56 protein-coding genes are annotated in these 54,562 nt (G+C 40.9%); 8 read left to right on the top strand and 48 right to left on the bottom strand.

The annotated features are described in order from the left end of the window. Positions 1-121: 121 nt before the first annotated feature. The 36 genes from rplQ to rplK all read right to left on the bottom strand — a co-directional run bounded on the left by rplQ (position 122) and on the right by rplK (position 28,075). Entirely contained in the window at positions 122-547 is a 426-nt protein-coding gene (gene rplQ / locus U0839_RS01095; RefSeq protein WP_155565775.1) for a 50S ribosomal protein L17, read from the bottom strand. Positions 548-576: 29 nt separating this feature from the next. After that, complete coding sequence (locus tag U0839_RS01090) at positions 577-1,596, bottom strand: DNA-directed RNA polymerase subunit alpha (protein ID WP_413549885.1); 1,020 nt, start codon at positions 1,594-1,596, stop codon at positions 577-579. Between the two features lie 122 nt (positions 1,597-1,718). After that, positions 1,719-2,111 (bottom strand): 30S ribosomal protein S11, encoded by a 393-nt coding sequence (gene rpsK / locus U0839_RS01085; protein ID WP_110438383.1) that lies wholly within the window; start codon positions 2,109-2,111, stop codon positions 1,719-1,721. A gap of 52 nt (positions 2,112-2,163) precedes the next feature. Further along, positions 2,164-2,541 (bottom strand): 30S ribosomal protein S13, encoded by a 378-nt coding sequence (gene rpsM, locus U0839_RS01080; RefSeq protein ID WP_110438384.1) that lies wholly within the window; start codon positions 2,539-2,541, stop codon positions 2,164-2,166. Positions 2,542-2,735: 194 nt separating this feature from the next. Beyond that, positions 2,736-3,392: an adenylate kinase gene (locus U0839_RS01075; protein ID WP_413549884.1), complete on the bottom strand. Its 657-nt coding sequence runs from the start codon at positions 3,390-3,392 to the stop codon at positions 2,736-2,738. Beyond that, a complete protein-coding gene (secY, locus tag U0839_RS01070) occupies positions 3,389-4,738 on the bottom strand; it encodes a preprotein translocase subunit SecY (RefSeq protein WP_155565778.1) in 1,350 nt (449 codons plus the stop codon). The genes U0839_RS01075 and secY overlap by 4 nt, the downstream gene beginning before the upstream one ends. Before the next feature lie 135 nt (positions 4,739-4,873). Beyond that, positions 4,874-5,362: a 50S ribosomal protein L15 gene (rplO, locus tag U0839_RS01065; protein WP_110438387.1), complete on the bottom strand. Its 489-nt coding sequence runs from the start codon at positions 5,360-5,362 to the stop codon at positions 4,874-4,876. Beyond that, positions 5,363-5,545: a 50S ribosomal protein L30 gene (gene rpmD / locus U0839_RS01060; protein WP_155580744.1), complete on the bottom strand. Its 183-nt coding sequence runs from the start codon at positions 5,543-5,545 to the stop codon at positions 5,363-5,365. Then, a complete protein-coding gene (rpsE, locus tag U0839_RS01055; protein ID WP_110438389.1) occupies positions 5,538-6,116 on the bottom strand; it encodes a 30S ribosomal protein S5 in 579 nt (192 codons plus the stop codon). Before rpsE ends, rpmD begins: the two co-directional genes overlap by 8 nt. Positions 6,117-6,128: 12 nt before the next feature. Continuing rightward, positions 6,129-6,491: a 50S ribosomal protein L18 gene (rplR, locus tag U0839_RS01050; protein WP_110438390.1), complete on the bottom strand. Its 363-nt coding sequence runs from the start codon at positions 6,489-6,491 to the stop codon at positions 6,129-6,131. Next, positions 6,491-7,024, bottom strand: coding sequence for a 50S ribosomal protein L6 (rplF, locus tag U0839_RS01045; RefSeq protein ID WP_155565780.1), 534 nt, complete (start codon positions 7,022-7,024; stop codon positions 6,491-6,493). The genes rplR and rplF overlap by 1 nt, the downstream gene beginning before the upstream one ends. Before the next feature lie 12 nt (positions 7,025-7,036). Further along, positions 7,037-7,435, bottom strand: a complete 399-nt coding sequence (rpsH, locus tag U0839_RS01040) for a 30S ribosomal protein S8 (protein WP_110438392.1) — start codon at positions 7,433-7,435, stop codon at positions 7,037-7,039. Between the two features lie 11 nt (positions 7,436-7,446). After that, positions 7,447-7,752: a 30S ribosomal protein S14 gene (gene rpsN, locus U0839_RS01035; RefSeq protein ID WP_110438393.1), complete on the bottom strand. Its 306-nt coding sequence runs from the start codon at positions 7,750-7,752 to the stop codon at positions 7,447-7,449. 101 nt (positions 7,753-7,853) lie between these two features. After that, on the bottom strand, positions 7,854-8,423 hold the full coding sequence (gene rplE, locus U0839_RS01030) for a 50S ribosomal protein L5 (RefSeq protein WP_155565781.1): 570 nt from the start codon (positions 8,421-8,423) through the stop codon (positions 7,854-7,856). Between the two features lie 11 nt (positions 8,424-8,434). Continuing rightward, positions 8,435-8,755 (bottom strand): 50S ribosomal protein L24, encoded by a 321-nt coding sequence (gene rplX, locus U0839_RS01025; protein WP_155565782.1) that lies wholly within the window; start codon positions 8,753-8,755, stop codon positions 8,435-8,437. Then, positions 8,755-9,123, bottom strand: coding sequence for a 50S ribosomal protein L14 (gene rplN, locus U0839_RS01020; protein WP_110438396.1), 369 nt, complete (start codon positions 9,121-9,123; stop codon positions 8,755-8,757). The genes rplX and rplN overlap by 1 nt, the downstream gene beginning before the upstream one ends. A gap of 13 nt (positions 9,124-9,136) precedes the next feature. Continuing rightward, a complete protein-coding gene (rpsQ, locus tag U0839_RS01015; protein WP_110438397.1) occupies positions 9,137-9,415 on the bottom strand; it encodes a 30S ribosomal protein S17 in 279 nt (92 codons plus the stop codon). 14 nt (positions 9,416-9,429) lie between these two features. Then, positions 9,430-9,666, bottom strand: coding sequence for a 50S ribosomal protein L29 (gene rpmC / locus U0839_RS01010; RefSeq protein ID WP_110438398.1), 237 nt, complete (start codon positions 9,664-9,666; stop codon positions 9,430-9,432). Position 9,667: 1 nt separating this feature from the next. Then, entirely contained in the window at positions 9,668-10,084 is a 417-nt protein-coding gene (gene rplP / locus U0839_RS01005) for a 50S ribosomal protein L16 (protein WP_110438399.1), read from the bottom strand. 62 nt (positions 10,085-10,146) lie between these two features. Continuing rightward, positions 10,147-10,824 carry a 30S ribosomal protein S3 gene (gene rpsC, locus U0839_RS01000; protein ID WP_155565783.1) on the bottom strand — a complete coding sequence of 226 codons (678 nt, stop codon included), beginning with the start codon at positions 10,822-10,824 and terminating at the stop codon, positions 10,147-10,149. Between the two features lies 1 nt (position 10,825). Further along, the gene (rplV, locus tag U0839_RS00995) at positions 10,826-11,227 is read right to left on the bottom strand and encodes a 50S ribosomal protein L22 (RefSeq protein ID WP_155565784.1); all 402 of its coding nucleotides are present in this window, start codon (positions 11,225-11,227) and stop codon (positions 10,826-10,828) included. Positions 11,228-11,230: 3 nt separating this feature from the next. After that, on the bottom strand, positions 11,231-11,509 hold the full coding sequence (gene rpsS, locus U0839_RS00990) for a 30S ribosomal protein S19 (RefSeq protein ID WP_110438402.1): 279 nt from the start codon (positions 11,507-11,509) through the stop codon (positions 11,231-11,233). Between the two features lie 15 nt (positions 11,510-11,524). Continuing rightward, positions 11,525-12,355 carry a 50S ribosomal protein L2 gene (gene rplB, locus U0839_RS00985; protein ID WP_110438403.1) on the bottom strand — a complete coding sequence of 277 codons (831 nt, stop codon included), beginning with the start codon at positions 12,353-12,355 and terminating at the stop codon, positions 11,525-11,527. Positions 12,356-12,372: 17 nt separating this feature from the next. Then, the gene (locus tag U0839_RS00980) at positions 12,373-12,669 is read right to left on the bottom strand and encodes a 50S ribosomal protein L23 (protein WP_196424276.1); all 297 of its coding nucleotides are present in this window, start codon (positions 12,667-12,669) and stop codon (positions 12,373-12,375) included. Between the two features lie 35 nt (positions 12,670-12,704). Beyond that, on the bottom strand, positions 12,705-13,319 hold the full coding sequence (gene rplD, locus U0839_RS00975; RefSeq protein WP_110438405.1) for a 50S ribosomal protein L4: 615 nt from the start codon (positions 13,317-13,319) through the stop codon (positions 12,705-12,707). Positions 13,320-13,324: 5 nt separating this feature from the next. Further along, positions 13,325-14,014: a 50S ribosomal protein L3 gene (gene rplC, locus U0839_RS00970; RefSeq protein WP_155565786.1), complete on the bottom strand. Its 690-nt coding sequence runs from the start codon at positions 14,012-14,014 to the stop codon at positions 13,325-13,327. A 10-nt stretch (positions 14,015-14,024) separates the two neighbouring features. Then, on the bottom strand, positions 14,025-14,333 hold the full coding sequence (gene rpsJ, locus U0839_RS00965; RefSeq protein ID WP_110438407.1) for a 30S ribosomal protein S10: 309 nt from the start codon (positions 14,331-14,333) through the stop codon (positions 14,025-14,027). A gap of 96 nt (positions 14,334-14,429) precedes the next feature. Further along, positions 14,430-15,620, bottom strand: a complete 1,191-nt coding sequence (tuf, locus tag U0839_RS00960; protein WP_110438408.1) for an elongation factor Tu — start codon at positions 15,618-15,620, stop codon at positions 14,430-14,432. A gap of 68 nt (positions 15,621-15,688) precedes the next feature. Next, on the bottom strand, positions 15,689-16,165 hold the full coding sequence (rpsG, locus tag U0839_RS00955; protein ID WP_122123905.1) for a 30S ribosomal protein S7: 477 nt from the start codon (positions 16,163-16,165) through the stop codon (positions 15,689-15,691). A 15-nt stretch (positions 16,166-16,180) separates the two neighbouring features. Next, positions 16,181-16,552, bottom strand: a complete 372-nt coding sequence (rpsL, locus tag U0839_RS00950; protein WP_003621118.1) for a 30S ribosomal protein S12 — start codon at positions 16,550-16,552, stop codon at positions 16,181-16,183. 369 nt (positions 16,553-16,921) lie between these two features. After that, complete coding sequence (rpoC, locus tag U0839_RS00945; protein WP_155565787.1) at positions 16,922-21,172, bottom strand: DNA-directed RNA polymerase subunit beta'; 4,251 nt, start codon at positions 21,170-21,172, stop codon at positions 16,922-16,924. A gap of 82 nt (positions 21,173-21,254) precedes the next feature. After that, positions 21,255-25,427 (bottom strand): DNA-directed RNA polymerase subunit beta, encoded by a 4,173-nt coding sequence (rpoB, locus tag U0839_RS00940; RefSeq protein WP_155565788.1) that lies wholly within the window; start codon positions 25,425-25,427, stop codon positions 21,255-21,257. A 257-nt stretch (positions 25,428-25,684) separates the two neighbouring features. Further along, the gene (gene rplL / locus U0839_RS00935; RefSeq protein WP_155565789.1) at positions 25,685-26,059 is read right to left on the bottom strand and encodes a 50S ribosomal protein L7/L12; all 375 of its coding nucleotides are present in this window, start codon (positions 26,057-26,059) and stop codon (positions 25,685-25,687) included. 85 nt (positions 26,060-26,144) lie between these two features. Further along, on the bottom strand, positions 26,145-26,669 hold the full coding sequence (rplJ, locus tag U0839_RS00930) for a 50S ribosomal protein L10 (RefSeq protein WP_155565790.1): 525 nt from the start codon (positions 26,667-26,669) through the stop codon (positions 26,145-26,147). A gap of 272 nt (positions 26,670-26,941) precedes the next feature. After that, positions 26,942-27,637, bottom strand: coding sequence for a 50S ribosomal protein L1 (gene rplA / locus U0839_RS00925; RefSeq protein WP_413549879.1), 696 nt, complete (start codon positions 27,635-27,637; stop codon positions 26,942-26,944). A gap of 3 nt (positions 27,638-27,640) precedes the next feature. Beyond that, on the bottom strand, positions 27,641-28,075 hold the full coding sequence (gene rplK / locus U0839_RS00920) for a 50S ribosomal protein L11 (RefSeq protein ID WP_155565792.1): 435 nt from the start codon (positions 28,073-28,075) through the stop codon (positions 27,641-27,643). A 255-nt stretch (positions 28,076-28,330) separates the two neighbouring features. On the opposite strand from rplK, the gene U0839_RS00915 reads away from it, so the two are divergent. Next, positions 28,331-29,521: a hypothetical protein gene (locus U0839_RS00915; protein ID WP_155565793.1), complete on the top strand. Its 1,191-nt coding sequence runs from the start codon at positions 28,331-28,333 to the stop codon at positions 29,519-29,521. Between the two features lie 17 nt (positions 29,522-29,538). Here U0839_RS00915 and U0839_RS00910 read toward each other — a convergent pair whose 3' ends face one another. The 5 genes from U0839_RS00910 to U0839_RS00890 all read right to left on the bottom strand — a co-directional run bounded on the left by U0839_RS00910 (position 29,539) and on the right by U0839_RS00890 (position 40,160). Then, complete coding sequence (locus U0839_RS00910; protein WP_230882772.1) at positions 29,539-31,095, bottom strand: efflux transporter outer membrane subunit; 1,557 nt, start codon at positions 31,093-31,095, stop codon at positions 29,539-29,541. Continuing rightward, complete coding sequence (locus tag U0839_RS00905) at positions 31,070-32,314, bottom strand: efflux RND transporter periplasmic adaptor subunit (protein ID WP_110438418.1); 1,245 nt, start codon at positions 32,312-32,314, stop codon at positions 31,070-31,072. Before U0839_RS00905 ends, U0839_RS00910 begins: the two co-directional genes overlap by 26 nt. A 3-nt stretch (positions 32,315-32,317) precedes the next feature. After that, the gene (locus U0839_RS00900; protein ID WP_413549878.1) at positions 32,318-35,467 is read right to left on the bottom strand and encodes an efflux RND transporter permease subunit; all 3,150 of its coding nucleotides are present in this window, start codon (positions 35,465-35,467) and stop codon (positions 32,318-32,320) included. Positions 35,468-35,590: 123 nt separating this feature from the next. Further along, on the bottom strand, positions 35,591-36,808 hold the full coding sequence (locus tag U0839_RS00895) for a DNA recombination protein RmuC (RefSeq protein WP_155565795.1): 1,218 nt from the start codon (positions 36,806-36,808) through the stop codon (positions 35,591-35,593). A 37-nt stretch (positions 36,809-36,845) separates the two neighbouring features. Further along, entirely contained in the window at positions 36,846-40,160 is a 3,315-nt protein-coding gene (locus U0839_RS00890) for an AsmA-like C-terminal region-containing protein (RefSeq protein ID WP_196424865.1), read from the bottom strand. A gap of 54 nt (positions 40,161-40,214) precedes the next feature. Between U0839_RS00890 and U0839_RS00885 the strand changes: the two genes are divergently transcribed. Next, entirely contained in the window at positions 40,215-43,220 is a 3,006-nt protein-coding gene (locus U0839_RS00885) for a bifunctional [glutamine synthetase] adenylyltransferase/[glutamine synthetase]-adenylyl-L-tyrosine phosphorylase (protein WP_413549877.1), read from the top strand. A gap of 66 nt (positions 43,221-43,286) precedes the next feature. After that, positions 43,287-43,760, top strand: coding sequence for a thioredoxin-dependent thiol peroxidase (gene bcp / locus U0839_RS00880; RefSeq protein WP_155565798.1), 474 nt, complete (start codon positions 43,287-43,289; stop codon positions 43,758-43,760). 13 nt (positions 43,761-43,773) lie between these two features. On the opposite strand, the gene U0839_RS00875 is transcribed toward bcp, so the two are convergent. Then, a complete protein-coding gene (locus tag U0839_RS00875; protein ID WP_413549876.1) occupies positions 43,774-44,997 on the bottom strand; it encodes a DUF4412 domain-containing protein in 1,224 nt (407 codons plus the stop codon). Positions 44,998-45,197: 200 nt separating this feature from the next. After that, positions 45,198-46,034: an EcsC family protein gene (locus U0839_RS00870; protein ID WP_155565800.1), complete on the bottom strand. Its 837-nt coding sequence runs from the start codon at positions 46,032-46,034 to the stop codon at positions 45,198-45,200. A 192-nt stretch (positions 46,035-46,226) separates the two neighbouring features. Between U0839_RS00870 and U0839_RS00865 the strand changes: the two genes are divergently transcribed. Beyond that, positions 46,227-46,670, top strand: coding sequence for a hypothetical protein (locus tag U0839_RS00865; RefSeq protein WP_155565801.1), 444 nt, complete (start codon positions 46,227-46,229; stop codon positions 46,668-46,670). Positions 46,671-46,674: 4 nt separating this feature from the next. Here U0839_RS00865 and rnhA read toward each other — a convergent pair whose 3' ends face one another. The 3 genes from rnhA to ispH are packed head-to-tail and all read right to left on the bottom strand — an operon-like array spanning position 46,675 to position 49,099. Then, positions 46,675-47,145 (bottom strand): ribonuclease HI, encoded by a 471-nt coding sequence (rnhA, locus tag U0839_RS00860; protein WP_155565802.1) that lies wholly within the window; start codon positions 47,143-47,145, stop codon positions 46,675-46,677. Further along, positions 47,135-48,091: a homoserine kinase gene (locus U0839_RS00855; RefSeq protein ID WP_155565803.1), complete on the bottom strand. Its 957-nt coding sequence runs from the start codon at positions 48,089-48,091 to the stop codon at positions 47,135-47,137. The genes rnhA and U0839_RS00855 overlap by 11 nt, the downstream gene beginning before the upstream one ends. A 24-nt stretch (positions 48,092-48,115) precedes the next feature. Then, positions 48,116-49,099, bottom strand: a complete 984-nt coding sequence (gene ispH, locus U0839_RS00850) for a 4-hydroxy-3-methylbut-2-enyl diphosphate reductase (protein WP_110438429.1) — start codon at positions 49,097-49,099, stop codon at positions 48,116-48,118. Between the two features lie 186 nt (positions 49,100-49,285). Between ispH and U0839_RS00845 the strand changes: the two genes are divergently transcribed. After that, positions 49,286-49,903: a hypothetical protein gene (locus U0839_RS00845; protein WP_110438430.1), complete on the top strand. Its 618-nt coding sequence runs from the start codon at positions 49,286-49,288 to the stop codon at positions 49,901-49,903. A gap of 61 nt (positions 49,904-49,964) precedes the next feature. Here the strand turns inward: U0839_RS00845 and U0839_RS00840 are convergent, their stop codons facing one another. After that, positions 49,965-51,476 (bottom strand): acetyl-CoA hydrolase/transferase family protein, encoded by a 1,512-nt coding sequence (locus U0839_RS00840; RefSeq protein WP_155565805.1) that lies wholly within the window; start codon positions 51,474-51,476, stop codon positions 49,965-49,967. Positions 51,477-51,629: 153 nt separating this feature from the next. Here U0839_RS00840 and U0839_RS00835 point away from each other — a divergent pair, with 153 nt between their 5' ends. From U0839_RS00835 to gltA, 3 genes are all read left to right on the top strand, one after another. Then, positions 51,630-52,343 (top strand): metallophosphoesterase, encoded by a 714-nt coding sequence (locus U0839_RS00835; RefSeq protein ID WP_196424162.1) that lies wholly within the window; start codon positions 51,630-51,632, stop codon positions 52,341-52,343. 48 nt (positions 52,344-52,391) lie between these two features. Next, positions 52,392-52,721: a chorismate mutase gene (locus U0839_RS00830; protein ID WP_155565806.1), complete on the top strand. Its 330-nt coding sequence runs from the start codon at positions 52,392-52,394 to the stop codon at positions 52,719-52,721. 229 nt (positions 52,722-52,950) lie between these two features. Continuing rightward, positions 52,951-54,246 (top strand): citrate synthase, encoded by a 1,296-nt coding sequence (gene gltA / locus U0839_RS00825; RefSeq protein ID WP_196424876.1) that lies wholly within the window; start codon positions 52,951-52,953, stop codon positions 54,244-54,246. A 69-nt stretch (positions 54,247-54,315) separates the two neighbouring features. On the opposite strand, the gene U0839_RS00820 is transcribed toward gltA, so the two are convergent. Further along, positions 54,316-54,558, bottom strand: coding sequence for a hypothetical protein (locus U0839_RS00820; RefSeq protein ID WP_122123929.1), 243 nt, complete (start codon positions 54,556-54,558; stop codon positions 54,316-54,318). Between the last annotated feature and the right edge of the window lie 4 nt (positions 54,559-54,562).

Raw genomic sequence — 54,562 nt, 5'->3', positions numbered from 1 at the left:
AGCCTAACACGTTAACATATATTTTTTTTACAACTTAATTATAATCCCAATTTTATTCATTACAAACAAAAAAAGAGATAGGTTTCTATCTCTTTTTAAAAATCAAAAGGGTATTTTAATATTATGCAGCTAACTCGTCTGAATCTTCATCAGTGGGCTTTGGTCCACTGTCAAGCCCTTTTGCATTTACATCACGTTCAATAAATTCGATAACTGCCATATCAGCAGCATCACCATAACGGACACCCGCTTTCAACACACGCAAATATCCACCTTGACGCGCTTTGTAACGATCAGCGATAACAGAAAATAACTTGGCAACAATAGTCTCGTCACGCAACATGGCATAAGCCTGTCTACGTGCATGCAAATCACCACGTTTTCCCAATGTCACAAGTTTCTCGACAACAGGACGTAATTCCTTAGCTTTTGGCAAAGTCGTTGTAATCTGTTCATGCTTAATTAATGCAACGGCCATATTTCTGAACATTGCAAGGCGATGCGATGAAGTCACACCCAATTTACGGCCGGATATACCGTGACGCATAATTTCAATCCTCTTCTATCATACTATGCTTAAAACAGCTCATCCAGCCGTTTAGCTAACTCTTCAATATTTTCTGGTGGCCAAGCAGGCACATTCATTCCCAATGACAATCCCATTGAAGAAAGAACTTCCTTGATTTCATTCAATGACTTGCGACCAAAATTAGGAGTGCGTAACATTTCTTGCTCTGTCCGCTGCACCAGGTCGCCAATATACACAATGTTATCATTCTTGAGACAGTTGGCGCTACGAACTGACAATTCAAGCTCATCAACTTTGCGCAATAAATTACGATTGAATGGAAGCTCTTCCTTAGGCTCTTCCGTCACGACTGGTTTAGGCTCATCGAAATTGATAAAAAGCTGGAACTGATCTTGCAGAATACGCGCAGCCAAAGCTACGGCATTTTCAGGCGTTACAGAACCATCTGTTTCCAAAGTCAATAACAGCTTGTCATAATCTGTTACCTGACCAACACGGGTTGGCTCAACTTTATAGGAAACACGACGAACAGGTGAATATATCGCGTCAATTGGAATCATCCCAATCGGAGCATCCTCCTGACGGTTAGTAGAGGCAGGTACATAACCTTTACCCATTTCAACGGTAAATTCCATACCCAACTTTATTCCATCATCAAGTGTGCAAATCACAAGATCAGGATTCATGATTTCAATATCATGATCTGCCTGAATCTGTCCAGCTGTAACTTGCCCCGGACCTACCGCGGACAAAATCATCCGTTTTGGACCATCACTGTGCATACGTATGGCCAGTTGCTTAACATTCAGGACAATATCCGTGACATCTTCCCGCACACCATTGACTGATGAGAATTCATGAAGAACGCCATCAATACGAACAGCTGTAACAGCAGCCCCTTGAAGAGAAGATAAAAGTACTCGCCGAAGCGCATTACCGAGCGTCATGCCGAAGCCACGTTCAAGCGGCTCCGCCACCACGGTCGCCACATTTTGTGACGCCGAGCCCGGTTCGACTTCCAGCTTCTCCGGCTTAATAAGAGATTGCCAGTTTTTCTGGAGGACCAAGGTGGTGGCCTTTCAATTCAAATTATTACCAAAAAAAGTAACAAAATCTTAACCTCGAAGTCAGCTTTTGTTACTTGAATATTATTTCCATTCATTATTGATTGAAAATAATATACGAAAGATTAAACGCGACGACGTTTACGTGGACGACATCCGTTATGTGGCACTGGCGTGGTATCCCGGATTGAAGTAACCGTAAAACCTACCGCCTGCAAAGCACGCAATGCGCTTTCACGTCCAGATCCCGGTCCAGACACTTCAATTTCAAGAGTTTCCATACCATGTTCACGAGCTTTACGTCCCGCATCCTCAGCTGCAACCTGTGCTGCATAAGGTGTAGATTTGCGTGAACCTTTAAATCCCTGAGCACCCGCTGAAGACCATGAAATTGCATTTCCTTGAACATCAGAGATAGTGATCATCGTATTATTAAACGTAGACAAAACATGCGCTACGCCAGAAGTAATGTTTTTGCGTTCTTTTTTTCTGAGACGCGGTGTGGCGGGTTTCGCCATGGCTTTTATTATCCTGTCCGTTTAGTTATAAAAAATTAAAACAAACCAAGGGTTAACGTGTTACTTTTTTCTTACCAGCAATAGCAACCGCCTTACCCTTACGTGTACGAGCATTTGTATGAGTTCTCTGGCCTCTTACAGGCAAACCACGACGATGACGCAATCCACGGTAACATCCCAAGTCCATCAAACGCTTGATATTCATCGAAATTTCACGACGAAGATCACCCTCAACCTGATACTCGCTATCAATTAACTCACGGATTTTCAGAACCTCATCATCTGAAAGTTCGTTCACCCTACGTTCGTCAGGAATTGACAATTTATTACAAATTTCCTGCGCTTTTGTCGGCCCAATGCCGTATATATAACGCAGACCAATGGTTACCCGCTTATTCGTCGGGATGTTTACGCCGGCAATACGCGCCACGCCCAATACTCCTTAATTAGCCTTAATAATTTAGGTCTATTCTTAACAGCTAGCCACTAAAAAAGCAACAGTTACGAGATCAATAACTGTTTCATTAATAACTAACGTGTTTGAAACACTTTTAAAAGCATCAATATAACTTTCATACTAACAGAGTCAATATAGTATGATAATTTTTTCACAAAAATATAAATTTACATTTTATTTTTTTTTAAAATTAAATCAATATCTTTTGTCACCTCATCCACATTTTTCATACCATCAATGGGATACAAGCATTTTTTTTCTTTATAATATGGCAATAAGGGAGCGGTCTGTTCGCGATAGACTTTTAAACGTTCCAGAACGGTATATTTATTATCATCAGCTCTTGAAACAAATTCCGTTGAACCGCATGCATCACAGACTCCGTCTTTTTTTGGTTTTTTAGAAAGTTTATTATAACTGGCACCACATTTTGCACAACTAAACCGGTTGGAAATTCGCTCCGCAAGTATTTCTTCATCCACTTTTAATAATAATACAGCATCAAGTTTCAGATGTTCAGAGACAAACATTTTATCCAACGCTTTTGCTTGATCCACATTGCGAGGGAAACCATCAAGAATGAAACCGTTTTTACAATCATCCTTTTTAATTCTTTTTGCAATCATTTCAACCATCAGATCATCAGGAAACAATAACCCCTTATCCATAATATCCTTGGCTTTTTTCCCGATTTCTGACCCAGATCTCACCTCAGCCCTCAGCATATCTCCTGTGGAGATTTGCGCGATATGATATTTTTCTGACAAACGTTGAGCCTGCGTCCCTTTACCTGCCCCTGGTGGGCCCAAAAATATTAGCTTCACCGTTTTTTTCCTTTTCCAAACCTGGATTTGCGTAATAGACCCTGATATTGGTGCGCAACCAAATGGGATTGAACCTGCGTTACCGTATCTATTGTCACGGAAACTATGATTATCAAACTGGTTCCACCAAAATAGAAGGGAACATTGTAATGATTGATTAAAAATTGTGGCAATAAACAGACAACAACAAGATATAGCGCTCCAATTGTTGTTAACCGTGTCAGGATATTATCAAAATAGGTTGCTGTATTTGCACCTGGACGAATACCGGGAATAAATCCACCCTGTTTTCGTAAATTATCTGCCGTTTCTTTGGGATTAAAGGATACAGCTGCATAAAAATATGAGAAGAAAATAATCATGGCAGCATAAAAGACCATATATAAAATATGACCCTGACCGAATTCCTGTCCTAGATATGCCAACCATCCTGGTGTCGATTCATTTGATAGAAATCCAGCTATTGTTACAGGTATCAATAAAACTGAAGACGCAAAAATAGGCGGTATAACCCCAGCGGTATTAACTTTTAATGGCATATGTGTTGAATCACCACCATACATTCGTTGCCCAACCTGCCGTTTGGGATATTGTATGACAACTCTTCTTTGCGCCTGTTCCATAAACACGATAAAGGCGATTGTAACCGCTGCCAATACAAGAAATGCAACGACAAAAAATGGAGACAAAGCGCCAGTGTAACCCAGTTGAAATAAACTTGCCAAAGCCGTTGGTAAATTGGCGACAATACCGGCAAAAATAATCAATGATATTCCATTACCGACCCCGCGTGCCGTGATTTGTTCCCCCAACCACATCAAAAACATCGTTCCCCCAACCAGCGTGATGACGCAGGTTAACAAGAAAAGCAATCCCGGATTGGTAACGGCAGAACCTGCGGGACTTTTCATACTTTCCAACCCAATGGCAATTCCATAAGCCTGGAATAAAGCAATGAAAACCGTCAGGTAACGTGTATATTGATTAAGCTTTTTACGTCCTTGCTCCCCTTCCTTTTTCAAGGCTTCAAGAGATGGCATCGCAGAGGACATCAACTGAATGATAATAGATGCACTAATATAGGGCATGATGTTCAGGGCAAAAATGGTCATACGACCCAAGGCGCCACCACTGAACATGTCAAACATACCAAGAATACCACCCTGGTGTTTAGCCAGCAATTGTGCCATTACCGTAGCATCCACTCCCGGAACCGGGATATAGGTACCTAGACGGTAAATAATTAACGCACCCAATGTAAACCAAATACGCTTTTTTAATTCAGTTGCTTTAGAAAACGCACTGACATTAATATTCGCCGCTAGTTGTTCGGCCATAGAGGCCATAATTTTTATCCTTTCAAAAAAAACAGCGTCACCGTAACGAAACGGGACGCTGTAATTTTACCTTAAAATTAGAATGTAACATAATGTTTTGATCTAAAAATTGATCAAACTTAAATTATATTACCTCTTCATTTCCTAGGCATCTGCAGAAACATCCCCAGATGACGATAAAAGCTTTAGAGAACCACCAGCTTTTTTTACCGCTTCAACAGCTGCCGCTGATGCTCTTGACACTTCCAAGTTGATGGCCTGATTTAGATTTCCATTAGCAAGCAAACAGACGCCAGAGTATTTTTTTCCCTTAAATAAACCGGCTTCACGCAATGCTTTTTCATCGATTAAAGATGATGCATTCAATTTACCCTGCTCAATAGCGGATGAAAGGGTCCGAAGATTAATTTCCACATAATTTTTGCGAAAAATATTCTTGAACCCTCTTTTTGGCATACGACGGTAAAGTGGAAGCTGTCCACCTTCAAAGCCATTGATTGCCACACCTGAACGTGCCAACTGACCTTTCACGCCTTTACCTGATGTTTTGCCTTTACCAGAACCAATACCTCGTCCAAGACGTTTTTTACGGTATCTCGCTCCGGCATTATCACGAAGTTCATTTAGATTCATTTATCCCTCCACCTTAACGAGGTGGCGAATCTTATTGATCATTCCCTGGACAGCTGGTGTGTTTACCAACTCACGGGTTGCACCAACACGATTCAAGCCAAGACCAGTCAATGTTTGCTTTTGATCTTTCTTACGACCAATTGCAGATGCTATCTGAGTTACTTTTACCGTATTACTAGCCATTTACAGCCTCCGCATTTTGAGACGCATGGCCAGAATCACGGCGACCAAGAATTTCAGACACCTTCTTTCCACGTCTTGCTGCAACAACTCTTGGACTTGCACATCTACGCAATGCATCAAAAGTTGCCTTTACCATATTATGTGGATTACGTGAACCTGTTGATTTCGCAACAACATCATTAATTCCAAGGCTTTCAAAAACCGCACGCATTGGACCGCCAGCAATAATACCAGTTCCCGAATCGGCAGATCTTAACACGACCTTACCGGCGCCATAAAAACCTTGCACATCATGATGCAATGTTCTGCCTTCTTTCATGGGAACACGTATCATTGATTTTTTAGCCTGCTCAGTTGCCTTGCGAATTGCTTCAGGCACCTCTCTGGCTTTACCGGCACCATATCCTACACGTCCACGCTGATCACCAACGACGACCAATGCAGCAAAGGCAAAGCGTCGACCACCTTTTACAACTTTAGCAACACGATTAATCGATACCAATTTGTCGATCAAATCTTCATTTTCACGTTCACGTCCACCGCGACCGCCTTCTTTCACTTCACGTGCCATTCGCGACTCCTTTTAGAACGAGAGCCCGCCCTCACGGGCAGCCTCAGCAAGCGCTTTTACACGCCCATGATAAATATAGGAGCCACGATCAAATACGACCTGTTCCAATCCTGCTGCCTTTGCACGCTCAGCAATCAACTTGCCTACGACACGAGCAGCATTAATATCAGCTCCAGTTTTAATTTGTTCTTTAGCCGCTGCATCCAAAGTTGAAGCAGCAACTAAAGTCTTACCAGCCATATCGTCAATAACTTGAGCATAAATATTTTTGCTTGAACGGAAAACCGAAAGACGTGGACGCCCGTTTCCTTTCTGACGAAGCTGATAACGCAACCGTCTGCGACGGCGCGTTTGTAATTCACGTTGCATACCCATTATTTTTTCTTGCCTTCTTTGCGACGTATAATCTCATCTTCATAACGAACACCTTTACCTTTATAAGGTTCAGGTTTTCTAAAATTACGTATATCCAGTGCGATTTGACCAACACGTTGTTTATCATTACCTTCAACAACGATTGCCGTTGGACGTGGCGTTGTAATTTTAATATCAGATGGAATTGGATAAACAACATCGTGTGAATAACCAAGATTCATAACAAGATTTGAACCTTGAACAGCGGCACGAAACCCAGTTCCCGTGATTTCCAGGGCCTTGGTATAACCTTCGGAAACACCTTTGACCATATTCGCAATTAATGCTCTGGTAGTGCCCCACATTGTTCTTGCGGCAACACCATCATCTTTTGGCTTAACAGTAACCTGATTATCTTCAATAACAGTTTCAATATGTTCAGATATAGGCAGAGACAATTCGCCTCTTTTACCTTTGACAACAATTTTACCGTCTTTCAGAGAAACTTGTACCCCTTGCGGAATCTGCACGGGATTTTTGCCTACACGTGACATTGATCCCTCCTCTTAGAATACACGACAGAGCACTTCACCACCAACATTGGCGGCACGTGCTTCAATATCAGATAAAACACCCTGAGGTGTTGACAAAATGGATACCCCAAGGCCACCATAAACACGTGGTAATTCTTTAATTTTAGAATAAACGCGACGACCTGGTTTAGATACTCTCTGAATTTCTTTAATAACAGGAGCACCTTCAGAATACTTCAATTCAATGCGAAGCTGGCTTATTCCCTTGCGAAGCTCTTCTTTCTTATATCCGCGAATATAACCTTCACGCTTTAATGCTTCCAAAACATTAACTCTCAAATTAGAAGCGGGAACCACACAAAATGAATGACGAGCTGATTGTGCATTACGTATACGGGTGAGCATATCACCCAATGGATCAGATAATGACATCTATATATCCCTTACCAGCTTGATTTAACCATACCAGGGATTTGCCCGGTAGATGCCAATTCACGCAATGCGATACGGCAAAGTTCAAATTTACGGTAATTCCCACGAGAGCGACCAGTTAGTTTACAACGCAAACGCACTCTTACTCGTGAACCATTACGAGGAAGTTTAGCCAATTTCAAAGATGCATCAAAACGATCTTCAACTGGTAAACTTCTATCCATTACAATATTTTTTAACGCAATGCGTTTTGCTTTATCACGTGCGGACATACGTGCACGCTTCGCATTACGATAAATGGCTGAAGTTTTTGCCATGTTTAATTTTACCCTCCGGAACCTGTCGACTATATCGACCGTTTTCCAAAAAAAACAAATTTGCAAGGTAATGTATCACCTTGCAGCGAAAGAACAATTTCCTATCCAATAAATGGAAGGGAAAATGCTTTTAACAAAGCCTTGGCTTCGTTATTGGTCTTGGCTGTTGTTACAAACACAATATCCATACCACGTACTTCGTCTACTTTATCGTAAACGATTTCAGGAAATACAATCTGTTCTTTCAAACCCATTGCAAAATTTCCACGACCATCAAATCCTTTGTTTGCCGGCAACCCTCTAAAATCACGAACACGCGGTAAAGCGATTGTAACCAAACGATCCAGAAATTCATACATACGGTTTTTACGTAATGTAACTTTACATCCAATGGGTAAACCAGCACGAATTTTAAATCCAGCAATCGCTTTCTTAGTAAGTGTTTTAACGGCTTTTTGACCGGCAATCAAGGTCATTTCTTCCGTGGCAGCATCCAGTTTCTTTTGATCGCCTGCCGCTTCTCCAACACCCATGTTTAAAACAATTTTTTCAAGACGCGGAATCTGCATCTCGTTTTTGTAATTGAATTGTTCACGTAACTTTTTACGCAATTCATTTTTGTAAAGCGTGTAAAGGCGTGCTTCAGAGCGAACTTGACTATTTTCTGACATATCCACCTCTCTTAACCTTCGATCACTTCACCGGTGGCTTTGGCAACACGAACCTTACGACCGTCTTCCAAAACCCTAAATCCAACACGAGTAGGTTTCCCTGATTTTGGATCTACCAATTTAAGATTTGACAAGTGAATAGCCTTTTCACGCTCAACAATGCCACCAGCATCACCCATGCGGGTTGGTTTCTTATGATGTTTGGCAACCGCCACACCACGAACCACTGCCTTATTTTCAACAGGGGAAATTGACAGGACTTCACCCTGCACACCTTTCTGAGGCCCTGTAATAACGATTACTTGATCGCCTTTTTTAATACGTGCTGCCATTATAAAACCTCCGGAGCTAAGGAGATAATTTTCATGAATTGACGTGCACGCAATTCCCTTACTACCGGGCCGAAAATACGTGTGCCAATTGGTTCGTTTTGTTTATTTATCAATACAGCAGCATTTTTATCAAAACGTATTGAGGTTCCATCAGGACGACGAACAGGATAGCTTGTTCTGACAATCACAGCTTGATGGACATCACCTTTTTTTACTTTGCCACGAGGAATAGCCTCTTTGACAGAAACGACGATCACGTCGCCGACCGAAGCGGTTTTCCGCTTTGAACCGCCCAGTACCTTAATGCACTGCACCTCTCTTGCACCTGAATTATCAGCCACAGTTAGGTTGGTCTCGGGATGGATCATAGTTAAGCCTCCCTTAAGCTTCTATGCTGGATACTTGCTCAGCCGCACCAAGAGGTGCACCGTTGCGAGAAATCACAGTCCATGTTTTCCTTTTTGAAATCGGAGGAGATTCAATGATACGAACCATATCTCCAATTTGACACTCATTTAATTCGTCATGCGCCGCATATTTTTTCGAACGACGAATGAATTTTTTATAAAGCGGGTGCATAACGCGACGAACAACCAAAACAGAAACTGTTTTGTCCATTTTATCGCTTGTCACCCGACCGGTTAGAACGCGCCTTGGCATCGCCCATTAACTCCTCAGGACTTGCCGGCAGATGCGGCAGCACCTGCGGCGTTTTTGTTAACTTCAGTCATAATGGTCTTAATCCGTGCAATATCTCGACGGATTACCCCAATTCGACCCACACCCTCATTTTGACCAGTCGCACGTTGGAAACGTAAATTAAATTGTTCACGTCGCAAATCAATTAACAACGTCTTTAATTCGTCTACCGTTTTAGCGCGCAGATCAGCTGGCTTATTTGCCTTTGCCATTCTAGGCCTCTCCTATACGGGTTACAAATTTCGTTTTAATTGGCAGCTTCGCAGCACCGAGCGTTAACGCCTCTTTTGCAATTTCGGGACTTACACCTTCAATCTCAAATAGGATACGACCTGGTTTGATACGAGCAACCCAATATTCAGGAGACCCTTTTCCAGATCCCATACGAACTTCTGCTGGTTTACTAGAGACAGGAAGGTCTGGAAAAACTCTAATCCACACACGTCCCATACGTTTCATCGCACGTGTAATCGCACGACGAGACGCTTCAATTTGACGGGCTGTAATACGTTCTGGCTGCAGTGCTTTCAAACCATAGGTTCCAAAATTAAGCTCTGTCCCACCTTTAGCCATTCCGTGAATACGGCCTTTATGAGCTTTGCGGAATTTAGTCCGCCGCGGAGATAGCATTATTTAAAATCCTCATGCGTTGTAATAGCCTTATTAATAACTATTATGCTCCAATTAATCAATTACCTTTGTGGTGCCTGATCAGCAGCACGGCGATCCTGGGCCAATGGATCATGGGCCATGATTTCGCCCTTAAAAATCCAAACCTTTACACCACATTTCCCATAGGTTGTATGAGCTGCGGCAACACCATAATCAATATCTGCTCTTAAAGTATGCAAGGGAACGCGTCCTTCACGATACCATTCGATGCGTGCAATTTCAGCACCGCCAAGACGACCACTGCAATTGATACGAATTCCTTGCGCACCTAAACGCATTGCTGACTGCACTGCTCTTTTCATAGCACGACGAAACGCCACACGTCTTTCCAGCTGCTGGGCAATATTTTCAGCAACAAGTGTCGCATCAATTTCTGGTTTACGTATTTCAACAATATTCAATGCAACCTCTGCACCGGCCATTGATGTTAATTCTTTACGTAAGCTATCAATATCCTGACCTTTTTTACCAATAACGATTCCGGGGCGCGCCGCATAAATCGTTACACGAGGCTTTTTAGCTGGTCGTTCAATAACAACCCTGGAAACACCCGCACCTGCAAGTTTCTTGCGTAAATGGTCACGAAGTTTGAAATCTTCAAATAATAATTTGGTATAATCATTATCTGCATACCAACGACTATCCCAAGTACGATTGATACCCAAACGCAACCCAATTGGATTAACTTTTTGACCCATATTATGCTGCCTTTCCTTCAGAAGAATCGTTTTCGTCACGCTCAGCAACGACAATCTTCAAATGACTAAAGAATTTCTGAATTTGCGCTGAACGTCCACGACCCCTGGCATGAAAACGACGCATAACCATCGCTTTACCTACCTCTGCCTTGGATACAACCAAACGGTCTACATCAAGTTGATGATTGTTTTCCGCATTTGCAATCGCGCTTTCCAGAACTGTTTTAACTTCTTTAGCAATTCTTCTTTTAGAAAAGGTTAATTTTGCCAAAGCAGTGGATGCAGGTTGATTACGAATCAATCCAGCAACAAGATTTAGTTTTCGTGGACTTACACGAATATTACGTCCAATTGCCTGAGCTTCGGTTTCAGCGAGTGCACGATCATGTTTTGGTTTGCTCATATCCTAGCCCCGCTTTACTTTTTTGTCTGCTGCATGACCATTGAATGTACGGGTTGGAGAAAATTCACCGAATTTATGACCTACCATATTTTCACTGACCTGCACTGGTAAAAATTTATGGCCGTTGTAAACACCAAAAACCAAACCAACAAACTGCGGCAAAATGGTGGAACGGCGTGACCAAATTTTGATTACATCGTTACGACCTGAAGCGCGTGCGGTTTCAGCTTTCTTAAGTAAATACCCGTCTACAAACGGGCCTTTCCAGACGGATCTTGCCATCTCTATTTGCCCCTTTTATTTGCCTGTCTTACGGCGACGGATAATCAAGCTGTCCGTACGCTTATTGACTCTTGTTTTATAACCTTTAGTTGGTTTACCCCATGGTGTCACAGGATGACGACCACCAGAAGTACGACCTTCACCACCACCATGAGGATGGTCAACCGGGTTCATGACAACACCACGGTTGTGTGGACGACGGCCTAACCAACGGCTACGTCCCGCCTTACCAAAATGCTGGTTCATGTTATCTGGATTGGATACGGCACCAACTGTTGCCATACATTCACCACGTACCAAACGCAATTCATTCGACTGCAGTTTGATTTGTGCATATCCAGCATCCTTACCAACCAACTGAGCGTAAGTTCCAGCTGAACGAACCAGTTTTCCGCCAGCTCCTTCTTTTAATTCAATATTGTGAATAATGGTTCCTACAGGGATAGCTGCTAAAGGCATTGCATTTCCAGGTTTAACATCTACACGCTGACCTGCGATTACAACATCTCCAGCTTTTAATCTTTGAGGTGCCAGAATATAAGATAACTCACCGTCTTCATATTTGATCAACGCGATAAAAGCAGTTCGATTGGGATCATATTCTAACCGTTCAACAGTTGCAGGCATATCATATTTACGTCTTTTAAAATCGACATAACGATATGACTGTTTATGCCCACCCCCAATAAAACGAGAGGTAATTCGACCATTATTATTACGTCCACCCGTCTTGTTCTTACCTTCGGTAAGCGTCTTGACAGGTTTACCTTTCCAAAGCTCCTTACGGTCAATTAGAACCGTGCCACGAAGACTTGGAGTAACTGGTTTAAAGTGCTTAAGTGCCATTAATTCCTACCTCACACTTATGACAACTTGGTTGTCAAATCAATTGACTGACCTTCAGCAAGTTGAACAAAAGCTTTTTTAACATCAGAACGACGCCCTAACCGACCTCGAAATCTTTTTGTCTTACCTTTTAAAATCAGCGTATTAACACCCAACACTTTCACACCGAACAAAGTTTCAATCGCAACTTTGATCTGAGGCTTAGTAGCGTTTGATGCAACTTTAAACGCAATTTGATTTTTTTCAGACAAAAAGGTTGCCTTTTCAGTAATCAAGGGTGCGCGAATAATGTTAAACATCGCTTCACGAGACATTTTTTCCGCCTTTTGGCGAATTGAAAGAATATTCGTCATACCAGGCGCTCCTTTAACCCATCAACTGCTGCGCGCGTAATAGCCAAAATGTCATGATTTAAAATGTCATAAACATTTGCACCAATTGTTGGAAGAATATCTACTGAAGCGATATTTCTTACTGCACGTCCAAAATTCTCATCAATATTTGCATCAATAATTAAAGTTGAATTCCAGCCCAACACTTTTAATTTTGCAGCTAATTCAGATGTTTTTGCAGTATTATTGGCTTCGTCAATAACGACCAACTTACCTTCTGCCAATTTCTGTGATAAAGCAGAAATAAGACCAAGACGCCTTACTTTCTTTGGCAAATCATACCCATGATCACGCACTACTGGACCATGAACAATGCCACCGGTACGAAACTGCGGTCCACGTAACGAACCTTGACGCGCATTACCTGTACCTTTTTGCCGATAAGGTTTTTTTGTTGTTCCAGAAACTTCACCACGCCCCTTAATCTTATGATTGCCAGAACGACGTTTAGCAAGCTGCCAATGCACAACTCTTGCCATAATATCTTGACGGGGTTCAATACCGAAAATTTCATCTGGAAGCGTAATATTGCCAGCACTTCCATTATCGAAGGTTTTGATTTCTACATCCATAGTGTTCAACCTTCCTCAGCAACCATTGCCAATGCTGCCGGAAATGGTGCATCAGCATGACGAGGCTTTTTGATCGCATCACGCAAGAGAACAAACCCGTTTTTCGCACCAGGCACTGCACCTTTAATCATGATCAAATTTTTCTCTACATCTACAGCAGCAACCTCAAGATTCTGCGTCGTTACACGCTCACTACCTAAATGGCCTGCCATCTTCTTATTTTTAAATGTTTTACCGGGGTCTTGTCTATTCCCTGTGGAACCATGCGAACGATGACTAATTGAAACACCATGAGTTGCTTCCAACCCCTTGAAATTCCAACGTTTCATTCCACCTGCAAATCCCTTACCTTTACTGGTCCCAGTTACGTCCACCTTTTGTCCTACAACAAAATGAGCGGCAGTCAATCTTGCCCCCGCCTCAACAACAGCGTCTTCCGTAACACGAAATTCTACAAGTTTCTGTTTTGGTTCAACTTTTACCCGTGCAAAATGACCACGATTAGGCTTGCTAACATTTTTTACCTTAGCTTTACCATACCCCAATTGAAGGGCTGTGTATCCATCACGTTCATTTGTACGAGCATCAACTACTTGTACTTCATCCAAGTACAATACAGTGACTGGCACATGAGTGCCGTCCTCTTTAAATAGTCGGGTCATTCCCAACTTTTTTGCGATCAATCCTGTACGCATCGTCTGGACCTTATAGCTTAATCTCGACATCAACGCCAGCGGCGAGGTCAAGTTTCATGAGAGCGTCCACGGTCTGCGGGTTGGGCTCAACAATATCTAACAAACGCCGGTGCGTTCTGATTTCGAACTGCTCACGACTCTTCTTATCAATATGGGGTGAGCGGTTAACTGTAAACCGCTCAATGTGCGTTGGCAACGGGATTGGCCCCCTTACCTGTGCCCCCGTACGCTTCGCTGTATTTACGATTTCACGAGTGCTATTATCCAACACACGATAATCGTAAGCTTTAAGGCGAATACGGATGTTTTGGCTTTCCATTTATTTCTGCCTACAAAAACGAATCCTTTTCGGATCCAAGAACAACAAGATTCCCAGCCGCAAAAACAGCTGGGAATCCAAACTAATTAGCCGAGACTATTCGGTAATTTTGGAAACTACACCAGCCCCAACAGTACGTCCACCTTCGCGAATAGCGAATCGCAGACCTTCATCCATGGCAATAGGAGCAATCAATTCAACATCCATTGCCGCATTATCACCAGGCATCACCATTTCCACACCTTCTGGAAGATGTACAACACCAGTTACGTCAGTTGTACGGAAATAGAATTGTGGACGGTAATTGGTAAAGAATGGAGTATGACGCCCACCTTCTTCTTTTGTAAGAATATAAGCTTCCGCCTTGAATTTGTTATGTGGCTTAATGGTTCCTGGTTTAGCCAGAACTTGACCACGTTCAACATCTTCACGTTTTGTTCCACGAAGAAGCGCACCGATATTGTCACCCGCTTCACCACGGTCAAGCAATTTGCGGAACATTTCAACACCGGTAACCGTTGTTTTTGTTGTTGGATGAATACCAACAATTTCAACTTCTTCACCAACAGTGATTTCACCACGTTCCACACGTCCGGTGACAACCGTACCACGTCCAGAAATAGAGAAAACATCCTCAATTGGCATCAAGAATGGACGATCAATTGGACGTTCTGGCTGCGGGATATATTCATCAACAGCATTCATCAGGTCAAGAATACGGTTTTTACCCAATTCTGGATCACCGTCTTCAAGAGCAACCAAAGCTGATCCTTTGATAATGGGAATATCATCTCCAGGAAATTCATACGAAGAAAGTAATTCACGAATTTCCATTTCAACAAGCTCAAGAAGTTCAGGGTCATCAACTTGGTCACATTTATTCATGAATACGACCAGTGCTGGAACGCCAACCTGACGAGCCAAAAGAATATGTTCACGAGTCTGTGGCATAGGACCGTCAGCAGCTGAAACAACCAGGATAGCACCATCCATCTGTGCCGCACCTGTGATCATGTTTTTAACATAGTCAGCGTGACCAGGACAGTCAACATGAGCATAGTGACGTTTGTCTGTTTCATACTCAACGTGTGCTGTTGAAATAGTAATACCACGGGCACGTTCTTCAGGTGCCTTATCGATCATGTCATAGGCAGTAAAATCCGCACCGCCTTTTTCCGCCAAAACTTTCGTTATAGCAGCTGTTAATGTTGTTTTACCATGATCAACGTGACCAATAGTTCCAATGTTACAGTGCGGTTTATTCCGCTCAAATTTAGCCTTTGCCATTGTCTCTCTCCGTTAACTCGGTTTTTACCAAGAAATTCGGTTAAAATAAATTAAGTTCAAACTTATACTTACCAGCGATAATGACTGAATGCTTTATTTGCTTCAGCCATACGGTGAGTATCCTCGCGCTTTTTAACAGCCGCTCCACGATTATTGATAGCGTCATGCAATTCGTTTGACAATCTTTCTTGCATAGTATTTTCGCCACGTTTGCGGGAAGCGTCAATTAACCAGCGAATTGCTAATGCCTGACGACGGTCAGCACGAACTTCTACAGGCACCTGGTACGTTGCACCACCTACACGGCGTGAACGAACTTCAACGGCTGGCTTAACATTATCCAAAGCTTCGTGAAACAGGTTTACAGGGTCCGCTGATTCACCGCCACGGGCGCGTAGAGATTCCAATGCACCATAAACGATTTTTTCAGCAATAGATTTTTTACCATCATACATCAACGCATTCATGAAACGCGTGATGACCACATCACCAAACTTAGGATCGGGAAGTATCTCACGCTTTACTGCGCGGTGTCGGCGACTCATGCCTTTTAATTCCTCTTATTTTGGACGTTTAGCACCATACAAAGAACGACGTTGACGTCGCTTTGCGATTCCTTGTGTATCCAGAACACCACGTAAAATATGATAACGCACGCCTGGCAAATCCTTAACACGTCCACCACGTATTAAGACCACACTATGTTCTTGCAAGTTATGACCTTCACCAGGAATATAACTCACCACCTCATAACCGTTCGTCAGACGTACCTTTGCAACTTTACGCAATGCTGAGTTTGGCTTTTTAGGTGTTGTTGTATAAACACGAGTACATACCCCTCGTTTTTGCGGGCATCCCTGCAAAGCAGGAACCTTATTGCGCTTGGCAGCAGGTTCGCGGCCTTTAGCGATTAATTGGTTAATGGTCGGCATTCGCCTTTCCCGATCCTTACTATTTCTAGGTCAAGCAACGCAATATTGTTACTCGACGGTCATTACAACAATTAACATTTAATTAAATAAATGCCACTAAAGTTGGCATAAAAATAAAACCATATACCTTATAAACGATGTTTTATCTAATGTGCCATAAATTTATTCAACAGATAACGATGCTTTTTAACAAGACCCTTGTTAAATTGCAAGCTATTTTTAAAACAGCTTAAAATTGAACTAAGTATCCTTGTAAAAAAACATTTTATTTTTGCCAAAAGACAAAAATGACCCGTATTTTAACTTATTAAATGGGTAGTAATACCCATTTAATAAAACTGAAAACGAATAAAGTTATATACCTATACCTTATTCAGTGACCTGAGTCACGTCCTTTATTTCATTATTTTCTGATGTAACAGAAGAAAGTTCAATTTCCGCTTCATCATTCATCTTATTTGCATCCAGAATTCGCTGTCTATCTCTTGAATAGGCCATGGCACGGAATCTGTTCATGACACTACCCGTTCCTGCAGGAACAAGACGTCCGACGATTACATTCTCCTTTAATCCCATCAAGGTATCAACCTTTCCCGCAGATGCTGCCTCTGTCAATACACGGGTTGTTTCCTGGAAGGACGCCGCTGAAATAAAGGATTTGGTTTGTAACGCAGCTTTGGTGATACCCTGTAAAACTGGTGAACCAGTTGCCGGACGCTCGTTGGCGTTCATCCGTTTGATATTTTCTTGTTCAAATTCCAAGCGATCTACAGTTTCACCAATTAAATAAGTCGTATCACCTGGATCCGTCACCTCAATCTTTTGCAGCATTTGACGAACGATCACTTCAATATGTTTATCATTGATCTTCACGCCCTGAAGACGATAAACACTCTGAATTTCATCAATCAGATAATCCGACAAGGCTTCAATTCCAAGAACCTTTAAAATATCATGAGGAACACGGGGCCCATCAACAAGAGGGTCGCCCTTACGAACAAAGTCACCTTCCTGTACAGAAATATGCTTTCCCTTAGGAATCAAATATTCTGTTTCTTCACCAGTATCCTCATTACATACAACGATCCGACGTTTTGCCTTATAGTCTTTTCCGAATTCAACCACACCATCATTTTCAGCAATAATCGCATGATCTTTCGGACGACGTGCCTCGAAAAGTTCAGCCACCCGTGGAAGACCCCCGGTAATATCACGCGTCTTGGAACCTTCTCTTGGAATACGGGCCAAGACATCACCGGCATTAACCTGCGCCCCATTTTCCACAGAAAGCAGGGAATCTGGAGACAAGAAGTAACGTGCGTCGTTACCGTTCCCCAACTTCATGACTTCCCCATTTGAATCCTTTAACTGCAAGCGTGGTCTCAAATCACGAGATTTACTTGTTTGCTTATAGTCAACAACAACTTTTGAAGAAAGCCCCGTGACTTCATCCATCCGTTCAACCAGTGTAATACCTTCAATCAGATCCTGATACTCAATTGTACCTGATTTTTCAGTAATAATAGGTAGGGTATATGGATCCCATTCTGCCATTTTCTGATGACGCTTGACATTCGATCCATTTTTAACAAGCAAACGTGCACCATAAGGAATACGATAATGAGCGCGTTCAATTCCATTATCATCCAACAGGATAATTTCACAGTTTCTGGACATGACAATGTCAAATCCCTGACTGTTTTGAACAACATTCAGATTTACAATCTTGATCTTGCCATCGCGGGAGGATTCAACCATAGATTGTTCTGCACCTTTTTGTGCTGCACCGCCAATATGGAATGTACGCATTGTCAGCTGAGTCCCGGGCTCACCAATTGACTGAGCAGCAATAACACCGACAGCCTCTCCTATATTAACAGGAGTTCCGCGAGCAAGATCACGACCATAACAATGAGCGCATACGCCAACCTGACTGTCACAGGTTAAAACAGAACGAATCATCACACTTTCAACATTGGCCTTTTCGATCGCCTCAACCTCGGCCTCCTCCAAAAGCGTGTTACGAGGATAAAGAATTTTACCAGTTGCTGGATCCGTTACATCTGCCGCCAATGTACGTCCAAGAATACGTTCTGCCAGTGAAGAAATAACCTCACCACCATCCATTACCGCACGAACAACCAATCCGCGTTCTGTTCCACAATCTGGCTCAACAATAATGCAATCCTGAGCAACGTCAACCAGACGACGAGTAAGATATCCAGAGTTTGCGGTTTTCAGGGCCGTATCAGCCAATCCTTTACGTGCACCATGAGTCGACGTAAAATAATCAAGAACAGAAAGACCTTCCTTGAAATTGGCAATAATAGGTTGTTCAATAATTTCACCTGACGGTTTCGCCATCAGACCACGCATACCGGCCAACTGCTTCATCTGGGCTGGGGACCCACGAGCTCCAGAATGACTCATCATCCAGACAGAATTGATGGGTTGGCCAGGCTCTACATGCGAAATCTTTTTCATCATCGCTGCCTGAACCTCATCCGTACAACGTGACCAAGCATCAACAACCTTGTTATAACGCTCTCCTGCTGTAATCAAACCGTCCTGATATTGCTGTTCAAACTCCTTAACCTCTTCGGTTGTCTTGGCGACCAGTTCCTTTTTCGCATCAGGAATGATCATATCATCCTTACCAAAGGAAATACCAGCTTTAGCAGCGTAAGAGAATCCTAGTCCCATCATACGATCCGCAAAAATCACACATTCCTTCTGACCACAATGACGATAGACAATATCGATAATATCTGAAATTGTCTTTTTCGTTAATTGTTGATTGATCAATGAAAAATTGATTGCTGGGTGTTTTGGAAGAATCTGTGAAATCAACATTCTACCTGCGGTTGTCACTACCTTTTGATAAACTAGCTCACCATCCGCATTCTTTGTTTGAAAACGACAACGAATTTTATCGTGAAGCTTCAAGGTTCTGGATGACAATGCATGTTCAATCTCACCGATATTCGCAAAAAGAGGTGCACCCTTTTTAATAAGATGACCTTCAGAATCATATTCGGATTGATCTGGAGTTAATTTAAATTCAGGAATTTCCAGACTTAGATAATACAGCCCCAATACAATATCCTGAGATGGAACAATAATAGGCTTACCACTAGCAGGACTAAGAATATTATTTGTGGACATCATCAAAACACGTGCTTCGAGCTGCGCTTCCAAACTCAATGGCACATGAACCGCCATCTGATCACCGTCAAAATCTGCATTGAAGGCAGTACATACCAATGGATGCAACTGAATCGCTTTACCCTCAATCAAAACAGGCTCGAAAGCTTGAATACCCAAGCGGTGTAAAGTTGGTGCGCGGTTAAGCATGACAGGATGTTCACGAATAACCTCTTCAATAATATCCCAAACTTCTGGACGTTCTTTCTCAACCATGCGCTTAGCTGCCTTAATAGTCGTCGCATGCCCATATTTTTCAAGCTTGGAATATATAAATGGCTTGAACAATTCCAATGCCATTTTTTTAGGCAAACCGCATTGATGCAATTTCAATTCAGGACCAACCACAATCACTGAACGTCCAGAATAATCCACACGTTTACCAAGCAAGTTCTGACGGAAACGTCCCTGTTTTCCTTTAAGCATATCCGCCAAGGATTTTAATGGTCGTTTATTCGCCCCTGTAATTGCCCGTCCTCTACGTCCATTATCAAACAACGCATCAACAGATTCCTGCAACATACGTTTTTCATTACGAATGATAATATCCGGTGCACGCAATTCCATTAACCGTTTCAACCGGTTATTACGGTTGATAACACGACGGTACAAATCATTGAGATCTGATGTGGCAAAACGGCCACCGTCCAATGGAACAAGCGGTCTTAATTCAGGTGGAATGACTGGTACAACACTCATGATCATCCATTCAGGACGACAACCACTTTCTGCAAAAGCTTCCACAAGTTTTAAACGTTTTACAAGCTTCTTACGTTTGACTTCAGAAGTCGTTTCTTTTAATTCGGCGCGTAATTCGACTTTTTCAACATCACAATCGATATTGACCAGAATTTTCTTAATCGCTTCCGCACCAATCCCTATTTCAATACCCTCATGCCCATATTCTTCCATGGCATCAAGATATTGATCCTCAGTCAGCAGGCTATATTGTTTTAATGGCGATGTCCCGGGTTCTAAAACAACATAATTTTCAAAATACAAAACCCTCTCGAGATCTTTCAAAGTCATATCGATCATTAATCCGATACGACTTGGAAGAGATTTCAAAAACCAAATATGTGCAACCGGGCTTGCAAGCTCAATATGCCCCATACGTTCACGACGCACTTTGGCAAGCGTAACTTCAACACCGCATTTTTCACATACTATGCCACGGAATTTCATCCGTTTATATTTACCACAAAGACATTCATAATCCTTGATCGGACCGAAAATGCGCGCACAAAACAATCCATCCCGTTCTGGTTTAAAAGTACGATAATTGATTGTCTCTGGCTTTTTCACTTCACCATAAGACCAAGACCGTATCTGTTCAGACGAGGCCAATTGAATTTTAATCTGATCAAACGTCATTGCTTGGCCAGTCTGACCAAGAATTTTCATAAGTTCATTCATTCGCCAAAAACCTTTTGGGGGGTTGAGGTATCCATAAACTGAATACCTCATTGATAATATTTAAAAAACCTAACAATCTACTTTATTCAGCACTTTGTTCAAGTTCAACATTTAAGCCAAGGGATTTTAATTCCTTCACCAGCACATTAAAGCTTTCAGGTATACCAGCCTCAAAATCGTCCTGATCTTTAACGATCGCTTCATAAACCTTAGTACGGCCTGAAACGTCATCTGATTTAACCGTAAGCATTTCCTGCAAGGTATAGGCAGCCCCATAAGCCTCCAAGGCCCATACCTCCATTTCTCCGAAACGCTGGCCACCAAATTGGGCTTTACCACCCAATGGTTGTTGCGTCACCAATGAGTAAGGACCAATAGAACGCGCATGGATTTTGTCATCAACCAGGTGATGCAACTTAAGCATGTAAATATAACCAACCGTCACTTGGCGCTCAAAAGGATCTCCCGTACGTCCATCAATCAATGTACTTTGCGCCGAAGGATTAAGCCCCGCCTCTTTCAACATGTTTTCGATATCAGGAATGCTTGCTCCATCAAACACCGGAGTCATAATCGAGACACCCTTACGAAGATCATTACAGAAATTAAGCAGTTCAGCCTCTGAAAGATTGGCTATTTTTTCATTAAACGTTTTTTCGCCATAAATCAATCTAAGGCGATCCAAAAGTTCCTGTTTCTTTTCACCAGTCTTCATATACTGATCAACAACTTGGCTGACTTGTCTACCCAGATTTGCACAGGCCCATCCCAAATGGGTTTCAAGGATCTGACCGACATTCATACGGGAAGGCACACCCAACGGATTCAACACGATATCAACAGAGGTTCCATCCTCAAGAAATGGCATGTCCTCAACTGGCACAACACGGGAAACAACACCCTTATTTCCATGACGACCGGCCATTTTATCCCCAGGCTGTAATTTTCTTTTAACGGCAATGAAAACCTTAACCATTTTCATAACACCAGGAGGAAGCTCATCACCACGCTGGATCTTATCAACCTTGTTGTTGAAACGCGCCTGAATATTGGAAACCTCACGATCAAAGTCACGTTTAATCTGTTCAATATTAGCCATTACATCATCATCGGCAACAATGATATGACGCCATGTTCCACGGGGATGTTCGGCCAACACTTCTTCTGTTAAATCCGTTCCTGATCTAATTCCCTTGAATCCTGCCCCAGCTTTCTGATTGAGAAGATTCTCTTTCAACCTGTTATAAAACGCACGTTCTTGAATGGCCAACTCATCATCACGATCCTTGCTTAACCGTTCAATTTCAGCACGTTCAATAGCCATTGCACGTTCATCTTTATCAATACCACGACGAGAGAAAACACGAACGTCAACAACGGTCCCACTTGTTCCAGGCGGTAATTTCAATGATGTATCACGAACATCAGAAGCCTTTTCACCAAAAATAGAACGTAAAAGCTTTTCTTCAGGTGTCATCGGGCTTTCGCCCTTGGGGGTGATTTTACCCACCAAGATATCACCGGGATTTACTTCAGCACCAATATACACGATACCAGCCTCATCCAGATTGCGCAGCGCTTCCTCCCCGACATTGGGGATATCCCGAGTTATTTCCTCTTGACCCAATTTTGTGTCACGTGCCATCACCTCAAATTCTTCAATATGAATAGAAGTAAACACATCATCCCGCGCAATACGTTCTGAAATCAGTATTGAATCTTCGAAATTGTAACCGTTCCATGGCATGAAGGCAACAAGAACGTTCCGGCCAAGCGCCAATTCACCAAGCTCTGTTGAAGGACCATCAGCGATAATATCGCCAGCCTTAATATGATCACCAACATAAACCAATGGACGCTGATTGATACAAGTTGACTGGTTAGAACGCGTGTATTTCCGTAAACGGTAAATATCAACACCTTGCGTTGCACCATTTTCATCCGTTGCACGGACAACAATACGAGCTCCATCAATCTGATCAACAATACCACCACGACGAGCCACAATCGTTGCTCCAGAATCTCTTGCAACTGCAGCTTCCATTCCTGTTCCAACTAATGGCGCATCTGACCGAATTAATGGAACGGCTTGACGCTGCATGTTTGATCCCATCAAGGCACGGTTTGCATCATCGTTTTCAAGGAACGGAATCAGGGCGGCGGCAACAGAAACCAATTGCTTTGGCGAAACATCACAAGCAGTAACCTCTTCTGGTTTTACCAGTTGAAAATCGCCATTTTGTCTTACAGAAACAAGATCTCCTGTCAAATGTCCATGACTATCCTGTTTGGCATCTGCCTGTGCGACGATAAGCTTTTCCTCTTCCATGGCGGAAAGATATTTCCACCCATCTTGCAACTGACCATCCTTGACCAAACGATAAGGTGTCTCAATAAACCCGTATTTGTTTACTTTTGCATACGTTGCCAAAGAATTGATCAAACCAATATTTGGACCTTCGGGCGTTTCAATCGGACAAATACGTCCATAATGTGTCGGATGAACGTCACGAACTTCAAATCCGGCACGTTCACGGGTCAGCCCGCCCGGTCCCAAAGCGGATAAACGACGTTTATGTGTAACTTCTGACAATGGGTTCGTTTGATCCATAAATTGCGATAACTGTGACGAACCAAAAAATTCACGAACAGCGGCAACAGCCGGTTTTGCATTAATAAGGTCATGCGGCATGACTGTATCAATATCAACAGAGCTCATTCTTTCACGAATGGCACGTTCCATTCTTAACAAACCAAGACGATATTGGTTTTCCATCAATTCACCCACAGAACGTACACGACGATTTCCAAGATTATCGATATCATCGACACTTCCTTGTCCATCTTTTAATTCGCACATGATTTTGATCGTCCGCAAAATATCAATTTTACGAAGTGTACGAATAGTGTCATCCCCTTCCACACCAAGACGCATATTCATTTTTACACGTCCAACAGCAGAAAGATCATAACGATCAGCATCAAAGAATAATCCGTGGAACAACGCCTCTGCCGTTTCAGCCGTTGGAGGTTCACCAGGGCGCATGACACGATAAATATCAACCAGCGCATCATCTCTGGACGTATTTTTATCAACAATCAATGTATTTCTGATCCAGGGACCGACATTATTGTCAATCGCCAGCGTTGGTATTTCTTTTAAACCAAGCTCTTCCAGCGTATCCAGTATAGCTTCGGTAATCTCTACACCAGCCTCGGCATAAATTTCACCGGTTTCTTCATTGACCAGATCATGAGCAAAATAACGTCCAAGCAAATCTTCCCGTTTAACAAGCACGTTTTTCGTTTTTTCAGCAATCTTGCGAATAAGCCTTGCAGTCAACTTGACATTTTCTTCAGCTACAATCTCACCAGTATCCGCATCAACCAAAGGAGACAGTAATTTTAAATTGCGAAAAGCATCCTGCTCAAAGGTGCGAGACCAACCATCAGCAACTTTTTTGAAAACTACTGTATTATAAAAATATGAAAGGATTTCATCATCATCCATTCCATGAACAAGAACGGAATCCACATCCCCACCCTCTTTAATTTTCGCCTCTCGCAAAGCGATCGAATTTTCACCCTCAAGAGCATACAGAAAGGTTGTAACAGGAATTTTTCTCTTTCGATCTATTCGGACGTAAATTAAATCTTTACTATCAAATTCAAAATCCAGCCAGGAACCGCGATAGGGAATTATTCTTGCCGTAAACAAAAATTTGCCTGATGAATGGGTTTTCCCACCATCATGGTCAAAAAACACCCCTGGACTGCGATGCATTTGAGATACGATTACACGTTCAGTACCGTTAATAATAAAGGTACCATTTTCTGTCATCAAAGGCATATCGCCCATATAGACAGGTTGTTCCTTAATATCACGAATAGAACGAGACCCCGTATCTTCGTCAATATCCCAAACGATCAAACGAAGAACGACCTTTAATGGTGCCGCGTAAGTCAATCCCCGCTGAAGACATTCCTCAACATCATATTTAGGTTCTTCAAATTCATAATTTACAAATTCAAGACGACCATTACCTGCAAAATCGCTGATTGGAAAAATAGATCGAAAAACCTCTTCCAAACCAGTTAATGAACGATTTTCCGGCTTTACATCTCGCTGTAGAAAAGCCTCATAACTTGCCCGTTGCACATCAATTAAATTTGGCATCGGAGCAATTTCAGGAATCCGTCCAAAATTTTTACGAATGCGCTTGCGCCCAGTGAACGATTTGCTTACCGCGTTCATCGTGTATTGTGCCCTATCGCCTGCTTCCGGATAAATTTGTCACACAAACCATCTGGATAATTATAAACTCATGATCCCAATAAGGGATCACACTCTCAACTAATCCCTAATATATAAAGGGAATACTATTTTACAATCGTTAAATATTTTTCCTTTTAACGACCAAGCAGGCGGAAACCCCTACTCACGAGTCCCGCCTTACCTTATTTTAAAGTCTAACAGCAGAAAGAAAATTTTCTACCGTTTGCTTCATAGCCTTATTTAATTTCGACTGAAGCGCCTTGTTCTTCAAGGGTCTTTTTAATTTTTTCAGCCTCATCCTTACTTACGCCTTCTTTAAGCGTTTTAGGAGCCCCCTCAACCAAATCCTTAGCTTCTTTCAAACCAAGACCTGTGATGGTGCGCACTTCTTTAATAACATTAATCTTCTTATCACCAGATTTAGCAAGAATTACATCGAATTCACTTTTTTCTTCAGCTGGAGCAGCACCACCAGCAGCTGGAGCAGCAGCAACAGCAACAGGAGCGGCAGCAGAAACACCCCATTTTTCTTCCAACATTTTAGAAAGCTCAGCAGCCTCTAATACGGTTAAAGCAGATAATTCATCAACAAGTTTAGCTAGATCAGCCATTTACATTCTTCCTATTTATATACTAATAAGTGATTTGAGATAAGTCCACTGATTATTCAGTAACTTTTTAAAGACTTAAATTTTATTAAGCCGCTTGCACATCACCTTTGTCCGCATAAGCACCAAAAACCCGTGCCAATTGACCAGCAGGAGCTTGCAATACACCAGCAATACGTGTGGCAGGTGTAGAAATAAGCCCAACCAGTTGTGCACGAAGCGCATCCAAGGATGGAAGCTCTGCAAGGGCCTTGACCTGATTCAAATCAAGTAATTGGCCACTTAACGCTCCACCAAGCACAACAAGTTTTTCATTGGTTTTGGCGAACTCGACGGCTACTTTCGCAACAGCAACTGGATCCTCTGCCCAAGCAAGAGCTGTAGGCCCAGTTAGCATTGGCGTAATGCCTTCGAATGAGGTACCTTTTGCGGCGAGGGTGACCAAGCGGTTTTTCCCAACTTTATAAGTTGCCCCAGCAGCACGCATACGACGACGCAAATCCGTAACATCAGCAACCGTTAATCCCGCATTGCGCGTAACAACGACCATTGAAGTGTTTGCGAAAACAGATGCCATGGAAGCAACAAAAGCTTGTTTTTCCGTGCGGTCCAAATCCCGTCTCCATTTTGATCAGTTAAATTTATAACTGTTCAGGTTACCATTTAGATCAATAAAATGAATTTTATTGATCCGGTTCGCCTGTCCTCAACGGAATCACTAGCATATAAATAATTTTTCAATCTATAATACCAGCCCCGTCTTCCATGCGCGGCTCTAAACCTTTAAAATCTTAAATTACGTACGGTCTTGGACAGGTTTGAGACATTTTAAAATGTCTCGACAATACTATCCCCTTATCAAAAAGGGATAATAAAACTTTTTTATTAACCAGCGTTAACGCTAGCAATATCCACTTCAATGCCAGGACCCATTGTTGAAGAAAGATAAATCTTTTTCATATAGGTACCTTTTACCCCTGTTGGGCGTGCTTTTTGCACAGTATCAACAAAAGCTCGGATATTTTCAAGAAGATTTTCAGCACTAAATGATGCCTTACCCACACCAGCATGAATGACACCGCCCTTTTCGGCACGGTATTCAACCTGACCTGATTTTGCAGCTGTTACAGCAGACTTAACATCCATTGTAACCGTTCCCAATTTGGGATTAGGCATCAAACCACGTGGACCAAGAATCTTGCCAAGACGCCCAACCAGCGCCATCATGTCAGGGGTTGCGATACAACGGTCAAAATCAACCTGACCCGCCAGCACTTTTTCCGCAAGATCTTCATCACCAACAATATCTGCGCCAGCCGCTTTAGCCTCTTCGGCTCTTTCACCCCGTGCAAAAACAGCAACACGCAAAGTTTTTCCTGTTCCATGTGGCAGTGACATTAAGCCTCGAACCATCTGATCCGCATAACGAGGATCAACACCTAGATTAATGGCAATTTCAACTGTTTCGTCAAATTTAGCCTTCGCATTACCACGAATCAATGCAACAGCATCTTTCAATGCGTAAAGCTTATTTCTTTCAATTGAAGCATAAGCTGCAGCAATACGTTTATTCTTTGCCATCTCTTAAGCCTCCTCAACCTTCAAGCCCATGGAACGTGCAGATCCCATCAACATACGAACAGCACCATCAACGTCATTCGCATTCATATCTTTCATCTTTTGCTCAGCGATTTCACGCAATTGGCTGATTTTTACTGTACCAACAGTTGCACCCTTACCAATAACAGAGGCACCTTTGGAAATTTTTGCAGCTTTCAACAAAAAATAAGTATTAGGGGGTGTTTTAGTGATGAAACTAAATGTACGATCTGCATAAGCTGTGATCACGACAGGAATAGGCATTCCTGGTTCCAGGCTTTGTGTTGCAGCATTAAACTCTTTACAAAATTGCATAATATTTAAGCCACGCTGACCTAGGGCAGGCCCAACAGGTGGGGATGGATTCGCCTTTCCAGCAGGAATTTGCAATTTAATGTAGCCAACAATCTTTTTGGCCATATCCGGGTCTCCTTAACATTAATCTACCCAGACCGCGGTTCACACGAAAACCCAAAGAAAAATTCTTTTTTCCTTGTTGCTAAAGTAATCTCCCGCGTTCCGATAAGAGTTGATATTTTTCTTATAGTTTACAAAGTTTGTCAAGATTTTATTTAAAATCCAATAAAATATTATTCTTAAAGATTGAAAAAAAAAATTATTCTTTTAAAAATTACAATTAATCAATAATTAATATAATCTAAAGGTAATCAATCAATGAAACATCTCATGATTTTACGTTGCGGTACAAAATCCATTCACAAATCATGGATACACCTTATACAAAAAATAATGGACATCGCTTTTGTATATTATGATAATGCTGATTTTTCACAAGACAACCCTACTTACACATATAAAGTTGAAGGAACAAAATTAAGTGGGGTTCATGACTTCATCATTAATAACCCAGATATTATTAATCAATATGATTTCTTTTGGCTATTTGAAGACGATTTATATATTTCCTATCAATCAGCAAGAAAAATCGTTAATTTTATTAATAAATATCAACCTGTCTTATCTGCCCCATCTTTAACGTTAGAAAGTTTTTTTACTCACCCTATTACACTGCAACAACAAACATTACTCTTACGAGGAACAGATTTTATTGAATGCATGGCTCCCATAATGAGCAGAAAATTTTTGAAAAACACCTTAGCTCAACTAAAAGAATTCCCACTATGGGGTATTGAAAGATATTGGCAGCATCTATTATGGGAAATGCAAGAGATTGCTTTTATCTACGATCAATGGCCTATAATACATACCAGAGCCCTTGGAACAGGAAGTTTATATCAAACAGCAGAAAAATTGCACATTGATTTTTTGGCGGATGATTCTAAAGCACGCGACCTATATGGGGGAAAATTCAACCACTCCTTACCTACTATACTTTTTGGATTAACCAATCAAAGTGATCCTGAGTTTTTAATTGCTTCTCAATTAAAAAAACATATTAACTTCAATTACTATATATTCGAAGAAATCTTCGAAAACGTAGCGAATCCCATTCATAATGAGCTTCTCCATCAATCAAATCATCGTAATACTTTATTCTCACAATTTCTATCTTTTTCCACGGTTCAAAAGCTTTTATCTATTAGAAATTTTTCACCTGATGAAAGTAATATTATTGTTCGTGAGTGGGCTTATGGCAGTCAAACAGACAATGTTTGTTGGTGTAATAATATGCAATTTGACATGAAAGGCCGTGTTCATAATTATTATCATGAAAACGAATATTATTGGAAAATCATTAATGGAAATTTAAATTTAATTTCCAAAGATCAGAAAATATCCACTATATTTGATCATAAAGAAATAACTCCTGATAATAAGATAAAATTAATAGGAAAATTCAATGGCAATGAACATCAATTACATTATTTAGAAGAAAGACATTAATTTCTTATCTGATGAAATTAATATTGAATCTTTTTATTTTTTGTAGGTAGGTTTTTATCAAATCCTAGATGATTATACTGCAAAACTTTAAAAGATTCTAAATTTTTAATAGGCAAATTCTGTCTACCCCATCCCCCACCTAATGCCACCACCAAATTAACTGAAGCCTGCATTAAGCTAATTTGACTTTGAACTTCAGCCAATTGGGCGGCTAATGCGGCATTCTGGGCTGTAACAACGTCTAGATAAGTGGTTAATCCTCCTGTATATAATGACATTGCCATTCCCTGTGTCCGTAAGGCCGCTTCAGAGGCCTCCTTATTTTGTTCTAATTCCAGCCGCATCTTTTGCGTTAAGGTAAGATTATCCTCAACCTCGCGAAACGCATCCAAAACAGTGGAGCGATATTGATCCCGTGTTTGTCGGTAGACTGACCAGCCCTTTTGTAAACTTGCCCGACGTAATCCCCCCTGAAACAAGGGTAAAGCCCCCTGAATTGCCGCAGACCACATGCTGTTGGCCATATTTGCCAAGCCAAATCCCTTGTCCTGAAAACCACTTGCCGCGTTAATCGTGATATCAGGATAAAATGCAGCCTTTGATATGCCTATATGGCGATTGGCAGCGGCCATCTGTCGCTCAGCACTGGCTATATCAGGTCGACGTTGTAATAGAGATGATGGAAATTCCACCGGTATATTCGGTATATAATCATTTAGATTTGTTTTTACCGATTTTATATGAAAATCTGCGGGGAATTGATTAACCAAAACAGCGATCGCATGTTCGGTCAAATCCCGTCTGGCCTGTATCTCTGTTTGTTGTGCCTTTGTAATTGCCAATTGATTTTCGGCACGTGAAACGTCTATCCCAGCCGAAATAGCACCTGCCTGACGCATACGCGTGATATCAACCGCAGCTTCATAATATTGTATGGATTGGCTTAAAACCTCATTCTGAGCATCATACCCACGTAAAAGCATATAACTGCCTGCCAGATCCCCTTCCAGAGATAGTTTTGCAGATTCATAATCAGCAGCTTTCGCTTGAACCAGGTTTCTTTGCATCCTTATTTCATTTCTAATTTTACCCCATAAGTCTGCTTCCCATAAAACAGAAGCCTGATATTGAATATTTGTTTCTTCAATTGGAGCATGACTGGTTTTACTTCGGAATAACCGGTGATGGGATTGTTTATATCTTCCACCACCAGCTTCAAGATTTAATTGTGGGTACAAATTCGATCTAACCTCTCCAAGAACAGCGCGACTTTGCATATAGGTTTCTGCTGCCGCTTGCAAATCAGGATTATTTTTTTCCAGATCGCTTTCCAGTTGATTTAACACAGGATCATGGAATATCTCCCACCATGCACCTTTAGGAATCTGATCCTCAGGTTGTGCAATATGAAAAGGGGCTGTTCCATGCCAATTTTCAGGCAGAACATAATGAACAGGTTTGTAATGCGGGGCTAAATCACATCCATTCAGAAAAACAAGACATGCCATTAACAAATAACCATATGGTATATTGGCTTTATCTGCCTTCTTATTCCACATTGGATTCAGCCGCATTTTTCTTGAACGAATCATTATCATATTTTTTTGTTACAGATTCGCTATTTTGAAAATTATCGTTATATCCTGGTGTGCTATCTACAATTTTAACCTGTTGCCCATTTAATAACCCAGCTGATGGATTATTCACAATCCAATCCGTTTTTTTTATCCCTGCCAATACCTGAATTGATTTACCAAGATTATTTCCTAATTTTACCTTCTGCATCCGAACCCGATGATCATTCCCGACAACGGCAACTTGCATACCCTCACTACGAAAAATTAAAGCCTGTTCTGGAATGATCAAAATATCTGGATCTGCTGGGGTTATAAAATGAACCTGTACAAAAGTTCCGGGCCATAATATATGAGAGGCGTTTTCAACGGTCAATTCAGTTGTCACTGTACGGCTGGCCATATTAAACGCCCTTGCAGATGTCAAAAAATCCGCCTGAAAGGTTTTTCCTGGATATTGAATTGTTGTCAATTCAGCCTTTAACCCTTTTTTCAGGATTGATGCATAATCCTGCGGCACATCTACAAAAATACGGAGTTTATGAATATCAGAAACCGTAAACAACTCGGTTGCCTTACCTTGACGGCTTAAATCTCCATTATTATTCACAAAATCCCCTACATCCGTTAATCGCGATGTAACAACGCCACTAAAGGGAGACTTGATTTTTTTGAATGCCTGTAAAGCTTCATACCGGGCCACTTCATGGCCCGCTGCATCCACTTCAGCCTTTTGAACTTTAGCATTGGCGACTTGAACATCAACTTCCTGCTGAGATACCGCTCTGGTTCCTGACAAGGCCTGCCAACGTTTTGCCGTAACTGCCGCCAATTGGTAGCGTGTCTGGGCAACTTTCAAATTTGCTTTTGCTGCCTCATACTGCGCGTCCAGACCAGGAGTGTCAATTGTTGCCAGTAATTCACCCGCTTTTACAGTCGCACCATAATCCTTATACCAATGTTGGACATATCCTGATACCTGTGCATAGATTGGCGCCTGATACCATGCCGATACATCTCCAGGCAAAGTGAGACTTCTTATCGCTGGACCTTTTTGTGGCTGGATACATTGAACAATGGGAAATGAATCTTTCCTGGCCTGTTCTGTCAGTTTGACAACATCGTGCTGTCGCTCAACAATTCCAAAAATTGCGTAAATACAAGCGCAAATTCCAATCATTAAAAAAATAGCCTTGGTTTTTTTTGAAAAGTTGGACATCCACTATTCCTTTATCCGGCCATGACGGTTATAAACCAATGCAAACACACATGGAACAAACAACAAGGTTGCAAATGTAGCCAGAGTTAGCCCCCCCATAACGGCTTTACCTAAAGGGGCATTTTGTGTGTTACTGAATGACATCGGTATCATGCCAATTATCATTGCGGAAGCCGTCATTAAAACAGGCCTGATACGACCATATCCGGCCTCAACTGCGGCTTTTACCGCATCTCCATGCTCAGTAAGCCGTTCCCGAGCGAAAGAAACAACAAGAATGGAATTAGCAGTGGCCGTTCCCATGCACATAATTGCCCCTGTCAACGCGGGAACAGACAATGCATTATGACTGATAAACAAACTCCAAGAAATCCCTGCCAGGGCACCCGGCAATGCAGTGATGATAATAAATGGATCTAGCCAGGATTGAAAATTGACAACGATAATCAGATAGACAAACAATATAGATAATGCCAATCCCACCAGTAATTGCATATAAGCATTATACATTGTTGTAGCCTGCCCCCGAATGGCTATTGTAGAGCCACGGGGTATTGTCGCCTTTTCCCTTTTGATAACTTTTTTGATATCCCTGCTGACAGCCCCCAGATCTCGCCCTTCATTACTGGCATAAATCTCAAATACGGGCATGATATTGTAATGGGATATTTCACCACCTGATCCTGTATGATCAATACGGCTCAAGGATCCCAAAATCTGCGACTTGATTTTCTTTTCCCCTCTTTCGGAACCATTGACAGGAATGGTTTCCAGATCATTCATATTCTGTAAATCAGATTGGGGGGTTTGAATATTCACCAAATGAGACACCCCTGTCTTGATATCCAGCCAATAAGTGGGTGCGACCTGTCCGCTTCCCGATAAGGTTGCAAGAGCATTATTTGCAATATCCGCCTCAGTTAATCCTGTACTAAGAGCAAAATCACGACGGGTATTAATCATCAGGGTTGGTGTAGAAACCGTTTGTTGAACCCTTACATCCGCAATACCAGGAATACGCTTTAATTTTGCGGCAATATGTTTTGCATATTCATAGTTACCTGCCAAGTTTCGACCCACGATCTGCACATTGATCGGGGCAGGTAAACCAAAATTTAAAATTTTGGCGGTGATATCACCCGGCGTGAAGGCAAAGTCTGTTCCTGGAAATTTTTTTCTTAATCCATGTCTGAGAATCTGGCGATATGCCGCAACAGGAGATTCAGAATTCCTTAATGAGATTGTCATGTCACAATCTTGTGACCCTATTGTCGGAGTTGCAACATAAGCCTGGTTGATACTGCTAAAGGGCAAACCACAATTATTGACAATTTCATAAACTTGCCCAGGTAACAAATCACTGATTTCTGAATTGACTAGATAAGAAATTTTACCTGTTTCCTCAATTCTTGAACCCAGAGGAGCACGCATGTGTAAATCTAGTTCACCAGATTTAATTTCTGGAAAGAAATCCTGTCCGACAAAAAATAATAAACCTACAGACAAAAAAGAAAAACTTAAAAAAATTAGGATAAATTTTTTCTTAACAAAAAGAATTTTATGCAAAAAAATCCGATAGTATCTTCTGAATTTCTCAAATCCCTGATCAAAATCATGCTGGAATCGTGCGAAAAAAGTTTCTTTTTTTTTATTGACGCCATGATTTTCCACTTGTCCACGCAACAGATAATAAGCCATGGTGGGAACAAAAGTTCTGGATAAAATAAAGGATGCTATCATTGCAAAAATGATCGCTTCAGCCATGGGCATGAATAACCATCCTCCCACCCCGGTCAGTTGGAACAACGGAAACCAGACGACACAAATACAGAGCGTTGAAACAAAAGTTGGAATCACAATTTGATTGGCCGCATCCACAATTGCATCATACAAGGGTTTACCCATTTCAAGATGCGTGTCAATATTCTCAATCATGACGGTGGCATCATCCACCAAAATCCCGACAGCGAGGGCCAGACCTCCCAATGTCATGACATTGATTGTCTGATGCATTGCCTCTAGACCAATCAGGGCGGATAAAATCGCCAAGGGGATGGAGGTTGCTATAATCAGGGTTGATCGCCATGAACCCAGAAATAGAATTACCACAATACTGGTCAGAAATGCAGCCGTGACCATTTCCCTTACAACATCATGAACGGAATCCTTAACAAAAACTGAGGCATCTGATAGAATGCTAACATCAACTCCTGGTGGCAGTGTCTTTTGCACTTGTGGCAATAACCTTTTGATACCAGCCACTACCTGAAGGGTGGAAATATCCCCTGTTTTCATAACGACCATCAAAATTGCCTTGTGCCCCTTCACCAAGACAAGATTGGTTTGCGGCGGTCCACCTCGATGTACCCAGGCAACGTCCCTTAAAAAAACCGTTGCATTGCCGACTTTTTTAATTGGAATATTGTTAAATTCGTCAACAGCTCTGGGACTGGCATTGGTTTGAACCATAAAATCAATGGAACCGACTTTCTGGTCTCCAGCTGGCAAGACAATATTTTGCTTGCCAAGGGCATTACCTACATCCGTTGCCGTTAACCCGTAAGCCAGTAAGCGAGCCTGATTCAAATCAACTTGAACATAATTGGAAACACCTCCATAAGGTGAGGGTAATGCCGCCCCCGCAACAGAAATCAAGGCCGGCCGTATCAGATTAGATGCCATATCATAAAGCTGGGACCCGGTAATAGTTTTGGATGAGACCTTTAACATCATGACAGGGATGGATGAAGCACTGTATTTAATGACCAGGGGGGGCGTCGTACCTTTGGGCATCTGTTTTAAAACAGTTTGGGAAACCGAGGTAATTTGTGTCTGGGCCTCTGCAATATCAGTACCGGGTTGAAAAAAAATCTTCACAATTCCACGCCCATAGTAAGAATTGCTTTCAATATGCTCAATATTATCAACCGTGGATGTTAAGGCTCGTTCATAATAGTAAACAATCCGCCCCGACATATCCTCTGGCATCAAACCTGTATAATTCCAGACAACAGCTACCACTGGAATTTTAATATCAGGAAATATATCAGTTGGTGTCCGGAATATAGCCAACACCCCAAAAACAAGAATTAAAATAGCCAGAACAACAAATGTATATGGACGCTTTAATGCCGTAATTACAATTGCATTCACCTTATTAAGATCCCATCCGTTTTTCTTTAATTAACCATATGATTTGCTCGTTCCTTGATAAAATGCTGTTAAACTATTTTAAAACATACCCATCTCTCGTTAAAATAATCTTATCCATTCTGGTTATTCAGTTTCCTTTTCCCCAATTTTTTCCAGCGATTGAATAAGTTTTTGGGTTTTACGACGGGCATCAGTGACGGAAGTGGCCGTATTTTCTATATAACGGGTCAATTTTTCAAAAATCATGTCAATTTTTATCATTTCTTGTCTGGTCTTGCCCAATAAACTTGAAACAAATTCCGTTTTCTCACTCAATGCCAATGAAACATAACCGAGATGAATAGTCCGTAATAAAGGCGGCATTAAGGCGGGGGACATAATTAAAATATGATAAACTCTGCCGATTTCGTCGATAAGACCGGGAATTCGAGCGATTTCCGTATAAAGTCCATCAGTTGGAACATATAAAACAGCGAATTCAACCGTTTTTGGCGGTACAATATATTTTGAAGCGATCTTTTTCGCCTCCTGCTTGACACAACTTTCCAGAGCTTTACGGGCAGCCTGTTCCGCGCCACTATTTCCTTCTTCAATAGCTTGTATTAATCGTTCATAAGCTTCCGTTGGGAATTTAGAATCAATGGCCATTAAAGGTTTATGGGAACCTTGTGCAGGCATATGAACGGCGAATTCGACAATTTCCATGCTGTTATCCTTTAAACGCACATTCCGTTCATAAGTTCCAGTTGGTAAAATATCATCTAATATTGATTGTAGCTGCGCCTCACCCCAGCCGCCACGCGTCTTAACATTTGTAAACAATCGCTTTAAATCGCTCATCTGCGCTGTTACAGAGTTAACCTCACCCATCAATTTTTGAATCTCGGAAAACTGTTCAACCACACGCTGAAAAGATGACTGCATTTGAGTTTCAACAGCCTTGTTCAGTCTTTCCGTTACAGATTGGCGCAACTCTGTTAAATTCTGTGAACTTTGCTCTGTTAAAAGCTGCATCGCCCTTGCCTGATCCAACCGTAACGTGGATTGTTCCTTCATCAAACTTTCGTTCATGACATGCAATCGCTCAGCCAGTTGGTTTTGACCATTCTGTAAACGGTCGAACAATTCCTTCTCAATTTTATCAAGATGTTGCTGCTGACGGTCTTGATCCTGTATTCGTGCGGAAGATTCCTTCTCGATTAAAAATGTTATTCTTTTTAAAATATCCTCCTGCCGATCATTTTTTTTCATTGATTGTTTCAATATAAAAACAGCAGCCAAACCAAAGCCAATCAATACAATAATGAAAATAAAAAAATATTCCGTATAATTACTTATCATTGATCTATCGTCTCAACTTCAATTGTCTATACAATTATTAAAATAGATTTCGTAAAAAGCCCGGAGTTAGCAACATTGAAGGATATGCCTCCATATGAGGGTCTTTGAATTTTCCGTTAATGACAAAGGGAACGGCAATAAACCCCCCCCCTTTTTCTGGAACAAATAATTTTCCCACCCCCGGGACATGACTGAATAGTTTATTCACCGCATAAATCGGCACTATTGTTCCCTGCAAATCCAAAACCGCTTTATCAAGATTGATATCGCCCTTCAAAGTCGCTCCAAGTTCATCATTGAAAACACGACCATTTTTTATTTTCAGAATCCCCTTATTCAAAAAGATATTTCCTTTGAGAGCATCAATATTCAACGCATCCGCCTTTTGCCTTTTGAACCAACCATAAACAGAAAGATTACTGATCCGTTTTAAGGCGGTGGGAACATGATCAACAACAAAAGGCTCGATTTGTATCTTGCCGGTAAACGGGGCCTCAGGATCATTGTCATCAAAATTACCACTCAGAACACAATGCCCTCCTGAAATTCTATTTGATATTCCAACAATATCCAATAAATTGCCAAGATTCTGAGCATCCAGATAAAATTGTCGATTTGAATCCTTGGGAAATAATGACGCAGTTACCAAAGTTGGTTGGCGCATTCCATAAGAAAGACGCATCAACCGTAATCCATTATATTCAATATAGGCTGTCACTTCGCCCAGCTTCTTATTCTTATCATAAAAGATTTTCTTGGCCTGAAGGTTAAAGATCCAACGTCTTCCCTTAAGTCCTTTGTACTTTCCTGTAGCTGCAACAGGAATATTATAATTCTGTGATTTCTTGGAAACGGCATGTTTTTTCCTGGATGATCCCAGATAATCCTGAATAAATGGGGAAAGATCCAATGTATCTGCCTTGACAGAAATACGTACATCACCTTTTAAAGGGTTATGAAACGCTTCCTCCGTCATTGGAAAATTAATGGTCGCTTTTCCTTCTGACCGTCCAGTTTTAAAATATTGAATATTTAATTGGGTTGGAATTCTATTTTCGATATTCATATTGGCATGCACCAACAAGTCACTTCCCTGAGCATGCAAGTCTTGAATACCGACCAGTTTGTTGTCATTCAATATTATCGTTCCCGAAGCCTTCGCGGGTTTTGCAATTAGCTTGTGCCAAATTGGGAGTTTCAATTCAGTTCTTGATAGATCCAAATTTAAATTGATTATCGCTTTTTTGTCGTAAAATTTTGAATAGTTTAAATCTAGATAGGCTTGGCCCCCTATATCCTTAGCCATATCAAAACCTGTTTGTTTCAAGGTCTCTGACGTAATGGTCAAGCCAACTTTTGCTTTTTCAACAAGCGACCCAAGATGTTGATGCGTAAAATTTTGTCTATACTCAATACGTGCAGGAAAATAAGATAAAAGACCATACCCATGTAAATCAAGTTGACGGGCATTCACGTCCACCACTAAATTCCCCTGTCTCAAATCCTGTCCTAACGCTATATCTTTTAGATAGACATTTTTAATCTCATTATGTCCCTGAATATCAATCTGTTCGATTTTCACCTTTTTCTTGAGGGGGATTTCCAAATGTAAATGCGTAGACAAATCCCCGGAAGGATTTTTAAAAGGGACAGGATGACGAGATAGCAAATGCAATCGTTGTTCAGATAATAAAGTTAATAAATCTTGCAACTTACCTTTTATCAAAAGCGTTATAATACCCAAATCCCGATGATTGCTTAATCCTGTAATCCACATATTGCCAGAAGGTATATTCAACTTGCGTAATTTCGAGGTGGTTCCATTTCCTGACCTGACAATTTGATAACCTCCTCGATATTTAATCAATATCCGATCAGGATTTACAAATATCATTTGTGCATTCATTTTCTGTAAAGGTGGGATGGGCCTTAACCAGTGAACCTCCAAACCCGTTGCCTGACCAATTCCACCCTCCAAGTTAACCAGTCTCAAATGATGCCAGCCCTCATGCCCCGTAAGCCTTGCATGAATTGAAAAATCTCGCGCTTGCCCTCTTGTAATATTGCCCGTAACCCATTCATTGGCCCCTTTGGCTATGTGACGAGGCCAATATTCTTTTAATGTTGAAAAGTCTAGCAACGGACTACCTGCGGAAAAATCTGCATCAACCACTTTTGGATTTAACAGTGAGGATAATTTCAACCAACCCTTGAAATGAAAAAAAGGCCCGCTTTTCGCATTTTCCAAATCCGACGGCGATCTCAATTGCAGACAAATGTCGGAAAAATCAATCTTTGCAGGATATTTGGCATCTTCACCAAAAAAAGCGCTTATACGAGCATTGAAAAAAGATGGGAAATATTCCATATTTCCAACCCTTACATTCCCCTGAGCAGAATTTATTTTAATATCTGCCATATAAGGTTGCATGAAAGCTTTATTCTGGATAGAAAAACCTATATTCGCCTCAGCTGAAATAGGCATATTAACAGATTGCAAATAACGCAATTCCGGTATCATTTCTGCAATATTGGCGGGATTGACCTGATCGATCTCCATATGCCATTGGAGCTTTCCCGTTTTTTGCAAATTAACAATATCTGATGAAGTTATGGACTGAACAGAGCTTTGACCTTTAATTTGAACCTTATGACCATTAATATCAAAATTGAAATAGACTTTTCCAATAATGGTCAATGTTTTGTCAGCATAAAAAGGATGCACATCAACATCAATCTGTCTTGATTGAATCAAATTATGATCAATGTCATCTTTAAAAGATAAAACGGTTTTCTCAATTTTGACATGATACAAACGATGAAAGTCGATATCCAGCCTGGATTGTCTCGACAAACCCAATCCTGACAAATCCAGATTAACATGATTGTCTTTATATCTTCTTAAATGTAATTGTGCACCTGACAACTTGATATACAAAGGAACAATTTTTTTATGTCGTAATGATGATGTATCCAGCGTTAATTTTGCAAAGTCCAAATGATCCCTTACCTGATTATAGACATCCAGTAACTTTAATCCTTCCAGTTCGAAAGTGACTGGTGTATTAAAGCCTTTCTTTAGAACAGGCCATTTCATAACCAACTTGTCAAACGTCAGTCTTCCAGCAGGTTTATCCTTCTCCATACCTTCTATAACCGTTAAAGGAAGCCAATATCGGGCGATAAAGGTAAGGTTGGCAGGTGCGCTTAATATGAATAATATAAAAGCTGACACCATCACGACCAGCAATACAATTACCGAACAGCCTGCCAGTAAAAATTTACGCAACCAGTTTCGTCTGTGTTTTATTTTTGAATCTTTATGAAATTCTTGCTCTTTCTTTATGGGCATTTTCATCTTAATATTTGTAAACTGAAAAAAACCAAATAACAGAAATCATGTATCATGTCTCACAAAAACCTGTCTTCTATCCCTTGGTTTGATCAGAATTGGCCAAAAGCGGCGGATCAACGTTCAGCAGACCTTTTTTCAAATGCAGTTAAAGAAGCATGGGTTAAAAATAACAAGGATCCAGTATTAATTCAGCAACCCGGTATTGTCCGCCTTATCCATGCCATTGGTGGGAACAGCCCCTTTCTTGCTGATTTGATTATAAAAAACATTCATTTCTTTGAATACCTTATATTAAATGGACCTGATAAGGCCTGCAATAAAGCCTTTACTTGCCTACAAAATTCATCAATACAAGAATCCAGATCCAGTATCGCCAAAATATTACGGATTACCAAACAAAAAATTGCCATTGCCTGTGCAATTGCAGATATTGGAAATGTATGGACTTTAAAAAAAATAACCCACACGCTCAGTTATCTTGCAGAAATCACCCTTCATTTTGCAATCAATTATCTTTTATTACAAGCACATCAAAATAAAAAAATTACACTTTCCCACCCAGAAAATCCTCAGGAAAACTCAGGATTTATTGTTTTGGGAATGGGCAAACTTGGTGGTAGGGAACTTAATTATTCTTCTGACATTGATCTTATTATTCTTTATGATCCAGACAAATATCCGAATCATCCCGATCTTGCCACACTTTTTATCCGGATCACACGACAACTCGTAACCCTCATGGAGGATCGAGATGAAAATGGATATGTTTTTCGTGTTGATCTGAGATTACGGCCTGATCCCTCTTCTTCCCCACTCGCCGTTTCGTTACCCGCCGCCATTTCATATTATGAAAGCTTGGGACAAACCTGGGAACGAAGTGCCATGAGTAAGGCACGACCTGTCGCGGGAGATCTTGCAGGAGGATATTCTTTCCTGGAGGCTGTTCAACCCTTTATATGGCGCAGGCATCTGGATTTTGCTGTTGTCGAGGACATTTATGCCATGAAAAACAGGATTGATTGTCATAAAAATTCAGGCAAACCCAACCCGCCAATACTCTCTGAAAAAAAATTTGGACAAGATGCCCTGCACTGGTTAATCGGTCAAAATGTGAAGTTAGGTTATGGTGGTATTCGTGAAATCGAATTTTTACCCCAAACCTTGCAATTGATCTGGGGAGGACGTTTTCCAAAACTGCGTACACCACAAACAATCAAAGCCATACAGCAATTGACCAGAAAAGAGTTAATTTCCGATGAATCCGCAACGATCCTAATTAAAACCTACTATTTCCTTCGTAAAATAGAACACCGCCTGCAAATGCAATCCGATTATCAGACCCATTCCCTTCCCAACACACAACAGGCATTTGATGCATTTTGCATTTTCATGGGATATGAATCAACAGACAAATTTGTTGAAGATTTATTCCCGCTTATGCAAAAGGTCCGACATATATTCGAGGGATTTTTTACGTCTCCGGATAATGAAGAAAATTTTATTCTTGATTTACCTAAAAATGAATTAATCAATTATCTGAATGAAAAAGGTTTCCCCGATGAAGCCGCATCTATTTTACAATCATGGAGCAATAGCGGCCCCCGTACTTTAAGAACCGCACGGGCCAGAATGATTCTAAAAAATATTTTACCTAATATTTTACAGGCTTTTGCAGAACAGAAAAACCCTCTTTTGATCCTACAGCGTTTTGACAGTTTGCTGGCACGACATCATGCGGGGATACAGCTTTTGTCCCTTTTCGAACGTAATCCCATTTTAATCGAAAAATTGGCGTCAATATTGGGTTCCTCACAATTCATGGCTGATTATATTACCAATAATCCTGCAGCACTTGATGCGTTAATTCATGTCGATATATTAAAAACAAAAACAAATCTACTGCAAAAAACGATCCATGAGCATCTAAACAGCACCCAGTCTCTGGAAGAAATTCTGCCCATTCTTCATAACATTATTCAAAGCGAGGAATTCAGGCTTTCCGTTTCCTATATGGAAAACCGCCTTTCTCTAAATAAAAGTCAAATCCAGCGTACACGAATGGCAGATATCATTTTAAACGAACTTCTGGCAAGAGTAATCAAAGATCATGAACAAAAATATGGGATTATTCCGGATGGAGGCATATGCATCATTATCTTGGGGAAAGCCGGATCATGGGAAATGACGGTGGGTTCCGATCTTGATATGATGCTGGTCTATGACCATCCACCTGAAATTGCTGCCAGTGTCGCAGAAACAGGATTGGCCAATAAAGCATTCCGTTCGTTAGCCATCAATCCTTATTATATACGATTAACACAAAGTTTTATCACTGCACTGACCAATACAAGCTATACAGGTCCATTATATGAAATTGACATGCGTTTACGTCCATCTGGCAGCAAAGGGCCCGTTGCCGTATCCCTGAACTCATTTCAGCGATATCATGAAAAAGAAGCCTGGACATGGGAACGGATGGCTTTAACGCGGGCCAGGGTTATAGGTGGACCTAAAATCTTGCAGGACCGGATCAATAATGCCATTGGCAAGGCTTTGGATTCTTCCCCTTCTGGCGTGACCAATAAAATTATTTTACAAGACGCCGTTCATATGCGCAAAAGGCTGGAAAATGATATGCCCCCCACCACACAATGGGATGTCAAATATCTTAAAGGTGGACTTATAGAAGTGGAATTTATTGCTCAAACTCTGCAATTAATCTCGCATAATAATAAAGTAAGACATCCTTGCACAAGAATAGCATTCAGAAAATTGGCGCAAAATGGCTATCTTTCTATTGAAGAGGCAAGATATTTGATTCAAGCTGATTATTTCTGGCGAAATTTGCAAAGTCTTTTAAGATTATTTTTCGGTAAATATCCTCCCGAACATTTGGAAATGGATGCAACTCCAATCATTATTGAAATCATGACCGAAAAACTTCTGGGAAAGATTTTTCACACAAAAGATTCCTTTTCTCTGATTATGGAGAAAATACATCAAACCAGTGAACAGGTTCGTGATCTCTTTATAAAACTTCTTGGTCCTGTCACCTAATAACTATATTATTAACTTGGAAAAAATATTCAATTTTCATTATATCCATCTAGAAAAGTAAGTTACATGACCCAACTAAACGAAGGTTCCCAGGCACCCAATTTTGATCTCCCCACCCAACTTGAAAGTTCAATTTCACTGACGGCATTAAAAGGAAAAAAATTTGTTCTTTATTTTTATCCAAAAGCCAATACATCTGGATGCACGAAAGAGGCCTGTGCCTTTGAAGAAAACCTGACCGCATTCAAAAAGCTCGATATCCCTGTTATTGGTGTATCCCGTGATCCAGTTAAAAAACTGAAGGATTTTGCCCAAAAACACAACCTCACCTTTCCATTGGCATCCGACGAAAAAGGTGAAATGACAGAAGCCTATGGCGTTTGGGTAGAAAAATCAATGTATGGCCGAAAATACATGGGTATTGAACGATCGACCTTTTTAATAGATGAAAAGGGTAGAATCCTTAAAATCTGGCATAAAGTCAAAGTTACCAACCATGTAAACGAAATTTTGAAAACTCTCGATGCACCTGATCGATAATCTTCTGTGAACCTTACGGATGTGCCGGTGCCAACATCTTCAGATCAGAAGGTATTCGATACAAACTGGCATCTTGATGTGCGTAAACAACTTTTAAGGCCACAACTAATGGAATGTTATTACGTACAACGCGTAACATAACTCCATCATTTGTATAACATACATCATTAATATTGCCCTCTGTATCTGCTACCTCCCATTCATTACAAAATTGTCCAGCAACCGTGGCCTCACCAACCTTGACATAATCTCCCTCTGCCCTTTTTCCCATGCCCTGAATAGATGCACCCGGCGCGACAAGTTCGGTTTTTTTCTTTAACTGGGGGTTTAAAACGGTTAATCGCTGCGTGCGATAATCAGTTATCATGTATGTATCAATCCCCTGGGAATCAATTCTTTGTTTCCATTGTTCCACGGACCAGCGCATTCTCTGATGAAATGGAGGTAAACCAGGCATGGGACCAGCGATTGCATAAACCACATCAACATCCCTTTGAGGAGTAATAAAAGGATTTTGGCTGGCATCCACCTTATTCCCATTTTCCGATTTTTTAGCCTGGATAGGTGAAAGAGGCTGAGCGTTGGCATTGGGTGAAACCAAGGTTGGACTTTCCCCCTTTTGCTGGGGAAGTCTAACCTGCTGATATCCTACCGGAACTTGAAATATGGAGGGAGACAAAGCATCAAATTGCACTGAAAGGGCTTCTGTTTTACCATCAATACCATCAATATCCATTCCTTCCTGCCGTAATAATATGCCTTCATCAGTTACACAAACATCCGAATGTCCTTTTGTTCCTTGAACTGACCAATGATGACACAAAATACCCAATATACGATCTGTTCCCTTTTTTCTGAAATGCAGACTTTCATCCAAAAAAAGACCACCCGTGCCCGATTTACTTGGTATCACCGTATAAACTCGCGACTTATTGGAAACAACCGTTGCCGTTTGCTTAGCTGAATCAATAAGGGTGAACCCAATATTGTTGGGACCATCAATTCGAAATAGAGTTCCATTTCCAGAAAAATATATCTTGCGTTTTTGGGCCAATGATGAATTTTCCGGCTGCACGGCATAAACAACCGTTACATCTCGTTTCGGCATAAATAAAGGATGCTTTTCTTGGGCATAGGCCGGTAGGGCGGCAAAAAAAGTGGTACCAATAAGAATTGATCCCGTATAACCCTTTTTTTTATAAAAAGAAGAGCATAGCGCCCTAAAATTATACAACATCACTTTATCCTTAATATATTGACTTTACAAATACCGAATTATAGACGGAATCAATTCCGTTTCAATCCCCCTTAAACTAAACTTAATTGATATCTCGTTAACTAAAAATCTATAATGCCTTAATCTTGAATAAACTTTGCACGTCCAATTCTATTGTAATGATTAAATCATGATAACATGAACATGATCTGATCATGTCATTAAAAAAAATTATCGGAATTTATATGATTTTTACAAATATACTCAATTGTTTCCCGAGCTAACATTCCATGTTCACGTTCCAATCGACGTATAACAAAATGTAGTCTTGCCAAAGAACGATAATGATTTAAAAAGGCCATATTTAATGAGGCGCCACATAATGCGCTAACAACAGGCATCATCTGCATACTCAGTTTTTGGGAAAGGCTCAATCCATATTGGTGAGAAACGTCAGCCATGAGCAAAATCATCGGACGACCACGCAACATTAATCTGGCTGAAAAAAAACCCAGCTGATTATCTTTATCTATACCCAAATTAGCAAAAGACCGTAATGCAAATACCTCTAGACAGGCGCGTTTAGTATCTTCATTTTGCAGATTCTCCCCTTCCTCTTGCGCAACATGAGCAATTTCACGCATAAGGGCAAGGGTAGTCAGACTGATATCAGGCAACATACCACCCAATCCAGTGAACCCTCCAACTGCACCTGACGTAACAACCATGGCTTTCATCATTCGATCACGCCAGACAGCTTTTGATAAATTTGAATCCTTTTTCTCTGTTTTTCTGTTCAATCCTAAAATGGCAATTTCAAAAGCGCGCTGAATGGAAACATTGGTGAATTTCTCTATTTTTTTCTGTATCCTTGGTGAAAGACTCAGTCCTCTTTCACCTAATTTTATGGCTTGTCCTACAGCTCCTCCCATAATATCGGCCAATCGCAATAACACGCCGCGTCCTGCTTCCAGCTGTTCCAGCGCAACTGTAAGATCCTGAACCTCTTGGTCATTTAAAGAATAAGGAACAATCGTCTGATTATTTTCTGTATTCATTTGTCAATACCTATTCCAATGATGATAAATTGGTTATAATTTGATATCATTAACCATAATCCCTTTTAAGGGAAATAATATGACAAAAAAGTCATCTTTTTTAGAAAAGAAAAAGTTGCCAATTGATTACTTTTAAAAATAGATTATTTTTATATATTAAGTAAGAATTTAAAAATAATGGCATATAACAAAATGAAATCTGTTTCTCATTTTCGAACCGGTCTGATTTTAACTATTGGTTTATTGACAGGCATCATTCCTATGGTTGTTCAGGCTCAAATTTCTGGTGCAGTTTCAAATAATACGAAAAACCAGGCTCCAAATCCATTACCTCCACCTCCTTCAAGACCTGGTATGTCAGAATATAAACCTGTCAGCTATGATAATTCAATGACAACCACACAGTCGGATTCCATAACTTCTCAAAAAGGTGAGGGATTGCCAGGATCCACACCAAGCCAATCGCCTGTCAGACCCTATAACGGTCCTTCAGTCAATATTCCCGGGACAGGAATTCGGGCGTATTTTAACGCACCTGTACAACCTCCCTATAATGCAAGTGCATCCTATGATACATTTGCCGGGCAACCAGGAGGCAATCGCAGTGCAATTTTACAACAAAACAAAGTGCGCTAGCTAGTTAACCTGTTTCTGTTATTTTTTTTCTGGCTGACGTGGCCAACTGATCAACCCGTTCATTTTCAGGACATCCATTATGTCCTTTTACCCAATGCCATTGAATTTGATGCCTGGCAGCGGCACTTTCCAATCGCTGCCATAAATCAGTATTCGCAACCGGTTTTTTCCCCGCTGTTTTCCAGCCGTTTTTTTTCCAGCCTTCAAACCATTCAGTAATTCCCCGGCGAACATATTGACTATCCGTATACAAATCCACATGGCAAGAACGGGTCAATGTCTCCAAAGCCACAGCCGCGGCAGTCAGTTCCATACGATTATTTGTCGTTTCCATTTCCCCACCACTTAACTCACGTTCAATTCCCTTGAAGCGTAATAACACTCCCCATCCGCCAGGACCTGGATTGGGACTGCACCCTCCATCTGTCCAGATTTCAACAAGACCTTTTTGAAAATTGCTTCGATCAAAATTCATATGTTTCAACTTTGTTAAGTTGATGATATCTTAGCCTGTATAAATAAGGTTGCGGATCTTTAGGAGTAACCAAAGCTGTTGAAGGGGTATAAACCAGATCATGTAGGCGCGTCAGTAAAAAGCGCAATGCCGCCCCCATTTTAAAAATGGGTAACAACAATCTTTCTTTTTCAGTCAGAATACGAACAGACTGATAACCTGCGACCAAAGCCCTTGCCCGTTTGACAAGATACTCACCCGTTTCTTTAAAACACCATGCATTTAAAGCAATTGCCAGATCATAAGCCAGAAAATCAGTACAGGCAAAATAAAAATCTATAAATCCACTTAGACGATTATCTTGAAAAAAAACATTATCAGGAAATAAATCTGCATGTATCTGACCCACTGGCAAACCCTCTTGTTGGGTAGGCCAGGATTGAATGATTTTTCTTAGGACAGGATCGATTTCCCTTATTAAATCATCATGCCCGTGATTAACCGATTTTTCAAGTAACGCATTCCAGCTGTCCGGTCCCACATGATTTTTTTTATTCTGCTTGAATTCCAGACCAACCTGATGCATCCGAGCCATCGAGACGCCCAAGGCAAAACAGTGTTCCGGCAAAATTTCCGAAACTTCTTTTCCATCCAAAAAAGTAAAAATTGCTGCCGGACGTTCATTCAGCTCAATCAGGCATTCCTTCTCTTTTGTTCTGACAGGTAAGGGGCAACGGATATGATGTTGCGCAAAAAACTGCATCAAATCCATATACCATGGAAGTTCTTCTCTTTTTATACGTTTTTCATAAAGGGTAAGAATATATTTCCCCTGGGTGGTATCAAGAAGAAAATTGCTATTCTCGACCCCCTGGGCAATACCCTTTAACCGAACAAGTTGACCGATAGGATAATTTTGAAGACAAGATGATACTTGTTGTTCAGAAACATTTGTATAAACAGCCATGTATTAACTCTATGTTTCTCTATTTTATCCTAGGGGAGCTGGCAGACTGAATGTAACATGTTCCTCTTTGACAATCCGTTCTTCGATATCGAGCGTAAAATGTTTGGACAAGGCTTCAAGTATTTCTTGCACAAGGGATTCAGGTGCAGAGGCTCCTGCCGTGATCCCCAATACATTCACGCCTTCCAGATCTTTCCAATCCATGTTTTCCAGTTTCGGTATCAAAATTGCCCGTGGCGCTCCCGAACGTTCAGCAACCTCACGCAACCGTTGTGAATTGGAAGAGTTTGGGGAACCGATCACGAACATCAAATCACACTCTGCCGCAATTCTTTTTACGGCTTCCTGTCTATTTGTAGTTGCATAACATATATCCTCACGCTTTGGCCCCTCGATCTTGGGAAATCGTTGCCTTAAAATGGCAACTATTTCTGCGGTATCATCCACAGAAAGCGTAGTTTGTGTTATAAATGCCAAACGATCTGGATTTTCAGGTTGTACAGTACGGGCTTCCTCTGCATCCTTAATAAGGGTTACCGCACCTGGTGGCAATTGCCCCATCGTTCCAACAACTTCGGGATGACCTGCATGACCAATCATCAAGATATGACGGCTTTCTTCACCGCCATTGGCAAAATGCCGTTCCGCCTCTCTGTGAACCTTGGAAACCAAGGGACATGTAGCATCAAGATATAACAGGTTACGTCTTTGGGCTTCTAGGGGCACAGTTTTGGGAACACCATGCGCTGAAAAAACCACATGTGCATCTGCTGGAACCTCATCCAGTTCCTCCACAAAAATAGCCCCCTTTTTTTCTAAATTTTCAACAACTGTCCGATTATGAACGATTTCGTGACGAACGTATACCGGTGCCCCGTACCGTCGCAAAGCTTCTTCTACAACACGAATAGCTCGATCAACCCCGGCACAAAACCCACGAGGGCCAGCCAATAATACTTTTAACGCACGAGTTTGATTTTCTGAATTCTTTAAATGTTGGTCAGACATAATTTTTCCAAGTTATTAAAAATCTATAAACTTTATATTTGGATTTTATCAGGTAAACAAGCTGTTATTAAACATCAGAACTTAAAATTAATTATAAAGAATATATTTCACATTAAAACAATTTGTTTTATGGTATATATTTTATTATTTATTAACAACCTCTTCTCTATAAATGGCAGGAAAGCGATGATCCTTTCAAGTGTTTTGACAAAAAAGACGATAAAAACACCCCTCGCCTTTTTACCCTTCACATTTTTTCTGTGGGGATGTGCAGAAAAAGTAACATATGATTTTCCTCCTGCCTGTCCCAAAGTTAGTATTCTTCCTGCAGCATCAGATTATTTTGTTTTTGAAAATAATCAGGATAGTCTCCCTCATCTTATAACTAAAGCCAGCATCATAGAAATATCAGGCAATTGTACTGATGATCCAAAGAACGAAAAAAATAAAGAACGAAGAAAGAGAAATTTAAGCTATCAAGACTACATTGATACACAACTGAGTGTGACCCTTCAGATTCAGCGAGGACCAGCAGCCCAGACTCATTCTTTCAAAATCCCATATTTCATTGCAACCATTCATAATGGAAAAGTCGTTGATAAACAGGAAATGATTGCGGAAGTTAGTTTCCCCAATAATATTGATCAAGTGAAGCTTGAATCCAAAAAATTGATGTTCAAAGTTCCCGCCACAACTGCCCGTACCCCTGATGGGTATGAACTTACTGTTGGCTTTCAACTATCTCCAAACCAGCTTGAATATAATCGTCACCATTTTGGATCTGTTCAATATAATTCCTATTAAACTATCCATTATAATTTGCTTAAAAAATCTAATTTAAGCAAATTAACAATTGCATGAAAAATCAGGGGATCATTGTACCTGTATCGATGTACCGTTCATGCCATGACAGGGCTTCCTTAAGCAAAATAGGAGTATGAGCCATATTATTTTTTAGGGCCATTTGATAATATTCCCTCAATAGAGGTCTAAAAGTGGGATGCGTACAATTTTCAATAACAAGTTTTGCCCTTTGACGCGGTGACAGTCCCCGTAAATCTGCCAATCCCCGCTCGGTTACAATAACCTGGACATCCTGATAAATATGATCCACATGAGACACCATCGGAACAATTGAGGAAATCTTTCCTCCTTTAGCCAAGGATGGAGTCATGAAAATCGATACATAGGCGTTTCTTGCATAATCCCCAGAACCACCAATTCCATTCATCATTCTTGAACCCATAATATGGGTGGAATTGACATTGCCGAAAATATCCGCTTCGATGGCGCCGTTCATGGAAATGCATCCCAACCGGCGAATAACACCGACATGATTACTGATTTCAGAAGGCCTTAAAATGATTTTGTCACGGAAAAAATCAGTGTTATCGTTAAAATACTCCGCTTTTTCAGGACTTAGAGAAAAAGATGTCGCCGAAGCAACCTTCATTTTCCCAGTTTCAAGCATATTCAACATACCGTCCTGAATCACCTCCGTAAATGCGGTCAGATTGTCAAAATCCCCTTCGCCCAAAGCCTCCATAACCGCATTGGCAACATTGCCAACCCCGGATTGTAACGGAAAAAGTTGAGGCGGCACTTTACCTCTTTTCACTTCATACCTGAAAAATTCCATTAAATGTCCAGCAATCAATTTTGCATTTTCATCACTGGGACTAAAAGGGGCATTTCGATCTGGAGCGTTCGTTTCCACAACAGCAACCACTTTATTCAGATCAACAGTCATATATGGTTGACCTATACGATCACAAGGAGAGGACAATGGAATAATTTGATGAGGAAAGGAGGTTGAAACCTCCCATGCATCATGCATACCCTCCAGACCTGCACTTTGCCATTGATTGACTTCAAGGATAATTTTTTTTGCACTATTCAACCAAAGCTGATTGTTGGCCAGAGCCGAGGAAGCAACCAACCGACCATCTTCGCAAATACGTACGACCTCGATAATGGCGACATCCATTTCACCCAAAACACCTGTACGATATAAGGGGGCAACCTGTCCCAAATGCATATCAAGATAATCAGTATCCCCACTATTGATCCGTTTACGCATAATTGGATCAGTATTAAACGCGGAACGGTAAGAAACTCCGTTAACCTCCGCCAATGCACCATCAAGTTCTGGCCCTGTTGACGCTCCAGTTATCAGTTTGACTTTAAATTCCTTACCTAACGCATGAGCTTCCTTAATTCTATTAGCCAAAGCCTGAGGAACTGCCTTCGGATATCCTGACCCCGTAAATCCACTTGTACCTATCAAATCACCCGCATGAATAAATTGCGCGGCCTCTTCAGCCGAGCAGACTTTTCGTTTTAATCCCTGATGTTGAATACGATTATTTTGAGACATGACTAATCCTTTAAAAATCTTAACTTAAATAAAACTATATATTTTTTTTTCTTTTAATTAAGATCATAAAGTTCAATTCTCCCAACAAAAAAAAGTGAGATATTCAATAAAAAAAACATTTTTGCAATATATAGATGCAAAATAAAAAACTTTATGGTTTATACTATAGCAATGTTTGCCACATTATCCACTCGTTTCAAAAATTTCAGAATTATCGGGGATGTCCATGGTGATATTAACGGTTTTCGACATGCTGTTGAAACAGATCACTTCATCATTCAACTGGGGGACTTGGTCGATTACGGACCGGATAGTGGTGCTGTAATGGCGTTAATGTTACAGGTTCAGGATGAAAAAAGAGGAATTTTCTTGATTGGCAATCATGACCGAAAACTGGGATTGTTTCTCAAGGGATTCAGGGTAAGAAAAGATAATATCCTGACCAGAACCCTTGATCAAATCAACCAACATCCTGATAAAAAACTAACCGATAAAATCTTGCAAGCTTTGGAAAAAGCTCCTGCCTGGTTAATTTTTAAGAATTTTATTTTTGTTCATGGCGGATTTCATACCAGAATGCTGGTTGAACCCCCGCCAGCCAATCCATTGACACCGATAAATGCCTTATTATCCCGCACATTGTATGGAGAGACAACCAATAAAACCCTTGCAAATGGTTATCCGGTCCGCAGACTAAACTGGGTTAATCATATTCCATCAGGTTATACCCTATATTGCGGACATGATTGCAGATCCACGGACGGACGTCCCTGGATCCGCAAGGGGTATGCCGGAGGGACAGCCGTTTTTATGGATACTGGAGCGGGTAAAGGCGGTCATTTATCGTGGATCGATATTCCAATTTAATTCAAATTAAAAATTATTATCCAAAATTTATGTAAAAAGGTAGATTGTATGATTAAACAACCACCACTTTCCACAGAAAAAGCTAAACAAGAATTATTAAAGTTACGCCAAAGCATTGATAATATTGATAATGCGTTAATTCATATTCTGGCTGAACGATTTTGTTTGACCCAAAAAGTGGGTGAATTGAAAGCAACTTATCAGTTACCCCCTTCTGATCCTCAAAGAGAATCTGAACAAATTACACGATTGAGAGAAATGGCCAAATCCGCCCATCTGGATCCCAATTTCGCTGAAAAATTTCTTCATTTCATCATTACGGAAGTTATTCAACATCATAAAGCAATTGCCAAACAAAAAATTGATAAGAAAAATTAAATCATCTCTTATTTTTTATTTTTGGTTGTGCATGCAATTCTTTATATTAAGACTCAGCAAAACAATTTTAAATATAATTTATTTAAATGCCAAGCTCTCAGAGACGTGAAAAAACTTCTCTGTGTATTCTGGTATGGTGAAGATTGAGCATTTTTATGCATTAAATTTAAAGACATTGTTAAATCACAATAAGGTTGAATATAGTATGAAACAGTCAGACACGGAAGCTATGTCTTTCTCACCTCCTCAAGATGACGGAACCGTTACCATTACTTTTCAGGGGAAAACAGCTACATTACCAGTTCTATCAGGGGCAAGCGGAAATAGTGTCGTTGATATTCGCAGTTTAACCAAAGAATTGGGCTTATTTACCTTTGATCCTGGATTGGGCAGCACTGCCGCTTGTGAAAGCAAGATCACATTCATTGATGGTGAAAAAGGTATCCTTTTATATCGCGGGTATCCAATCGAACAGCTTGCTGCAAAATCAAGTTTCGCAGAGGTGGCATATCTTCTTTTGTACGGAGAACTTCCATCCAAAGAAGAGCACGAGGATTTTAAAGAACGGTTACTTAATCATTCTCTTCTTCATGAGCAAATTCGAAATTTCTTTAACGGCTATCGTCGCGATGCCCATCCAATGGCCATGTTATGTGGAACAGTTGGTGGGTTATCAGCCTTCTATCCCGAAGGCATTGACATATCTAATGAAGAAAGTCGTGATCTTTCCGCTGTTCGTCTGATTGCAAAAATGCCCACTCTTGCGGCATGGGCCTACAAATATTCCCGAGGGGAACCTTTTGTCTATCCAAGAGCAGATTATTCATATTCAGAAAATTTTATTAACATGCTGTTTGCCCGTGCGGATAGACCCTATAAGGTCAATCCAATCCTCAGCAATGCATTGGACCGTATTTTGATTTTACATGCTGATCATGAACAAAATGCCTCAACATCCACAGTACGATTGACAGGATCAACAGGATCACATCCGTTTGCCTGTGTTGCCGCAGGTATTGCCGCTCTTTGGGGACCCGCGCATGGTGGTGCAAATGAAGCGGTTTTACAAATGCTCGGAAAAATAGGCTCAAAAGAAAATATCCCTGATTTTATTGCAAAAGTGAAGGATAAAAACAGTAATGTCAGGTTAATGGGATTTGGGCATCGCGTTTACAAAAATTTCGATCCACGGGCAAAAATCATGCAACAGACCTGTTATGAAGTCCTTGAGGAATTGGGTATTAAACACGATCCATTACTGGAACTCGCTATTGAACTAGAAAAATATGCACTGAATGATGATTATTTCGTTCAACGTAAACTTTATCCGAATGTAGATTTCTACTCTGGAATCATTTTCAAGGCAATGGGAATACCCAAATCAATGTTTACCGCATTTTTTGCTGTTGCACGCACCGTAGGATGGGTAAGTCAATGGAAAGAGGCCTTTAATGACCCATTACGGAGAATTTATCGTCCTCGTCAGCTATATACAGGTTATCAGCGTAGAGACTTAAAAAAATAAACTAACTTAGATAAGAAAACTTTTCAGGTAAGGAAATTCAAATAACAATTTCCTTACCTGGTTTTTCCTCTAGTTGCAATCGCATCCATTGGTTTTGCCATTCTGTTTTTTATCATAAATATGATAGTCAATCCATTCAGACACGAGAAGACGAGCCTCATTTACTGAAGATTCCGGATGATAAATTTGATATAAAAGAACGCAGCTCTGAAAAATTTGCATTTCGCCTACACCAACAGCTTTTAACTCTTGATAGGCAGTAATAACCGATTTTTCACACCGACGATGAATGTGGTCTAATTGAATAGCCATACTT

Origin of the sequence: Commensalibacter sp. A3DC, assembly GCF_047307945.1 — a bacterium.
GTDB classification, from domain to species: domain Bacteria; phylum Pseudomonadota; class Alphaproteobacteria; order Acetobacterales; family Acetobacteraceae; genus Commensalibacter; species Commensalibacter melissae.
The sequence above is the reverse complement of the archived record's forward strand: the minus strand, read 5'-3'. Positions and strand labels throughout refer to the sequence as shown.

What these genes read in the sequence shown, in the direction of transcription:
- secY (WP_155565778.1), bottom strand. Translation starts at nt 4,738, where the DNA reads ATGGCCTCTATGGCCGAACAACTAGCGGCGAATATTAATGTCAGTGCG.
- U0839_RS00830 (WP_155565806.1), top strand. Translation starts at nt 52,392, where the DNA reads ATGATTAAACAACCACCACTTTCCACAGAAAAAGCTAAACAAGAATTA.
- rplL (WP_155565789.1), bottom strand. Translation starts at nt 26,059, where the DNA reads ATGGCTGATCTAGCTAAACTTGTTGATGAATTATCTGCTTTAACCGTA.
- rplN (WP_110438396.1), bottom strand. Translation starts at nt 9,123, where the DNA reads ATGATCCATCCCGAGACCAACCTAACTGTGGCTGATAATTCAGGTGCA.
- U0839_RS00865 (WP_155565801.1), top strand. Translation starts at nt 46,227, where the DNA reads ATGAAATCTGTTTCTCATTTTCGAACCGGTCTGATTTTAACTATTGGT.
- U0839_RS00885 (WP_413549877.1), top strand. Translation starts at nt 40,215, where the DNA reads ATGTCTCACAAAAACCTGTCTTCTATCCCTTGGTTTGATCAGAATTGG.
- U0839_RS00980 (WP_196424276.1), bottom strand. Translation starts at nt 12,669, where the DNA reads ATGTCTCGTGAAGCGATGTTTAACATTATTCGCGCACCCTTGATTACT.
- rpsC (WP_155565783.1), bottom strand. Translation starts at nt 10,824, where the DNA reads ATGGGTCAAAAAGTTAATCCAATTGGGTTGCGTTTGGGTATCAATCGT.
- rplA (WP_413549879.1), bottom strand. Translation starts at nt 27,637, where the DNA reads ATGGCAAAGAATAAACGTATTGCTGCAGCTTATGCTTCAATTGAAAGA.
- U0839_RS00910 (WP_230882772.1), bottom strand. Translation starts at nt 31,095, where the DNA reads ATGCGGCTGAATCCAATGTGGAATAAGAAGGCAGATAAAGCCAATATA.
- U0839_RS00905 (WP_110438418.1), bottom strand. Translation starts at nt 32,314, where the DNA reads ATGTCCAACTTTTCAAAAAAAACCAAGGCTATTTTTTTAATGATTGGA.
- U0839_RS00845 (WP_110438430.1), top strand. Translation starts at nt 49,286, where the DNA reads ATGATCCTTTCAAGTGTTTTGACAAAAAAGACGATAAAAACACCCCTC.
- gltA (WP_196424876.1), top strand. Translation starts at nt 52,951, where the DNA reads ATGTCTTTCTCACCTCCTCAAGATGACGGAACCGTTACCATTACTTTT.
- rpsS (WP_110438402.1), bottom strand. Translation starts at nt 11,509, where the DNA reads ATGGCAAGATCCGTCTGGAAAGGCCCGTTTGTAGACGGGTATTTACTT.
- rpsK (WP_110438383.1), bottom strand. Translation starts at nt 2,111, where the DNA reads ATGGCGAAACCCGCCACACCGCGTCTCAGAAAAAAAGAACGCAAAAAC.
- U0839_RS00870 (WP_155565800.1), bottom strand. Translation starts at nt 46,034, where the DNA reads ATGAATACAGAAAATAATCAGACGATTGTTCCTTATTCTTTAAATGAC.
- ispH (WP_110438429.1), bottom strand. Translation starts at nt 49,099, where the DNA reads ATGTCTGACCAACATTTAAAGAATTCAGAAAATCAAACTCGTGCGTTA.
- U0839_RS00840 (WP_155565805.1), bottom strand. Translation starts at nt 51,476, where the DNA reads ATGTCTCAAAATAATCGTATTCAACATCAGGGATTAAAACGAAAAGTC.
- rplO (WP_110438387.1), bottom strand. Translation starts at nt 5,362, where the DNA reads ATGAATCTAAATGAACTTCGTGATAATGCCGGAGCGAGATACCGTAAA.
- rplP (WP_110438399.1), bottom strand. Translation starts at nt 10,084, where the DNA reads ATGCTATCTCCGCGGCGGACTAAATTCCGCAAAGCTCATAAAGGCCGT.
- rpoB (WP_155565788.1), bottom strand. Translation starts at nt 25,427, where the DNA reads ATGAACGCGGTAAGCAAATCGTTCACTGGGCGCAAGCGCATTCGTAAA.
- rplX (WP_155565782.1), bottom strand. Translation starts at nt 8,755, where the DNA reads ATGGCAGCACGTATTAAAAAAGGCGATCAAGTAATCGTTATTACAGGG.
- U0839_RS00875 (WP_413549876.1), bottom strand. Translation starts at nt 44,997, where the DNA reads ATGTTGTATAATTTTAGGGCGCTATGCTCTTCTTTTTATAAAAAAAAG.
- rplK (WP_155565792.1), bottom strand. Translation starts at nt 28,075, where the DNA reads ATGGCCAAAAAGATTGTTGGCTACATTAAATTGCAAATTCCTGCTGGA.
- U0839_RS00855 (WP_155565803.1), bottom strand. Translation starts at nt 48,091, where the DNA reads ATGGCTGTTTATACAAATGTTTCTGAACAACAAGTATCATCTTGTCTT.
- rpmD (WP_155580744.1), bottom strand. Translation starts at nt 5,545, where the DNA reads ATGGCTAGTAATACGGTAAAAGTAACTCAGATAGCATCTGCAATTGGT.
- rplB (WP_110438403.1), bottom strand. Translation starts at nt 12,355, where the DNA reads ATGGCACTTAAGCACTTTAAACCAGTTACTCCAAGTCTTCGTGGCACG.
- rplQ (WP_155565775.1), bottom strand. Translation starts at nt 547, where the DNA reads ATGCGTCACGGTATATCCGGCCGTAAATTGGGTGTGACTTCATCGCAT.
- bcp (WP_155565798.1), top strand. Translation starts at nt 43,287, where the DNA reads ATGACCCAACTAAACGAAGGTTCCCAGGCACCCAATTTTGATCTCCCC.
- tuf (WP_110438408.1), bottom strand. Translation starts at nt 15,620, where the DNA reads ATGGCAAAGGCTAAATTTGAGCGGAATAAACCGCACTGTAACATTGGA.
- rnhA (WP_155565802.1), bottom strand. Translation starts at nt 47,145, where the DNA reads ATGAATTTTGATCGAAGCAATTTTCAAAAAGGTCTTGTTGAAATCTGG.
- rplV (WP_155565784.1), bottom strand. Translation starts at nt 11,227, where the DNA reads ATGAGCAAACCAAAACATGATCGTGCACTCGCTGAAACCGAAGCTCAG.
- rplF (WP_155565780.1), bottom strand. Translation starts at nt 7,024, where the DNA reads ATGTCACGTGTAGGCAAAAATCCCGTGCAGATTCCGCAAGGGGTACAA.
- rpsH (WP_110438392.1), bottom strand. Translation starts at nt 7,435, where the DNA reads ATGTCATTATCTGATCCATTGGGTGATATGCTCACCCGTATACGTAAT.
- rpsE (WP_110438389.1), bottom strand. Translation starts at nt 6,116, where the DNA reads ATGGCACGTGAAGTGAAAGAAGGCGGTCGCGGTGGACGTGAACGTGAA.
- rpsJ (WP_110438407.1), bottom strand. Translation starts at nt 14,333, where the DNA reads ATGGAAAGCCAAAACATCCGTATTCGCCTTAAAGCTTACGATTATCGT.
- rplE (WP_155565781.1), bottom strand. Translation starts at nt 8,423, where the DNA reads ATGTCAGAAAATAGTCAAGTTCGCTCTGAAGCACGCCTTTACACGCTT.
- rpsQ (WP_110438397.1), bottom strand. Translation starts at nt 9,415, where the DNA reads ATGCCAAGGCGCGTTCTAACCGGTCGGGTGACAAGCGATAAAATGGAC.
- U0839_RS00895 (WP_155565795.1), bottom strand. Translation starts at nt 36,808, where the DNA reads ATGATAAGTAATTATACGGAATATTTTTTTATTTTCATTATTGTATTG.
- U0839_RS00835 (WP_196424162.1), top strand. Translation starts at nt 51,630, where the DNA reads ATGGTTTATACTATAGCAATGTTTGCCACATTATCCACTCGTTTCAAA.
- U0839_RS00890 (WP_196424865.1), bottom strand. Translation starts at nt 40,160, where the DNA reads ATGCCCATAAAGAAAGAGCAAGAATTTCATAAAGATTCAAAAATAAAA.
- rplR (WP_110438390.1), bottom strand. Translation starts at nt 6,491, where the DNA reads ATGGGTATGCAACGTGAATTACAAACGCGCCGTCGCAGACGGTTGCGT.
- rpsG (WP_122123905.1), bottom strand. Translation starts at nt 16,165, where the DNA reads ATGAGTCGCCGACACCGCGCAGTAAAGCGTGAGATACTTCCCGATCCT.
- U0839_RS00915 (WP_155565793.1), top strand. Translation starts at nt 28,331, where the DNA reads ATGAAACATCTCATGATTTTACGTTGCGGTACAAAATCCATTCACAAA.
- rplD (WP_110438405.1), bottom strand. Translation starts at nt 13,319, where the DNA reads ATGGATGTAGAAATCAAAACCTTCGATAATGGAAGTGCTGGCAATATT.
- rpsL (WP_003621118.1), bottom strand. Translation starts at nt 16,552, where the DNA reads ATGCCGACCATTAACCAATTAATCGCTAAAGGCCGCGAACCTGCTGCC.
- rplC (WP_155565786.1), bottom strand. Translation starts at nt 14,014, where the DNA reads ATGCGTACAGGATTGATCGCAAAAAAGTTGGGAATGACCCGACTATTT.
- rpoC (WP_155565787.1), bottom strand. Translation starts at nt 21,172, where the DNA reads ATGAATGAACTTATGAAAATTCTTGGTCAGACTGGCCAAGCAATGACG.
- rpsN (WP_110438393.1), bottom strand. Translation starts at nt 7,752, where the DNA reads ATGGCAAAAACTTCAGCCATTTATCGTAATGCGAAGCGTGCACGTATG.
- rpmC (WP_110438398.1), bottom strand. Translation starts at nt 9,666, where the DNA reads ATGGCAAAGGCAAATAAGCCAGCTGATCTGCGCGCTAAAACGGTAGAC.
- U0839_RS00820 (WP_122123929.1), bottom strand. Translation starts at nt 54,558, where the DNA reads ATGGCTATTCAATTAGACCACATTCATCGTCGGTGTGAAAAATCGGTT.